This window comes from Rahnella victoriana, assembly GCF_004330295.1.
GTDB classification, from domain to species: domain Bacteria; phylum Pseudomonadota; class Gammaproteobacteria; order Enterobacterales; family Enterobacteriaceae; genus Rahnella; species Rahnella victoriana.
The window spans coordinates 1-57,671 of record NZ_SJOJ01000034.1 but is presented as its reverse complement, the minus strand read 5'-3'; the positions used below and the strand labels follow the sequence as shown (position 1 = coordinate 57,671).

54 protein-coding genes and 1 other annotated feature (1 of these 55 running past the window's edge) are annotated in these 57,671 nt (G+C 52.6%); of the genes, 43 read left to right on the top strand and 11 right to left on the bottom strand.

Going from position 1 to position 57,671, the window contains the following annotated elements; genetic code table 11:
- The 7 genes from EYY67_RS22175 to gndA form a co-directional block, all read left to right on the top strand.
- Positions 1-2: a 2-nt sliver of a glycosyltransferase gene (locus tag EYY67_RS22175; RefSeq protein ID WP_131694401.1), read on the top strand. The gene continues 1,174 nt to the left of window position 1, outside the view; only 2 of the gene's 1,176 nt are visible here; the start codon falls outside the window, past its left edge; only part of the stop codon is in view: it crosses the left edge, with 2 bases visible at positions 1-2.
- Positions 3-4: 2 nt separating this feature from the next.
- Complete coding sequence (locus tag EYY67_RS22170; RefSeq protein ID WP_131694400.1) at positions 5-1,126, top strand: glycosyltransferase family 4 protein; 1,122 nt, start codon at positions 5-7, stop codon at positions 1,124-1,126.
- A 17-nt stretch (positions 1,127-1,143) separates the two neighbouring features.
- Entirely contained in the window at positions 1,144-2,583 is a 1,440-nt protein-coding gene (locus tag EYY67_RS22165; protein WP_131694399.1) for a mannose-1-phosphate guanylyltransferase/mannose-6-phosphate isomerase, read from the top strand.
- Between the two features lie 62 nt (positions 2,584-2,645).
- A complete protein-coding gene (gene cpsG, locus EYY67_RS22160; RefSeq protein ID WP_131694398.1) occupies positions 2,646-4,019 on the top strand; it encodes a phosphomannomutase CpsG in 1,374 nt (457 codons plus the stop codon).
- 75 nt (positions 4,020-4,094) lie between these two features.
- Positions 4,095-5,528, top strand: a complete 1,434-nt coding sequence (wbaP, locus tag EYY67_RS22155) for an undecaprenyl-phosphate galactose phosphotransferase WbaP (protein WP_131694397.1) — start codon at positions 4,095-4,097, stop codon at positions 5,526-5,528.
- Positions 5,529-5,861: 333 nt separating this feature from the next.
- On the top strand, positions 5,862-6,755 hold the full coding sequence (gene galU / locus EYY67_RS22150) for a UTP--glucose-1-phosphate uridylyltransferase GalU (RefSeq protein WP_119822383.1): 894 nt from the start codon (positions 5,862-5,864) through the stop codon (positions 6,753-6,755).
- Positions 6,756-7,069: 314 nt separating this feature from the next.
- Positions 7,070-8,479, top strand: coding sequence for an NADP-dependent phosphogluconate dehydrogenase (gene gndA / locus EYY67_RS22145; RefSeq protein ID WP_095922354.1), 1,410 nt, complete (start codon positions 7,070-7,072; stop codon positions 8,477-8,479).
- A 102-nt stretch (positions 8,480-8,581) separates the two neighbouring features.
- Here the strand turns inward: gndA and hisIE are convergent, their stop codons facing one another.
- From hisIE to hisG, 8 genes are read right to left on the bottom strand one after another with little or no spacing between them, the layout of a single operon-like run.
- Entirely contained in the window at positions 8,582-9,196 is a 615-nt protein-coding gene (gene hisIE / locus EYY67_RS22140) for a bifunctional phosphoribosyl-AMP cyclohydrolase/phosphoribosyl-ATP diphosphatase HisIE (protein WP_131694404.1), read from the bottom strand.
- A 23-nt stretch (positions 9,197-9,219) separates the two neighbouring features.
- A complete protein-coding gene (gene hisF, locus EYY67_RS22135; protein ID WP_095922350.1) occupies positions 9,220-9,993 on the bottom strand; it encodes an imidazole glycerol phosphate synthase subunit HisF in 774 nt (257 codons plus the stop codon).
- On the bottom strand, positions 9,975-10,712 hold the full coding sequence (gene hisA / locus EYY67_RS22130; RefSeq protein ID WP_095922349.1) for a 1-(5-phosphoribosyl)-5-[(5-phosphoribosylamino)methylideneamino]imidazole-4-carboxamide isomerase: 738 nt from the start codon (positions 10,710-10,712) through the stop codon (positions 9,975-9,977). The genes hisF and hisA overlap by 19 nt, the downstream gene beginning before the upstream one ends.
- A 5-nt stretch (positions 10,713-10,717) precedes the next feature.
- The gene (hisH, locus tag EYY67_RS22125) at positions 10,718-11,308 is read right to left on the bottom strand and encodes an imidazole glycerol phosphate synthase subunit HisH (RefSeq protein WP_095922348.1); all 591 of its coding nucleotides are present in this window, start codon (positions 11,306-11,308) and stop codon (positions 10,718-10,720) included.
- Positions 11,308-12,372, bottom strand: a complete 1,065-nt coding sequence (gene hisB / locus EYY67_RS22120) for a bifunctional histidinol-phosphatase/imidazoleglycerol-phosphate dehydratase HisB (RefSeq protein ID WP_229921109.1) — start codon at positions 12,370-12,372, stop codon at positions 11,308-11,310. The genes hisH and hisB overlap by 1 nt, the downstream gene beginning before the upstream one ends.
- A 14-nt stretch (positions 12,373-12,386) precedes the next feature.
- Positions 12,387-13,520 (bottom strand): histidinol-phosphate transaminase, encoded by a 1,134-nt coding sequence (gene hisC, locus EYY67_RS22115; RefSeq protein WP_119822387.1) that lies wholly within the window; start codon positions 13,518-13,520, stop codon positions 12,387-12,389.
- The gene (gene hisD, locus EYY67_RS22110) at positions 13,520-14,833 is read right to left on the bottom strand and encodes a histidinol dehydrogenase (RefSeq protein ID WP_119822388.1); all 1,314 of its coding nucleotides are present in this window, start codon (positions 14,831-14,833) and stop codon (positions 13,520-13,522) included. The genes hisC and hisD overlap by 1 nt, the downstream gene beginning before the upstream one ends.
- A 4-nt stretch (positions 14,834-14,837) precedes the next feature.
- A complete protein-coding gene (gene hisG / locus EYY67_RS22105) occupies positions 14,838-15,737 on the bottom strand; it encodes an ATP phosphoribosyltransferase (protein ID WP_095922344.1) in 900 nt (299 codons plus the stop codon).
- Positions 15,738-15,818: 81 nt separating this feature from the next.
- Positions 15,819-15,940, bottom strand: a sequence feature (His leader region).
- 329 nt (positions 15,941-16,269) lie between these two features.
- On the opposite strand from hisG, the gene EYY67_RS22100 reads away from it, so the two are divergent.
- Positions 16,270-17,094 (top strand): SDR family oxidoreductase, encoded by an 825-nt coding sequence (locus tag EYY67_RS22100; RefSeq protein WP_095922343.1) that lies wholly within the window; start codon positions 16,270-16,272, stop codon positions 17,092-17,094.
- 206 nt (positions 17,095-17,300) lie between these two features.
- Here EYY67_RS22100 and EYY67_RS24555 read toward each other — a convergent pair whose 3' ends face one another.
- Positions 17,301-17,444, bottom strand: coding sequence for a hypothetical protein (locus EYY67_RS24555; protein ID WP_165497994.1), 144 nt, complete (start codon positions 17,442-17,444; stop codon positions 17,301-17,303).
- A 912-nt stretch (positions 17,445-18,356) separates the two neighbouring features.
- Between EYY67_RS24555 and flhD the strand changes: the two genes are divergently transcribed.
- The 8 genes from flhD to EYY67_RS22060 all read left to right on the top strand — a co-directional run bounded on the left by flhD (position 18,357) and on the right by EYY67_RS22060 (position 25,433).
- Complete coding sequence (gene flhD / locus EYY67_RS22095; RefSeq protein ID WP_095922342.1) at positions 18,357-18,701, top strand: flagellar transcriptional regulator FlhD; 345 nt, start codon at positions 18,357-18,359, stop codon at positions 18,699-18,701.
- 2 nt (positions 18,702-18,703) lie between these two features.
- Entirely contained in the window at positions 18,704-19,312 is a 609-nt protein-coding gene (gene flhC, locus EYY67_RS22090) for a flagellar transcriptional regulator FlhC (protein WP_095922341.1), read from the top strand.
- A 176-nt stretch (positions 19,313-19,488) separates the two neighbouring features.
- Entirely contained in the window at positions 19,489-20,379 is an 891-nt protein-coding gene (gene motA / locus EYY67_RS22085; RefSeq protein WP_095922340.1) for a flagellar motor stator protein MotA, read from the top strand.
- The gene (motB, locus tag EYY67_RS22080) at positions 20,376-21,479 is read left to right on the top strand and encodes a flagellar motor protein MotB (RefSeq protein WP_131694396.1); all 1,104 of its coding nucleotides are present in this window, start codon (positions 20,376-20,378) and stop codon (positions 21,477-21,479) included. Before motA ends, motB begins: the two co-directional genes overlap by 4 nt.
- A gap of 36 nt (positions 21,480-21,515) precedes the next feature.
- On the top strand, positions 21,516-23,546 hold the full coding sequence (cheA, locus tag EYY67_RS22075; protein ID WP_232769650.1) for a chemotaxis protein CheA: 2,031 nt from the start codon (positions 21,516-21,518) through the stop codon (positions 23,544-23,546).
- An 83-nt stretch (positions 23,547-23,629) separates the two neighbouring features.
- Positions 23,630-24,127: a chemotaxis protein CheW gene (cheW, locus tag EYY67_RS22070; RefSeq protein ID WP_095922337.1), complete on the top strand. Its 498-nt coding sequence runs from the start codon at positions 23,630-23,632 to the stop codon at positions 24,125-24,127.
- A 695-nt stretch (positions 24,128-24,822) separates the two neighbouring features.
- The gene (locus EYY67_RS22065) at positions 24,823-25,218 is read left to right on the top strand and encodes a hypothetical protein (RefSeq protein ID WP_131694395.1); all 396 of its coding nucleotides are present in this window, start codon (positions 24,823-24,825) and stop codon (positions 25,216-25,218) included.
- Positions 25,215-25,433, top strand: coding sequence for a helix-turn-helix domain-containing protein (locus EYY67_RS22060; protein WP_131694394.1), 219 nt, complete (start codon positions 25,215-25,217; stop codon positions 25,431-25,433). Before EYY67_RS22065 ends, EYY67_RS22060 begins: the two co-directional genes overlap by 4 nt.
- A 318-nt stretch (positions 25,434-25,751) precedes the next feature.
- On the opposite strand, the gene EYY67_RS22055 is transcribed toward EYY67_RS22060, so the two are convergent.
- Both EYY67_RS22055 and EYY67_RS22050 read right to left on the bottom strand, forming a co-directional pair.
- Complete coding sequence (locus tag EYY67_RS22055; protein WP_095922334.1) at positions 25,752-26,042, bottom strand: Bor family protein; 291 nt, start codon at positions 26,040-26,042, stop codon at positions 25,752-25,754.
- 299 nt (positions 26,043-26,341) lie between these two features.
- Entirely contained in the window at positions 26,342-27,355 is a 1,014-nt protein-coding gene (locus EYY67_RS22050; protein WP_095922333.1) for a helix-turn-helix domain-containing protein, read from the bottom strand.
- A gap of 114 nt (positions 27,356-27,469) precedes the next feature.
- Here EYY67_RS22050 and EYY67_RS22045 point away from each other — a divergent pair, with 114 nt between their 5' ends.
- The 27 genes from EYY67_RS22045 (at position 27,470) to EYY67_RS21915 (ending at position 57,646) form a co-directional block, all read left to right on the top strand.
- Positions 27,470-28,945 carry an MFS transporter gene (locus tag EYY67_RS22045; RefSeq protein ID WP_131694393.1) on the top strand — a complete coding sequence of 492 codons (1,476 nt, stop codon included), beginning with the start codon at positions 27,470-27,472 and terminating at the stop codon, positions 28,943-28,945.
- Positions 28,946-29,011: 66 nt separating this feature from the next.
- A complete protein-coding gene (locus tag EYY67_RS22040) occupies positions 29,012-29,605 on the top strand; it encodes a hypothetical protein (protein ID WP_095922331.1) in 594 nt (197 codons plus the stop codon).
- A 99-nt stretch (positions 29,606-29,704) separates the two neighbouring features.
- On the top strand, positions 29,705-31,399 hold the full coding sequence (locus EYY67_RS22035; protein WP_095922330.1) for a methyl-accepting chemotaxis protein: 1,695 nt from the start codon (positions 29,705-29,707) through the stop codon (positions 31,397-31,399).
- Between the two features lie 189 nt (positions 31,400-31,588).
- Complete coding sequence (locus EYY67_RS22030; protein ID WP_119822394.1) at positions 31,589-33,259, top strand: methyl-accepting chemotaxis protein; 1,671 nt, start codon at positions 31,589-31,591, stop codon at positions 33,257-33,259.
- Between the two features lie 81 nt (positions 33,260-33,340).
- The gene (gene cheR / locus EYY67_RS22025) at positions 33,341-34,213 is read left to right on the top strand and encodes a protein-glutamate O-methyltransferase CheR (RefSeq protein ID WP_095922328.1); all 873 of its coding nucleotides are present in this window, start codon (positions 33,341-33,343) and stop codon (positions 34,211-34,213) included.
- Positions 34,213-35,262 (top strand): protein-glutamate methylesterase/protein-glutamine glutaminase, encoded by a 1,050-nt coding sequence (locus tag EYY67_RS22020; RefSeq protein ID WP_095922327.1) that lies wholly within the window; start codon positions 34,213-34,215, stop codon positions 35,260-35,262. Before cheR ends, EYY67_RS22020 begins: the two co-directional genes overlap by 1 nt.
- A 46-nt stretch (positions 35,263-35,308) precedes the next feature.
- A complete protein-coding gene (cheY, locus tag EYY67_RS22015) occupies positions 35,309-35,698 on the top strand; it encodes a chemotaxis response regulator CheY (RefSeq protein WP_095922326.1) in 390 nt (129 codons plus the stop codon).
- 10 nt (positions 35,699-35,708) lie between these two features.
- Positions 35,709-36,353, top strand: a complete 645-nt coding sequence (gene cheZ / locus EYY67_RS22010) for a protein phosphatase CheZ (RefSeq protein ID WP_095922325.1) — start codon at positions 35,709-35,711, stop codon at positions 36,351-36,353.
- Positions 36,354-36,878: 525 nt separating this feature from the next.
- Positions 36,879-37,070, top strand: a complete 192-nt coding sequence (locus tag EYY67_RS22005) for a DUF4762 family protein (RefSeq protein ID WP_095922324.1) — start codon at positions 36,879-36,881, stop codon at positions 37,068-37,070.
- 138 nt (positions 37,071-37,208) lie between these two features.
- A complete protein-coding gene (locus EYY67_RS22000; RefSeq protein WP_095922323.1) occupies positions 37,209-37,883 on the top strand; it encodes a DsbA family protein in 675 nt (224 codons plus the stop codon).
- Complete coding sequence (locus EYY67_RS21995; protein WP_131694392.1) at positions 37,883-38,830, top strand: lysophospholipid acyltransferase family protein; 948 nt, start codon at positions 37,883-37,885, stop codon at positions 38,828-38,830. The genes EYY67_RS22000 and EYY67_RS21995 overlap by 1 nt, the downstream gene beginning before the upstream one ends.
- Before the next feature lie 63 nt (positions 38,831-38,893).
- A complete protein-coding gene (locus tag EYY67_RS21990) occupies positions 38,894-41,032 on the top strand; it encodes a peptidase domain-containing ABC transporter (RefSeq protein ID WP_131694391.1) in 2,139 nt (712 codons plus the stop codon).
- Positions 41,029-42,210, top strand: a complete 1,182-nt coding sequence (locus EYY67_RS21985) for an efflux RND transporter periplasmic adaptor subunit (protein ID WP_408637208.1) — start codon at positions 41,029-41,031, stop codon at positions 42,208-42,210. The genes EYY67_RS21990 and EYY67_RS21985 overlap by 4 nt, the downstream gene beginning before the upstream one ends.
- Positions 42,203-44,146 carry an ABC transporter permease gene (locus EYY67_RS21980; protein ID WP_131694390.1) on the top strand — a complete coding sequence of 648 codons (1,944 nt, stop codon included), beginning with the start codon at positions 42,203-42,205 and terminating at the stop codon, positions 44,144-44,146. Before EYY67_RS21985 ends, EYY67_RS21980 begins: the two co-directional genes overlap by 8 nt.
- A complete protein-coding gene (locus EYY67_RS21975; RefSeq protein WP_119822397.1) occupies positions 44,143-45,537 on the top strand; it encodes an efflux transporter outer membrane subunit in 1,395 nt (464 codons plus the stop codon). Before EYY67_RS21980 ends, EYY67_RS21975 begins: the two co-directional genes overlap by 4 nt.
- 3 nt (positions 45,538-45,540) lie before the next feature.
- Positions 45,541-46,812 (top strand): beta-ketoacyl-[acyl-carrier-protein] synthase family protein, encoded by a 1,272-nt coding sequence (locus EYY67_RS21970; RefSeq protein WP_131694389.1) that lies wholly within the window; start codon positions 45,541-45,543, stop codon positions 46,810-46,812.
- A complete protein-coding gene (locus EYY67_RS21965) occupies positions 46,812-47,636 on the top strand; it encodes a MaoC/PaaZ C-terminal domain-containing protein (RefSeq protein WP_131694388.1) in 825 nt (274 codons plus the stop codon). The genes EYY67_RS21970 and EYY67_RS21965 overlap by 1 nt, the downstream gene beginning before the upstream one ends.
- 56 nt (positions 47,637-47,692) lie before the next feature.
- Positions 47,693-47,947, top strand: coding sequence for an acyl carrier protein (locus EYY67_RS21960; protein WP_131694387.1), 255 nt, complete (start codon positions 47,693-47,695; stop codon positions 47,945-47,947).
- Positions 47,948-47,955: 8 nt separating this feature from the next.
- Positions 47,956-48,690, top strand: a complete 735-nt coding sequence (locus EYY67_RS21955) for an SDR family NAD(P)-dependent oxidoreductase (protein WP_131694386.1) — start codon at positions 47,956-47,958, stop codon at positions 48,688-48,690.
- Positions 48,691-49,393: 703 nt separating this feature from the next.
- A complete protein-coding gene (locus tag EYY67_RS21950; protein WP_095922315.1) occupies positions 49,394-49,942 on the top strand; it encodes a tyrosine-type DNA invertase in 549 nt (182 codons plus the stop codon).
- Between the two features lie 496 nt (positions 49,943-50,438).
- On the top strand, positions 50,439-50,960 hold the full coding sequence (locus EYY67_RS21945; RefSeq protein WP_095922314.1) for a fimbrial protein: 522 nt from the start codon (positions 50,439-50,441) through the stop codon (positions 50,958-50,960).
- A gap of 89 nt (positions 50,961-51,049) precedes the next feature.
- Complete coding sequence (locus tag EYY67_RS21940) at positions 51,050-51,736, top strand: fimbrial biogenesis chaperone (protein ID WP_131694385.1); 687 nt, start codon at positions 51,050-51,052, stop codon at positions 51,734-51,736.
- Positions 51,737-51,837: 101 nt separating this feature from the next.
- A complete protein-coding gene (locus tag EYY67_RS21935) occupies positions 51,838-54,396 on the top strand; it encodes a fimbria/pilus outer membrane usher protein (RefSeq protein ID WP_095922312.1) in 2,559 nt (852 codons plus the stop codon).
- A gap of 14 nt (positions 54,397-54,410) precedes the next feature.
- Positions 54,411-55,499 (top strand): fimbrial protein, encoded by a 1,089-nt coding sequence (locus tag EYY67_RS21930; protein WP_229921055.1) that lies wholly within the window; start codon positions 54,411-54,413, stop codon positions 55,497-55,499.
- A gap of 35 nt (positions 55,500-55,534) precedes the next feature.
- Positions 55,535-56,089 (top strand): fimbrial protein, encoded by a 555-nt coding sequence (locus EYY67_RS21925; protein ID WP_095922311.1) that lies wholly within the window; start codon positions 55,535-55,537, stop codon positions 56,087-56,089.
- A 117-nt stretch (positions 56,090-56,206) separates the two neighbouring features.
- Positions 56,207-56,920 carry a response regulator transcription factor gene (locus tag EYY67_RS21920; protein ID WP_229921054.1) on the top strand — a complete coding sequence of 238 codons (714 nt, stop codon included), beginning with the start codon at positions 56,207-56,209 and terminating at the stop codon, positions 56,918-56,920.
- A 75-nt stretch (positions 56,921-56,995) separates the two neighbouring features.
- Complete coding sequence (locus EYY67_RS21915; RefSeq protein WP_095922310.1) at positions 56,996-57,646, top strand: helix-turn-helix transcriptional regulator; 651 nt, start codon at positions 56,996-56,998, stop codon at positions 57,644-57,646.
- Positions 57,647-57,671: the final 25 nt, after the last annotated feature.

Genomic DNA, 57,671 nt, shown 5'->3' with positions numbered 1-57,671 from the left:
GATAATGAAAATAGCTATCGTTAATGAGTGGCTGACTGTCTATGCGGGTTCTGAGAAAGTATTAGAGCAATTAATTAAATGTTTTCCTGATGCAGATTTGTTTGCGGTTTGTGACTTTATTGAAGATAAAGATCGGAGTTTCTTAGCCAATAAACCAGTCACCACTTCGTTCATACAAAAGTTGCCATTTGCTAAAAAGAAGTACAGAAACTATTTGCCTTTAATGCCTCTTGCTATTGAACAACTTGATGTGTCTCAATACGATTTAATCATCTCCAGCTCGCATGCGGTGGCAAAAGGTGTCCTGACAGGACCTGATCAGGTTCATATTTCCTACGTCCATTCCCCTATCCGTTATGCTTGGGATTTACAGCACCAATATCTTCGGGAATCCGGGCTAAATCGGGGTTTGAAAGGCTTTGTCGCCAAATGGCTGTTACATAAAATGCGTATTTGGGATTGTCGTACTGCTAATGGTGTTGACCATTTCCTTTCAAACTCATCCTTTATCGGACGCAGAATTAAAAAAGTATATGGTCGTAGTACTCAGGTTGTTTATCCTCCTGTTGCTGTTCAAGACTTCACGCTTTCTACGGATAAGAAAGAATATTACCTGACCGCATCACGTATGGTTCCTTATAAGAAAATGGATCTCATTGTTGAAGCTTTCTCCAAAATGCCAGATAAAGAGTTGATTGTTATTGGTACTGGTCCAGATTTTGATAAAGTGAAGTCACTGGCAAAATCTAATGTCAAAATTTTAGGCTACCAATCATTTGAGAAACTAAAGGAATTAATGCAAGGTGCGAGAGCCTTTGTTTTCGCTGCCGAAGAAGATTTTGGGATAACACCTGTAGAAGCTCAGGCATGTGGTACTCCGGTGATTGCTTTTGGTAAAGGTGGAGCACTGGAAACGGTTAAAGATGGGATAACTGGTGTTTTCTTCGAACAACAAACCACCTCATCACTTATTGAAGCCGTCAATCGTTTTGAGAACCTGCCAACATTCGATCCTCAAATATGTCGTGAACATGCAGAGTCATTTTCAGAACAGGTATTCAGAGATAAGATTATGGCAATTGTTGATTCTGCAATGGATAAGAAAAAAGCAGAATACGACGTATAATTTATAGGACAATTATTATGAGCATTATTCCGGTGGTGATGGCTGGTGGTAACGGCACCCGATTGTGGCCACTTTCTCGCTCACTGCATCCAAAACAGTTTCTCAATGTCCATGATAAAGAAACCATGATGCAGGCAACGATAACCCGCTTAAGCGGATTGGATTGTGAGAAACCAATTGTCGTCTGTAACGAATTGCACCGCTTTCTGGTTGCAGAACAACTCCGTGAAATTGGCCAGTTAGCCAATAATATTATCCTTGAACCAGTCGGCCGTAATACTGCTCCGGCAATAGCATTAGCGGCACTTGTTTCATCATGTCAGGTAAAGGATTCAGATAACGAATCCCTACTCCTGGTACTGGCTGCAGATCATGTAATTAAAGATGTCCCTGCGTTTCACTCTTCCATTTTGAAAGCTGTTCCCTATGCCGAAGCTGGCGATATGGTAACGTTCGGGATAGTGCCAACGGGTCCCGAAACGGGCTACGGTTATATCCGCCGAGGTGAGAGCTCTGTAGGGGTAGAGAGAGGCGCTTCACATGCCTTTAAAGTAGACCAGTTTGTTGAAAAACCCGATCTTGCTACGGCTAATGAATATGTTGCCAGCGGAGAATATTACTGGAATAGCGGCATGTTTTTGTTTAAAGCAAGCCGCTATTTAGAAGAATTACAGAAATATCGTCCGGACATACTCAGTGCTTGTCAGGATGCGGTAGGTAATATTAATCCTGATTTGGATTTCATTCGTGTCAATCAGGCATTATTTTCTCAATGTCCTGAAGACTCGATTGATTATGCCGTCATGGAAAAAACTCAACGCGCTGTCGTCGTACCCATGGATGCTGGCTGGAGCGATGTGGGGTCCTGGTCATCTCTCTGGGAAATTAGTGAAAAAAATCAAGAGGGCAATGTCCATCATGGTGATGTGATTGCGCACAACAGCACCGACAATTATGTATTTGCAGAGTCTGCGCTGGTGACTACTGTCGGTATCAAAGATTTAGTCATTGTACAAACCAGAGATGCAATTTTGGTTGCAGAGCGTAACAGTGTGCAGCAAGTTAAAGCCATTGTTGATGAAATTAAAGCCTCAGGACGACAAGAGCATTACATCCATCGTGAAGTTTACAGACCATGGGGTAAATATGATTCGATCGATCAGGGCGAACGCTATCAGGTGAAGCGTATCACAGTGAAACCCGGTGAGGGATTGTCCTTACAGATGCACCATCATCGGGCTGAACATTGGGTTGTAGTTGCAGGTACGGCGCGAGTTAAAAAGGGCAATGAAGTCATTCTGCTTACTGAGAATGAATCGATATATATTCCGGTTGGGGAAGTACATAGTCTGGATAATCCAGGGAAAATACCTCTTGATCTGATAGAAATCAGATCTGGCAGTTATCTTGAAGAAGATGATGTTGTCCGACTAGAAGACCGTTATGGCCGCATCTGATATTAATATCATTATTAACAAAGATTACTTTACGTTTTGCCTTATATTAAGGGAATAATACTATGCCTGCTCAGCTAACCTGTTTTAAAGCTTATGATATTCGTGGGAAATTAGGTATCGATCTAAACACTGAGATAGCTTACAGAATAGGTCGTGCTTTCGGTGAGCATTTACATCCTGAAACCGTGGTGGTAGGCGCGGATGTGCGTTTGACAAGTGAGGAGCTCAAAGCAGCACTGTCTGATGGCTTGCGCGACGAAGGTGTCAATATTATTGATATCGGATTAAGCGGGACAGAAGAAATCTATTTCGCGACAGCCTATCTGGGTATCGATGGGGGTATTGAGGTGACAGCTAGCCATAATCCTATGGATTACAATGGGATGAAACTTGTTTCGCGGGATGCTAAACCGCTGAGTGGTGATACTGGCCTTAATGATATTCGACGGATTGCTGAAAAAAATAACTTCACGTCATCGGTTAATAAACGTCGTGGTAGTTATGAAAAGCGCTCATTACTCAAAGAGTACCTTGATCATATTCTGAGTTATATTGATTTCAAAAATCTGACTCCTTTGAAATTAGTGATTAATTCGGGTAATGGCGCAGCGGGTCCAGTTGTTGATGCTATAGAATCTCGTTTCAAGTCCGTTAATGCGCCAATAGAATTCATTAAAATTCACAACGAGCCTGATGGGAGTTTCCCGCATGGGATCCCCAATCCATTACTCCCTGAATGCCGTTCTGACACAGCCGATGCCGTGAAAAAGTACAATGCAGACTTTGGCATTGCGTTCGATGGTGATTTCGATAGATGTTTCTTTTTTGATGAAAATGGAAATTTCATAGAGGGATATTATATCGTCGGGCTTCTGGCTGCAGCCTTTCTTGAAAAAGACAAGGGAGCGCGGATTATTCATGATCCCCGCTTAACCTGGAACACACAGGATATTGTTAATCGCGCGGGTGGACAGCCTATTCTCTGCAAAACCGGACATGCTTTTATCAAAGAAAGAATGCGATCAGAGGATGCCATTTACGGCGGAGAAATGAGTGCACATCATTATTTTCGTGATTTCTCATATTGCGATAGCGGAATGATCCCATGGCTTCTTGTCGCTGAACTCGTATCTGTGAAAAAGCAATCTCTTGGTCAACTGGTTAATGACCGTTTAAATGCGTTTCCTGCTTCTGGTGAAATTAATATTACTCTTGACGAACCAGCCAAATCCATTAAAAAGGTACATGATCATTTCTGTTCTGGTGCCTTGAATCTGGATAAGACAGACGGGTTAAGTTTATCCTTTGCGGACTGGCGTTTTAATCTCAGAAGTTCAAACACAGAGCCTGTTGTCAGACTGAATGTTGAATCCCGCGGAAATGTTGATTTGATGAAAGAGAAAACTGCGGAAATCCTTGCCATACTGAAAAACTAATAAGGATTTCGCCTATAGCGAATCCATCATGTTGCGCCAATAATTGACGCAGTATATTTCTGAATGAGTCATGTCATGTCTAATATAAATGCCCGCCTGCGAAGTTCTTATGTGCAGATCTCACTGGCACTCTCGGACTTCGTTTTTTTCAATCTGTCCCTCTATTTCTCAGTGATGTTAATTGAGGCAGTTACGGGAAATATATATCGCTTCATTCCGCAAAAGGAAATGTCTGGCTTTTATCTGTCGCATTTTCTCCTCTCGCTTATCTGCATCGGCTGGTTTTGGGGGCGTCTGAGACATTACTCTTACCGTAAACCATTCTGGTTTGAGTTAAAGGAGACAATGCGGACTTTGCTGATATTTGCAGTGATTAACCTTGCCGTAGTAGGCTTTTCCAAATGGGGTATGTCGCGTTATGTCTGGGCTGTAACCTGGCTTCTGGCCATGATCCTTGTGCCGGTTGCTCGTCATGTAGTAAAAAAAATACTCAACAGAATGGGATTGTGGCAGAAGCAAACAATTATTATTGGTAACGGACCCAATGCATGCGATGCGTTCACAGCTTTGCAAAGTGAAGAGGTATTGGGATTTGATGTCGTCGCGTTTTATGCTGTTAACGACAACTCCGAAACGCATCTCATCAATATACCGATTTTGAAAGATGAAGCGGAATTGTGGTCCCTTATTGATAAGGATGAAACGCAATTTATCGTGGCTGTAGAATTTGATCAGCATGCTGTACGTGATTATTGGCTAAAAAACCTTGCGAAACATCATTGTCGCTCCGTTTCTGTCATTCCGACCCTAAGAGGGGTTCCTTTATACAGCACGGATATGTCGTTTATATTCAGTCACGATGTGATGATACTGCGTGTTAATTACAATCTAGTAAAACGCTCGTCCCGAGTAATGAAACGCCTCTTTGATATTGTCGGCTCACTTAGCATTATGTTGCTGCTTTCCCCGGTTTTGTTGACGTTGATATATCTTGTCTCCCGTGATGGTGGCAAACCTATTTATTCGCATCAACGGGTTGGGCGAAATGGTAAGAAATTCGGATGTCTTAAATTCCGTTCTATGGTTCTGAATTCTAAAGAGATCCTTGAAAACTTGCTGGCAAATGATCCGGAAGCCCGTGCTGAGTGGAACAAGGATTTTAAACTTAAAAATGATCCCCGTATCACAAAGATTGGACACTTCATCCGCAAAACCAGTCTTGATGAATTACCACAACTTTGGAACGTTCTTAAGGGTGAAATGAGCCTTGTTGGACCAAGACCAATCATAGAATCAGAACTGGAGCGTTATGAGGGCGAAGTCGATTATTATCTCATGGCAAAACCGGGTATGACGGGGTTGTGGCAAGTAAGTGGACGCAATGATGTGGATTACAGCGAGCGCGTTTATTTTGACGCGTGGTACGTTAAAAACTGGTCCATCTGGAATGACATCGCTATTCTTTTCAAGACGGTAAAAGTAGTCCTTAAGCGCGACGGGGCTTATTAAGCGTATAACTTAGCGCTCTTATGGTGATAAAAAACACAAGAATTGCTTTTAAAGCGTACTGTAGGTTAATCATTTTCTTAAAGTTCAATGTAGAGGTCGCTGAGTAACCCTTGAACCTGTTATTTTACAGTAACAGAAGATTCAACCTCAGTACCCGACAGCCAATGAAGCCGGCAGTGTCGATTCGAGGCTTGCGTCTATAATGTATAAAATGATGTGATTAAGCGAAAACCGGTTTGTGTGTTTCTGCAAACACAAGTAGGATGCACAAGATTCTGATTTCATAACTAACTGATTTTTAAAATCTATTGGTTTCAAGGAGTATCTTTTACAATGTTGAAAGCTGTTATCCCTGTTGCCGGCCTTGGTACGCGTATGCTGCCAGCCACTAAAGCGATTCCAAAAGAAATGTTGCCTATCGTTGATAAGCCATTGATTCAGTACATCGTTAACGAATGTGCTGCAGCGGGAATCAAAGAAATCATTCTTGTTACACACTCTTCCAAGAACGCAATTGAAAACCACTTCGATACCTCCTTCGAACTGGAAAGCATGCTAGAAACACGCGTTAAACGCCAGTTGCTGGAAGAAGTGCAATCTATCTGTCCTAAAGGCGTGACGATCATGAACGTTCGTCAGGGGCAGTCAAAAGGCCTGGGTCATGCTGTCCTGTGTGCGAAACCTTTAATCGGTAATTCGCCGTTCGCTGTCATCCTGCCTGACGTTCTGATGGATGAAGCATCCAGTGACCTGCGCAAAGACAATCTTGCCGCCATGCTTCGCCGCTTCAAAGAAACAGGCAACAGCCAGGTTATGGTTGAAGAAGTGCCTGAGAAAGATGTGTCTAAATACGGTGTAGTTGATGTGAATGGTGCTGAGGTTGAACCTGGCGAAAGTGCACCCATGACAGCAATTGTTGAGAAGCCTGAGCTGAAAGATGCGCCTTCCAACCTCGCCGTAGTTGGCCGTTACGTTCTGTCTGAAGCTATCTGGCCTCTGCTGGCTATCACACCTTACGGTGCAGGTAACGAAATTCAGCTGACAGATGCCATTGCTATGCTGATGAAAAAGCAAACCGTTGAAGCTTTCTCAATGACCGGGCGTTCACATGACTGTGGCGATAAACTGGGTTACATGAAAGCCTTTGTAGAGTACGGTCTGCGCCATCCAACTCAGGGTGAGGCTTTCTCTGAATGGCTGCAATCTAACTACGACTGCAAAGCATAAATAATGTCAGGCAAGATGTAGTTGAAGAATAAAACCGGGACCCCATGGGGCCCGGTTTTTTGTTTTAACAAAGCTCTTTTTAACCTGCATTTCTGCGATGTTACCGGTAAAGTGAAATCCGTTAGTGAGAATGGAAAGCAGCCAGCCACTGCCCCCGGGATCAGAATATTGTTATGGCTGCAATAGGTTCACCCTTTGCCATTCTCATGTACAATGCTTGTGTTCATTTGTATGGCTCAGTGCAGTTAAACTCACTGTTTACAGGGGTTTAGACTAAAATCTGGGCGATCAACTAATTCAGACAGGAGTTGCTAATGTCCAAACAACAGATCGGCGTAGTCGGTATGGCGGTAATGGGCCGTAACCTCGCGCTTAACATCGAAAGCCGTGGTTATTCCGTATCCATTTTTAACCGTTCCGGCGACAAGACTGATGAAGTCATCGCTGAAAATCCGGGTAAAAATCTGGTTCCGCACTACACCGTTGAAGAGTTTGTTGACTCGCTGGAAAAACCTCGTCGTATCTTGCTGATGGTGAAAGCCGGTGAAGCAACTGATAAAACCATCGCATCCCTGACTCCGCACCTGGATAAAGGCGACATCCTGATCGATGGCGGCAACACCTATTATAAAGACACCATTCGTCGTAACCGCGAACTGTCTGAACAAGGTTTCAACTTCATCGGTACCGGTGTTTCTGGTGGTGAAGAGGGCGCACTGAAAGGCCCATCCATCATGCCTGGCGGTCAGAAAGAAGCTTATGCACTGGTTGCACCGATCCTTGAGAAAATCGCAGCTCGTGCAGAAGATGGCGACGCTTGCGTGGCTTACATCGGGGCGGATGGCGCAGGTCACTACGTCAAGATGGTTCACAACGGCATCGAATACGGCGACATGCAGCTGATCGCAGAAGCCTATTCCCTGTTGAAACAGTCTCTGAACCTGAGCAACGAAGAGCTGGCTACCACCTTCGCTGACTGGAACAAAGGCGAGCTGAGCAGCTACCTGATCGACATCACCAAAGATATCTTCACCAAGAAAGATGAAGAAGGTAAATATCTGGTTGATGTGATCCTGGATGAAGCGGCGAACAAAGGCACCGGTAAATGGACCAGCCAGAGCTCACTGGATCTGGGTGAGCCACTGACCCTGATCACCGAGTCTGTTTTTGCCCGTTACCTGTCATCTCTGAAAGATCAGCGCGTCGCTGCTTCGAAAGTATTGTCTGGCCCGGCTGTTAAACCTTTCGCGGGTGACAAAGCTGAGTTCATTGAGAAAGTTCGTCGTGCACTGTATCTGGGTAAACTGGTCTCTTACGCACAAGGCTTCTCACAGCTTAAAGCAGCGTCAGACGAGAATAACTGGGACCTGAACTACGGTGAAATCGCGAAGATCTTCCGTGCTGGTTGTATCATCCGCGCTCAGTTCCTGCAGAAAATTACCGATGCCTACGCTGAGAATGCGTCTATCGCTAACCTGCTGCTGGCCCCGTACTTCAAAAATATCGCTGACGAATATCAGCAAGCGCTGCGTGATGTGGTGTCTTATGCCGTTCAGAACGGTATCCCGACACCAACCTTCTCTGCTGCGATCAACTACTATGACAGCTATCGTTCTGCGGTTCTGCCAGCCAACCTGATCCAGGCACAGCGTGACTATTTCGGTGCGCATACTTACAAACGCACTGACAAAGACGGCGTATTCCACACAGAATGGTTGGATTAATGCCCTGACCGGCGCGCACTTAGCGTGCCGGTTTTTAAGTCCGATACAAAAAAGCCGCCAATGCATCAGCAAAGGCGGCTTTTTTACGTCCGTAATCTGACGTTATTTCTTATGACGCTGACGCAGATTATCGATCACTGCACTGAGGTTCAGATCCTGATCCTGCAGTAATACCAGCAGGTGATAGACCAGATCTGAAGCTTCGTTTTTCAGTTCAAAACGGTCATTGACGGTAGCAGCCAGCGCGGTTTCCACGCCTTCTTCACCGACTTTTTGCGCGATGCGTTTGGTGCCACTGGCATACAGTTTGGCGGTATACGAGCTTTCCGGGTCGGCGGTTTTACGCGAGGCCAGCAGTTCTTCCAGCTGATATAAGAACGCCCAGTCGGTTTCGGCAGGGTGGAAGCAGCTGTTGTTGCCTTTGTGGCAGGTCGGTCCGACCGGATTGACCAGCACCAGCAAGGTATCGTTATCACAATCAGGCGTGATGCTGACGACGTTCAGGTAGTTTTCCGACGTTTCCCCTTTGGTCCACAGACGCGCTTTGGTGCGTGAATAGAATGTCACTTTACCGGAAGATTGGGTGACGCTCAGCGCTTCCTGGTTCATGTAACCAAGCATCAGCACTTCACCGGATACCGCGTGCTGGATGATGGCCGGCATCAGGTTGTCCACTTTTTCCCAGTCGAGCTGGTCGATTTGTTCACCGGTCAGCAGACCGGTTTTTCCTTCCTGATTACTCACAAGCGGATCTCCACGCCATTTTCGGCTAAATAGCTTTTCAGCTCGCCAATATTGATAATTTGTTTGTGGAACACGGAGGCGGCCAGTGCGCCGTCGACCCGCGCTTCGCGGAATGCATCGAGGAAATGCGGCATGGTGCCTGCGCCCCCCGAGGCGATCAGCGGAACATGACAGACTTCGCGGATCATCTTCAGTTGCTCAAGATCGTAACCGTTACGCACGCCGTCCTGATTCATCATGTTCAGCACTATTTCACCGGCGCCACGTTCCTGCACTTCTTTCACCCAGTCGATGGTCTGCCAGGTGGTGATTTTAGTGCGGGCCTCGTCGCCGGTAAACTGATGAACCTGATAAGTGCCGCTTTCGGCATCATGCCAGGTATCAATGCCCACCACGATACACTGTACACCATAGCGGTCGGCGAGACGGGTGATCAGTGTCGGATCCGCCAGTGCAGGGGAGTTAATGGAAATCTTGTCTGCGCCAAACTGCAAAATCTGGCTGGCGTCTTCAAGGCTTTTAATCCCGCCCGCCACACAGAAGGGGATATCAATGACTTCAGCCACACGCGAGACCCAGCTTTTGTCTACAACCCGGCCATCGCTTGACGCGGTAATGTCATAGAACACCAGTTCGTCAGCGCCTTCCTGCGCATAACGTTGCGCCAACGGCACGATGTCACCGATGATCTCGTGATTGCGGAACTGTACGCCTTTGACCACCTGGCCGTCTTTAACGTCGAGGCAGGGGATTATCCGTTTTGCCAGCATGAAATTGCCTCCGTCACATTAAATTTACCGTCGAGCAATGCACGCCCGACAATCACGCCTTCCACGCCGCTGTCACGCAATTGCGCGATATCTTCCAGCGAGCCGATACCGCCGGAAGCCTGAAACGCTACCTGCGGATAGCGGGCGGTCACTTCGCGATACAGTTCGACGTTGGAACCGGCCAGCGTACCGTCGCGGGAAATGTCCGTGCACAGCACATGTTTGAGACCGAACGGCAGATACTGTTCGACCACCTGTTCCAGCGTGGCATTGGAGTTTTCCTGCCAGCCGCTGATGGCGACATTTTTCGTGCCTTCAGCATCGATACGCACATCCAGCGCCAGCACCAGTGCGTCTGCGCCAAAACGGCTGAACCAGCCCTGCACGGTCGCCGGGTCTTTCACGGCAGTGGAACCGACGACGACGCGGGTCGCACCGGCATTCAGCAGGGCTTCTACATCCTGCTCACTGCGGATACCGCCACCTACCTGAACCGGCACAGAAACACCGGCCAGTAACGTGGTCAGTAACGGGATCTGGCGGGCGGCCGGATCCTTTGCACCGGTTAAATCGACAAGGTGCAGAACCTGCGCGCCTTGCTGCTGATAATCCTGTAAACGCGGCAGCGGATCATTGCCGTAGTCGCGTTGCTGACCGTAATCGCCCTGATGCAAACGCACCACGCTGCCTTCGATCAAATCCAAAGCGGGAATAATCATGCTGTTTACATCTCCAGAAAGTTTTTCAGCAACTGTGCGCCAGCGGCACCGGAACGCTCGGGATGAAACTGCACGCCGAAGAAGTTGTCTTTTTGAACGGCGGCGCTGAAGGGCTCGCCGTAAAGTGTCTGTGCGACCGTATTTTCGCATACCGGCATGGCAAATCCGTGGACGAAATAGAAGTAAGCATTTTCATCAATGCCGCGGAATAAATGGCTGTCGGCGTTGGCGATGACCTGATTCCAGCCCATATGCGGCAGAGGTAAACCCAGATCCTGCATACGCTGGACCGGCGTATCGATAATGCCCAGCGTATCGATGCCGCCATTTTCTTCACTCGACGACGCCAGCAACTGCATACCCAGACAAATCCCCAGCACCGGCTGGGTGCAGGCTTTGATCAGATCAATCAGCTCGCGTTGCTCAAGTTGTTCCATCGCGGCCTGAGCCGTGCCCACGCCCGGCAAAAATAACTTATCCGCCTGCAACACAATCTCCGGCTCACGACTTACCGTCGGCTCATAGCCCAGACGCTGAACCGCATATTTAACGGAAGAGAGGTTGGCGCAGCCGGTATCAAGGATAACGACATTCATCACAGCACTCCTTTCGAGCTCGGCAGGGTGTTGCCATCGACGCGGATCGCCTGACGCAGCGTGCGTCCGAAAGCTTTGAACAGGCTTTCAACACGGTGGTGATCGTTTTTGCCCTTGGTTCGCAAGTGCAGGGTACAGGCCATCGCGTAAGACAGGGAACGGAAGAAGTGCTCAACCATTTCTGTGCTCAGGTCACCGACGCGCTGATAGTTAAATTCCGCTTTGTACTCGAGGTGCGGACGCCCGGAGATATCCAGCGCGCAACGGGCCAGACATTCATCCATTGGCAGCACGAAGCCGAAACGGCCGATGCCGCGTTTATCGCCCAGCGCCTTATTCAGGGCTTCGCCCAGCGCCAGCGCGGTATCTTCTACCGTGTGGTGATCGTCGATATAAAGATCGCCTTTCACTTCGATGTTCATGCGAAAACCGCCGTGTGTGGCGATCTGATCGAGCATGTGGTCAAAGAAGCCGACACCGGTGCGGATTTTGCTTTCGCCTTCGCGATCCAGCCAGACATCGACATCAATTGCCGTTTCGCGGGTAACGCGGTTCACTTTTGCGTGACGGTCACGTTTGGTCAGCTGTTCCGCAATGCTGGCCCAGTTCAGCGTATCGCGCTGATAGCGCAGCCCGGCGATACCCATATTGGCGGCAAGCTGGATATCGGTATCCCGGTCACCAATCACGTAGCTGTTTGCCGTGTCCAGCACGCCGCTTTCCAGATAGCCCGCCACCAGTTTGGTTTTAGGTTTACGGCAATCACAGTGATCGGCAGGCAGGTGCGGACAAATCAGCACGTCATCAAAAACGATGCCCTGAGACGTCAGGATCTGCATCATCAGGTTGTGCGGCGGGTCGAAAGTGTCCTGCGGGAAACTGGCGGTGCCCAGCCCGTCCTGATTGGTGATCATCACCAGTTTAAAGCCTGCATTCTGCAAGGCTAACAGGGCCGGAATGACGCCCGGCTCGAGGGCCAGTTTGTCCAGACGATCGACCTGGAAATCTTCCGGCGGCTCAGAAATCAGGGTACCGTCGCGGTCGATAAACAGTGTTTTTTGCAATAACGGACTCTGGCTCACATGTGCTCCTTGCGGGGGCTATTTTGATTATCATTAAGGGTCGTGGCGATAGCGCCCGGTAACGGTTGCAGCGCAGTGATTACACGTTGCAGCTCTTCCCGTGTACCGATAGTAATACGCAGGCAGCCGGAAAGCCCCGGTTGCTTGTTCTGGTCACGCAGGATAATGCCCTGATCCCAGAGGTTTTTAAAGACGGCGCTGGATGCGCTGAAGCGGGCGAGCACATAGTTGGTGTCGCTGGCGAAGGCTTCTTCGACACAGGCGCATGTTTCCAACTCTGCAATCAGCCATTCGCGGTTGTTCGTGACTTCCGCCACGCGCTGACGCATCACGGCCAGTCCTTCCGGGCTGAGTGCCTGTGCGGCAATATCCGCGACCGGAGTGGATAAAGGATAAGGCGCGATCACCTTCATTAATAAACCAATCAGCTCGCTGTTCGCCAGCGTGAACCCGCAACGCAAACCGGCCAGCGCGAAGGCTTTAGACAGCGTGCGCAGAACGGCCAGATGTGGATATTCCTGCAACCAGCCGGACACCGTCGCCTGCGGGCAGAATTCAATATAGGCCTCGTCGACGGCGACAATGGCGCGACCGCGGGTCATCTCCAGCACGGCACGTATTTCATCCGGATCGATGATATTGCCGGTCGGGTTATTCGGACTGCACACGTAAACCAGTTTCACGCCATCCAGTGCGGCTTCAATCGCCGGAAGATCCAGAGACCAGTCCGCTTTCGCCGCAACGGTGCGGCCTTCCACGCCGATGGTTTCGGCGCTGACGCTGTACATGCCGTACGTCGGCGGGCAATAAAGGATGGCGTCTTTGCCCGGCTCGCAGAACGCGCGGATCAGCAGTTCAATGCCTTCATCTGCGCCACGGCTGACCAGAACCTGTTCCGGATCGACACCGGCGTAGGCCGCGTAACGGTTGATGACCAGCGCAGGCTGACATTCCGGATAGCGGTTAAAGGTCTGTTGTGTCAGTTCGAACTGAGGTGCCAGGGCATATTCGTTGGCATTCAGCCAGACATCACCGTTGCCGCCGAGACGGCGTGCGGACTGATAAGGTGTCAGTTCCTGTACATTCTTACGTGCCAGCGCCTGAACGCTGAGGTTTTTTGCATCGCTCATCAACGTTGCTCCTTTAAAGCATTCACGCGCAAAGTTACGGCATTTTTGTGTGCGGTCAGTTGCTCTGCCTGTGCCAGCGTTTCAATGGTGGTGGCTAGACCCAGCAAACCTTCCGGTGTTAACTGCTGAACGGTCATACGTTTCTGGAAATCAGCCAGCCCGAGACTGGAACAGGTCGCGGTATAACCGTATGTCGGCAGAACGTGGTTGGTGCCGGAGGCGTAATCCCCCGCCGATTCCGGTGACCAGTCACCGAGAAAGACCGAACCGGCGCTGGTGATGCTGTCTACTAACTGCTCCGGCTCGCGGGTTTGCAGAATCAGGTGTTCCGGGCCATACGCATTGCTGATTTCGATACATTGCGCGATGTCCTTCGCCACAATCAGTCGGCTGCTTGCCAGCGCCTGACGGGCAATCTCACTGCGGGATAATGTCTGCAACTGGCGCTCGACGGCTTCGCCGACCGCCTGAGCCATTTTCAGATCCGGCGTCAGTAAAATAACCTGCGAATCCGGGCCGTGTTCTGCCTGCGAAAGTAAATCAGATGCCACAAAGTCAGGCGTCGCGCCGCTGTCGGCGATCACCAGCACTTCCGACGGACCGGCAGGCATGTCGATCGCCGCGCCATCAAGACTCTGGCTGACCTGACGTTTCGCTTCCGTCACGTACGCATTACCCGGTCCGAAGATTTTCGCCACGCGCGGTACGGTTTCAGTGCCGAAGGCCAGAGCGGCAATCGCCTGCGCGCCGCCGAGCTGATACACCTCTTCCACACCGCAAAGTTGCGCGGCATACAGAATTTCATCGGCAATCGGTGGCGGTGAACACAGCACCACTTTCTGACATCCGGCGATGCGTGCCGGGGTGGCCAGCATTAATACGGTTGACACCAGCGGTGCCGAACCGCCCGGAATATACAACCCGACGGACTGAATAGGGCGGGTGAGCTGCTGACAGCGGACGCCCGGCTGGGTTTCAATATCCACCACCGCCAGTTTTTGTGCCTGATGGAACGTGTCGATGTTACGCACTGCGTGCGCCATCGCCTGTTTCACCTCTTCACCTAAACGCGCTGACGCGGCCCCGATTTGCTGTGCGGTGACACGCAGATCCTGAACGTCAGTCTTATCAAAGCGGGCGCAGAATTCGCGCAGCGCACTGTCACCTTCACTGCGCACGCGGCGCAGAATTTCACTGACAGATTCGGTAATACGATCAGAGGCTGACATCGCCGGGCGGGTCAGCAGGTCGCGACGTTGTTGTTCATCGCATTGTTGCCAGTCAATCGGGGTCGTGAACGCGTCAGGCTTCATGGCATTACTCCATCATTTTTTCGATTGGCAGAACCAGAATGGAGCTGGCGCCCAGCGCTTTCAGTTTCTCCATTGTTTCCCAGAACAGGGTTTCGCTGCTGACCATGTGCATCGCCACGCGTTGCTGATCGCCTGCCAGCGGCAGAATGGTCGGACGTTCCGCGCCCGGCAGCAGGGCAATGATTTCGTCCAGACGCTCACTTGGCGCGTGCAACATAATGTATTTGGATTCGCGGGCCTGAATCACGCCCTGAATACGGGTCATCATTTTGTCGATCAGCAGTTGTTTCTCTTGCGGCATTTCACCGTCGCGCTGGATCAGACAGGCTTTGGAGCGGTAAATCACTTCGACTTCGCGCAGGCCATTGGCTTCCAGCGTGGCACCGGTGGACACCAGGTCACAAATGGCGTCTGACAAACCGGCGCGCGGCGCGACTTCGACCGAACCGTTCAGCAGGCAGGATTTAAAATCGACGCCTTTCTTATCGAGGTATTGCTTGAGCAGGTGAGGGTAGGAGGTGGCGATACGGGCATTTTGCAGGCTCTGCGGACCGGTGTAATCGGTGTCCAGCGGTGTGGCCAGCGACAGACGACAGCCGCCGAAATCCAGACGACGCAGGGTGAAGTAACGCGGATCTTCGCCCTGAGCGCGGCGGCTCAGCAACTCTTCTTCCAGCACGTTTTCACCAATGATGCCCAGATCGACCACGCCATCCATGACCAGCCCCGGGATATCGTCATCACGCACGCGCAAAATGTCGATCGGCATGTTCTCTGCGAAGGCGATCAGGCGCTGTTCCTGCAGGTTGATTTTAATCCCGCAGCGGGCGAGCAGTTCGCGTGATTCATCGCTCAGGCGACCAGACTTCTGCATTGCTATCCGTAAACGTGTTTTATCCAGCATGATGACCTCAGTTTCTTAATTATTTATCGTAAAATCGTAAAATCGTGAATTTCTAATTTCTTATCTTCAATCCGTCAGGCCAAAAAAAAGCCCCCGGAAGTAATCTTCCGGGGGCTATCTCTGCGTTCTGCGCCACTGGAAGATCTAAACAGTCTCCCAGCACCAATCGCCTGAAAGACTAGTCAGGGTGATGGTGATGATGGTGGTTAATCAGAACGTTTGTCATGTCAGTGTCTCTGTGCGTTTATTCAGGTGCCGCGAGATTCAGTATTGAATCATTCGCCACACGCATCAAATTCATTGCCAATAAAACTAAACTATCGGGCGGCCGCAGCGCAACCTTTTTTTCCGATGATGAGTTTTTCTTATCCGCAGCGGTAGTTTCATCGTAATCATGAATGATCTGTTAACAGACGCAAAGAAAACCTTACGCAGACGGGGCGGGGAAAACGCCGCGTTTGCTAGTATAAAGGAAGAGAGAGCAGCAACTGGCGCAGTGATGCCAAATGCCACTGAACAAACGGAGTGACGTATGAAGAAGGTTTCGATTATCGGTCTGGGCTGGCTGGGAATGCCACTGGCAATGGCGCTGGCGTCGAGAGGATATGACGTCGTGGGCAGTAAAACGACCCTGGATGGTGTGGATGCGGCGCGAATGGTGGGCATCGAATGTTTTCCGCTGGTATTCACGCCTGAAATGGAATGCGAAGCGGAAGATCTCGATCGTCTGCTCAACGTTGATGCGCTGATCATCACCTTACCGGCGCGGAGAACGGTCGAAGGCAGCGAACTTTACTTTCAGGCGGTCCAGATGTTAACCGACAGCGCGCTGGCGCATAACGTCAAACGCATCATCTTCACCAGTTCGACCTCTGTTTATGGCGAGGCGGAAGGGGTGGTCCGTGAAGACGCGGTTCTTGAACCGGTCACGGCCAGCGGAAAAGTGCTGAAAGAGCTGGAAAACTGGTTCCATGATTTGCCGAACACATCCGTGGATGTGTTGCGGCTGGCGGGACTGGTTGGCGGCGATCGCCATCCGGGTCGCTTTATGGCCGGTAAGACAGATGTGAAGGATGGGGCGCATGGCGTCAACCTGGTGCATCAGGACGACGTGGTGGCAGCAATAACCTTATTGCTGAGCCTGCCCAAAGGCGGGCACACCTATAACCTTTGCGCGCCTGCTCACCCGGCCAAAGCCGACTTTTATCCTGCGCTGGCCAGGCAGATGGGGCTGCAACCCCCAACCTTTGCTGAACAGACTTCAGCAGGTAAAGGAAAAGTCGTGGATGGCGAGCGGATCTGCAAAGAACTCGGCTTCGAATACCAGTACCCTGATCCGCAAGCTATGCCTTTTTAGTCGCTAAACGCGGTTTAAATAATAATATGTTATGACCTGCCGGAAATTCCGGCAGGTGTTCAAAATGTGACGGATTAATGTTCAGTAACTAACCGCTTCATTTTGAGAGCAAGGTTTTGCGCGGCCAAATGCCCCTTATTTATTCTCATGCCATTAATTAGCCTGCTTAATGACGTTCCGTTTCTTCCGGTCATTCTCTTATACGCTTAATAAGCAGAGTTAAAGATGCGTTTTATTCGCTTTTTTGGGGATGAAAGTGGCGGTGGATGCTGCATCAGTAATAAAATTCCTAATCCTGCGCTTTTTATTTGCCATTGAGCGGTATAAACCACTTTTTTAAGCACAATCATTAAAGTTTTCCTGAAGAGTTGCCGATAGGTTTGTACGGCAACAGTCCGCCGTTCCATCATTTCTTCTTATCAATCTAGTCGACAGACTGGATGACGTCCCGTGTTTGATCACAAATTGTTACAATCATTGTCTTTTTGCTTTTGAAACCGCGTGGTTGCTCACGGATTCAAAACAATCTGCGCTTATTTTAACCAAAATTATCTCAGACTACTCCCCGACAGCCCGCAGCATGACTGGGTTGCGCATAATTAGCACAATGATCATGCTATTCTAAATTTCCAGCACAAAACCCTGCCTGAACTATCATTAATTGCTGCGTGTGCTAATCATTTGGCTTTAGATGGACTTTGTACAAAATGATCTAAAAATGGCTAAAAAACGCAGTTTGTGAGGAGTTTTTTAGACGGTTTTTTACTTTTGGCTTAAAAGTGCGCAAATTTTTACGATAAATTGCACTTTTAGAGACAAAATAAATTTATAAAGTGTGATGCGTGTCACACTTTATTCAAAATTCGGCAACGGTAAGATTGTATGTATAAAGGAAACGGGGTTAGAGTTGCGTCGTAGTAAGATTATTCCTAATAATGTATGTAAAAGCGTTTCACTGAATGAGACGTCATCACAGCAACGGACCCTGCCAGTACATAAAAACTGAAGTGTTTTTCGATTACTTAGCAGTGCAATTGTCACAATTAATTTAGTTTACATCAGGAACAACTTTGTATTGGCGGTGAAGTAAATACCGCGGGATAAATCTTTTTTCATCGTGAGATTTATTAATCAGCCAATGATCCAATTGTTTTGATAGTAAAAAATACTCCTGTCACGCCGGGTAAAACTCTTGCTGCATGGAATATGTCTATCAATCAGCCGCCTTTAAAAAAGCGGCATCGGTAATGGGGTAGAACAGAATGTCCGAATTGCTTAAGCACATATATGATATCAACCTGTCATATTTACTGTTGGCACAGCGTTTGATTAACGACGAGAAAGCCTCAGCGATGTTTCGTCTGGGGATTGATGACGTAATGGCAGACACCCTCGGCCAGCTCACGCTGCCGCAGATGGTGAAGTTAGCTGAAACGAACCAGCTTTTGTGTCAGTTCCGCTTTGATGACAGCAAGACAATTGAACGCTTGACGCAGGAATCGCGTGTGGATGACTTACAACAAATCCATACCGGCATCCTGTTGTCCAGTCACCTGCTGAAAGGCCTCGCTGCGAAAGACAGCGGCGTGATGAAGAAAAGGGCGTAGCTATGTCTGGTAGAGATGCGTCAACCAAACCGGCAGAAAAAAGTATTGTTCAGGAAGCACGGGACATTCAGCTGGCGATGGAACTGATTACGCTGGGTGCCAGATTGCAGATGCTGGAAAGCGAAACGCAACTGAGTCGTGGCCGGCTGATCAAACTGTACAAAGAATTGCGCGGAAGCCCTCCGCCGAAAGGAATGTTGCCCTTTTCCACTGACTGGTTCATGACATGGGAACAAAACATTCATTCCTCGATGTTTTACAATGCGTACTCTTTCCTGTTGAAGAGCGGCCATTGTAACGGCGTGGAAGCGGTGATTAAGGCCTACCGTTTATATCTGGAACAATGTCCTGAACAACCGGGTGAAGCGCCGATCCTCGCGCTGACTCGTGCCTGGACATTGGTACGGTTTGTCGACAGCGGCATGTTGCAACTTTCCGCCTGTAACTGCTGTGACGGTTCATTTATCACCCATGCACACCAGCCCCGTCATGGGTTTGTTTGCAGTCTTTGCCAGCCCCCATCCCGAGCAGTAAAAAAACGTAAACTTTCCCCGCAGGTTGCCGATATAACATCTCAAGAGCTGGACGAACAGGTCAAGCGCGCAGTTTGAGATAGTTGGGTTGCAGTAAGTCGTTCTGAGCGGTGGCTACCACCGCTCATCATTTCTCCCCCGAACATCTCAGTCATTCTCTGGCACCTTTTATGCACGATCCTGCTGCAAGGTCTGTCAGACACATGGCGCGCGTTTTACCTCGCCCTAAAACCACATCGAATTAAGGATTCATCGTGCTAGTGATAATAGGTTACATCGTGGTAATGGGCTCAGTCTTCGGCGGTTTCATGCTCGTCGGCGGTGAACTGGGCGCGTTATACCAACCCGCAGAATTACTCATCATCGGCGGTGCCGGTATCGGTGCCTTCTTTGTCGGTAACAACGGCAAAGCGATCAAATCCACTATGCGCGCGTTGCCGCAGCTGTTCCGCGCGTCGAAATATAACAAAGCGTTGTACATGGATCTGATGGCGCTGCTGTACCGCTTACTCGCCAAATCACGCCAGCAGGGGATGCTGTCGCTGGAAAATGACATCGACAATCCGGCTGAAAGCGACATTTTCGCTAATTATCCGCGCATCCTTGCCGATAAACATTTAGTCGAATATCTGACGGACTATCTGCGTCTGATGGTCAGCGGCAACATGAATGCGTTCGAAATCGAAGCACTGATGGACGAGGAAATCGAAACCTACGAGCACGAAAGTGAAGTGCCTGCCAACAGCCTGGCGCTGGTCGGTGACTCACTTCCGGCCTTCGGTATCGTGGCCGCGGTGATGGGGATCGTACACACCCTGGCCGCCGCAGACCGCCCGGCAGCAGAACTGGGGGCATTGATTGCTCACGCAATGGTCGGGACCTTCCTCGGTATCCTTCTGGCTTACGGCTTTATCTCTCCGCTGGCCAGCGTACTGCGCCAGAAGAGTGCTGAAAACGCCAAAATGATGCAGTGCATCAAGGTGACATTACTGTCGAGCATCAACGGTTATGCGCCACAAATCGCCGTCGAGTTTGGCCGTAAAACCTTGTACACCTCTGAGCGACCTTCCTTTATTGAACTGGAGGAGCATGTTCGCCAGGTCAAGTCGCCGGGTCAGAAACAAACTGAAGAAGAAAAAGTATGAAGCATCAAAGCCATCCAATCGTTGTTGTTCGTAAGAAAAAAGGTAAACACGGCGGAGGGCATCACGGCGGGTCGTGGAAGATTGCTTACGCTGACTTTATGACAGCGATGATGGCTTTCTTCCTGGTGATGTGGCTGATTTCCATCTCCAGCCCTAAAGAACTGGTGCAAATTGCCGAATACTTCCGTACGCCCCTTGCGGTGGCGATCACCGGCGGGCCGCGCAGCAGCGATGCCACCAGCCCGATCCCGGGCGGCGGCGAAGACCCGACGGTGCAGGACGGCGAAGTGCACAAAATGGATCAGTCACAAGGCGAAAGCCGTCGCGAAGCCGGTGACTTGCAAAGATTACAACAGAAACTGGAAGACATGCTGGCATCCGATCCGCGGCTGAAAGATTTACGCCCGCATCTGATGATTAACCTGACTGAGCAGGGTTTGCGTATTCAGATTATTGATAGCAAAAACCGCCCGATGTTCCAGCTTGGCAGTGCGATTGTTGAACCGTACATGCGCGATATCCTCCGGGCGATTGCGCCGGTTCTCGATGATTTCCCGAATAAAGTCAGTCTGGCAGGTCATACCGACGACATGCCGTATGCCACCGGTGAACGCGGCTACAGCAACTGGGAGTTGTCCACAGACCGCGCCAACGCGTCACGTCGCGAGATGATGATCGGCGGCCTGAGCGAAGGGAAAATCCTGCGCGTGATGGGCATGGGATCCTCGATGCAACTGAAAAACCATCCGGCAGGCGACGCCATTAACCGTCGTATCAGTATTTTAGTCCTGAACAAACACGCCGAAGAAGCGATTGAACGGGAAAACAGTGAGGGCGAGGCGATCACGATCAGTGACGCGGGCGAGCTGCAAAGACAAGTACAAGGCACACGTACAGTGCCGGCATTAGCACCACAAATGAGTCCGGCTCCGGCCGCCCCGGCGTTAGCGCCACAGGCAAGTCCGGCACCGGCAGCACCAGAAAACGCACCATCAATACCCGGGATTGAGACGCAGACGCCAGTGACACCATCGGCAGGCGCTCAACCTGCGACGGCAGCTCCGGCTGTCGCGGCAGGCACGGCACCTGCGACACATTAACAAGCCGCGATTCACAGCAGAGGTGATCACGTGAGCATGGATATTACTGATTTTTATCAGACATTTTTTGATGAAGCAGACGAGTTGCTGGCGGACATGGAACAACATCTGTTGTTGCTTGATCCGCAGGCGCCCGACATTGAGCAGCTCAACGCGATTTTCCGCGCGGCGCACTCAATCAAAGGCGGCGCAGCCACGTTTGGATTTACGGTTTTACAGGAAACGACTCACTTACTGGAAAACCTGCTCGACGGTGCTCGTCGTGCTGAAATGAGCCTGAGCACCGACATCATCAACCTGTTTCTGGAAACAAAAGACATTATGCAGGAGCAACTCGACGCCTATAAATCATCCCGGGATCCTGACGCAGAAAGCTTTGAATATATCTGCGCGGCCCTGAGACAACTGGCCCTCGAAGCGCAACAGGCGCGTGAACCTGCGCCCGATCTTCACGTGGTTGAAGAAGCGCCGGTGGCTCAGGCTGCTGCGCCTGCACCCGTTGCTCCGGCGGCAGGCAAGGGCGGTTTACGTGTGCGCCTTTCCGGCCTGAAAACACAGGAAGTGCCTGTGATGCTGGAAGAATTGGGTAATCTCGGCGAGATCAAAGACCCGGTGCAGACCGATGACAGCGTGGAAGCGACGCTTATCACCACGGTAACCGAAGACGACATCATTGCCGTCCTGTGTTTCGTGCTGGAACCGGAACAAATCAGTTTCACTCAGCCTGTGGGATCTGCTGCGGCTGACGTGGTGGCTGTCAGTGCGCCGGTGGTGGCGGAAGTGGCCCCGGCTCCGGCAGTCGTCGCCCGTCCGGCACCGGTACTCACTGCGGTACCGAACGGTGAACCGGCGAAAGCCCGCGCACCGAAAGCACCGGAATCAACCAGCATCCGCGTGGCCGTCGAAAAAGTCGATCAGCTGATCAACCTGGTCGGCGAACTGGTGATCACCCAGTCAATGCTGGCGCAGCGTTCAGACCTGCTGGATCCGGTGGTTCACAGCGACCTGCTCAACAGCATGGGTCAGCTTGAACGCAACGCCCGTGATTTGCAGGAATCGGTGATGTCGATCCGTATGATGCCGATGGAGTTCGTGTTCAGCCGCTTCCCGCGTCTGGTTCGCGATCTGGCCAGCAAACTGAACAAGCAAATCGAACTGACCCTGCTCGGCAGTTCCACCGAACTGGATAAGAGCCTGATCGAACGCATCATCGACCCGTTAACGCACCTGGTGCGTAACAGTCTGGATCACGGTGTGGAAACGCCGGAAGTGCGCGTGGCTAACGGCAAAGAAGCGACCGGTAACCTGACACTGTCAGCCGAACATCAGGGCGGAAACATCTGCATCGAAGTGATCGATGACGGTGCCGGTCTGAACCGCGAACGTATTCTGGCGAAGGCCGCATCGCAGGGTATGAACGTCAACGACAACATGAGCGACGAAGAAGTCGGCATGCTGATTTTCGCCGCAGGTTTCTCGACGGCAGAAAAAGTCACCGACGTATCCGGTCGCGGTGTGGGCATGGACGTGGTGAAACGTAACATTCAGGAAATGGGCGGTCACGTTGAAATCCATTCCCAGCAGGGCAAAGGCACCACTATCCGCATCCTGCTGCCGCTGACACTGGCTATCCTCGACGGCATGTCCGTGAAAGTGGGCGAAGAAGTCTTCATTCTGCCACTCAATGCGGTGATGGAATCCCTGCAACCGCTGGCGGAAGATTTGCATCCGCTGGCCGGTGGTGAGCGGGTTCTGCAGGTGCGCGGCGAATACCTGCCGCTGGTTGAGCTTTACAACGTCTTTGATGTTGAAGACGCGAAAACCGAAGCCACGCAGGGCATTGTGGTTATTTTGCAAAGCGCCGGACGTCGCTACGCCTTGCTGGTTGACCAGCTGATTGGTCAGCATCAGGTTGTGGTGAAAAACCTGGAAAGCAACTATCGCAAAGTACCGGGCATTTCCGCCGCCACCATTTTGGGCGACGGCAGCGTGGCGCTGATCGTGGACGTGTCTGCCTTGCAGTCACTGAACCGCGACAAATTAGCAACCGGTGCCACTGCCGCATAACAAGCAAAGCTTCCGGCGGCCTTAAACGTCGCCGGGTGTGAAAAACTCAGGCCGATTTAAAGATAAAAGCAAAGGTGAACAACATGGCAGGACTTGCAACCGTGTCAAAAATTGCGGGCGAAACAGTAGGTCAGGAATTTCTGATCTTTACGTTGGGCGATGAAGAATACGGCATCGATATCCTGAAAGTGCAGGAAATCCGCGGATACGATCAGGTAACCCGCATTGCGAACACCCCGGCATTTATTAAAGGTGTCACCAACCTGCGTGGTGTCATCGTGCCCATCCTCGACCTGCGCGTGAAATTCGCGCAGGAAGATGTGATTTACAACGAAAACACCGTCGTGATCGTCCTGAACTTCGAAAACCGCGTCGTCGGGATCGTGGTTGACGGCGTGTCAGACGTGCTGTCCCTGAGCCAGGATCAGATCCGCCCGGCCCCGGAATTCGCCGTGACCATGTCGACGGAATACCTGACAGGGTTAGGGTCGCTCGGTGACCGTATGTTGATCCTGGTGGATATTGAGAAGCTGCTGAGCAGTGAAGAAATGGCCTTAGTGGATTCGGTGACGAAAATTTGATTTTCGTTTTTTAAGGTCAAGGTCGTGGGCTCGCCGCCCACACTGACCCAGAGACCCGCAGTCGCGCGGGCCTCTGGACTCCACGCTCTTTTCACTGCGCGCTGTCGCAGGCACGACGGACATGTTCTGTCACCGCCGCGTGTGGCGCAAAATCTTGTCGCTCCGCGATACCTTCTCTCGGTCCTGAAGCCTCAGGTCTTCAGGCCGCTCCGTTCAGCAAGATTTTTGATCACGCCAGATTCGATTGAATAAAACCCTCGTTCTGCTTTTCTCCAAAATCAAAGACGGAAGGGGGTTGTCTTGCTCCTTCCCCTGCGAAGGGGAAGGCCGGGATGGGGTATTAATGGCATCTCTGCAACTTACTGCAAACCATAAAAACTCCTTGGAAGCAGTATCTCATCTCCGCGATTTGCCCATTTTTAATGTGTGGATATCCAGTTATTGTCTGCTCGCTGCGGCAAAATCCGCAGTCGGGTGTAGGAGCCTGGTTTTCTGCCGTAGCACCGTATATGTGTGCTATCGCTTTGAATCATCTTTATAAAACGTTTTTTAACGTATATTGTTTTGGTGACTCAGGCGGGGCAGCCTTCGGGCTGGTCGGACGGTAGACCGATCTCCTACCCCCGCTTGGGTTACCACTTTTGCGTAGGAGCTTAGGTGGTAGCAGATATGCAATCTGCCATAGGTTTCAGTCAATGAAGACAATAGATACCAACGACACATCCCCCGATTCATGGACACTCACCGATCGCTGCCGTTTGCTGGCGCACGCACTGGTGAATCCGCAAAATAAAGGCGCACAGGACAGACTTTGCGTGATGCTGCAAAACCAGCTTGAATGCCTTGAAGCGACGTTATCGCTGCCCGTTCCGGAGCACCGGAAAGATTTAGGCATACCGCTGGACGACGGCTTATATGATTACGCCGATCTCGAACCCGACGAACTTTGCGACCAGTGCATGGCGCTGAACTTCACACTGATGACGCTGCACGACAGAAAGATAAAAGAGATCATCGCGTATATCTTGTGGGAGCGTTTTGAAATGCTGCGCTGTTCGCTGTATTCCTCATCTGAGGAGATTGCCGCATGAAAAAAGACTGGCATCAGGCCGACATCATTGCGGCGATCAGAAAGAAGGGCACCACACTGGCGGCGGTGTCACGCCGCGCGGGGCTGTGTTCCTCCACGCTGTCGAACGCATTAACCCGCAAATGGCCGAAAGGTGAAAGGCTAATTGCCGAAGCCATCGGCGTAAAAGCCGAAACCATCTGGCCGAGTCGCTACACCGAAATCAAATACAACTGAGAACGGCTCCCTCCCCTGCGAAGGGGAGGGTTGGGGTGGGGTATTAAAGACGGCTTAACTGTTTGCGTTGCCATCAAACCCACACCCCATCCCAGCCTTCCCCTCGTGAGAGGGGAAGGAGCAAAAGCAAACCGTGCTGCTTTGAGTTCACTGCCGCACAGGCAGCTCAGGATCGCAGGTCAATGCAGGAGGGCGCGATCTGATTATTGAGACCACAAGCGTTGTAAAATTAATTAATACTAAGATCTGATTTAAAAGATGCCTGCTAATCATCTTTAGCAATGACAGCAGGCATTTATAAAAAATCATCAGGAGTTATTATTTCGTGCAATAAACTCTTGCTTCACGAGGTGTATATATTCCTAAAGTGACGATGCGCAGGAATACATCCATGCCTGATTCCTGAACTTCAGTACGAACAACTTTATTTGCGCTACCACAAATTTTTGCTGCGTCTATTGTATGTTCTTGCCCAATACCATTAACGAAGAAAGCTTGTCTGGTAACATGAGCGGGTTGCTCTGCAATACCCTCATTTAATTTGAATGTCTGTTGAGCGCAGCCTGACAATGCAGTGACAGCAAGGACCGAAATAATTAATTTTTTCATGATAACTCATATTGATAATAAAGAGGTGAAATCATATATTCTGGCCTGTTGATACTTTCACAAATCCGACCACTCACTATTATTCGTTATTAAAGTACTTGGTTTACTCTGTGTTGAACTATGTGAGGATTGAGGCTTTTCTGTGTTGTATTAACGGAGGGTAAAGGTTATTAGCCGGTTGCATTTTAATATGAATGATAATCAATAATATTCAGCCATTATACTAATAATAAACGCTGCGTATTTATGCGGATCACGATTGGGCTGACTGTTTACTGCCGTCCAGCCAGCCCCAGCACTCACCCCACCAAATCCCGTTCAACAAACGCCTTGCGCCACTGTGACGGCGTCGTCCCGAGCCGCTGGCGGAAGTGATGGCGTAAAGTTTCCGGCGATCCGAAACCGGCCTGTTCGGCGACGCGGTCGATACTCAGTGTGCCGTTTTCCAGCAGGGCGCAGGCTTTTTCCAGCCTTACGCTCAGCATCCATTCGCCCGGCGTGGTGCCGGTAGCATCATGAAAACGACGCAGGAAGGTACGGCGGCTCATGCCAGCTTGTGCGGCGAGTTGATCAATCACCAGCGGCGTATTGAGATGGCTGCGTAAATCATCGAGCAGCGGAGCGAGGGTTTTTGCCGGATGCCGCGGTACCGGTTGTTGTATCAGCTGTGCCTGATTGCCTTCACGCAGCGGCGGCGTCACCATCCTGCGCGCGGTGCGGTTAGCGACTTCAATGCCGTAATCGCGGCGGATCAGGTGCAGACACAAATCGACGCCCGCCGCGCCACCGGCTGAGGTGATAATGCTGCCTTCATCGACATAAATCATGCCATGTTCAACCTGTACCCGCGGAAATCGCTGCGCCAGCACATCGGTGCTGTTCCAGTGCGCGGTGGCGCGTTTGCCGTCCAGTAAACCGGCAGCGCCGAGCACGAAACTTCCCGCGCAGATCGACACAATCCTCGAGCCGTTACGATGTGCTGTTTGCAGGGCCGCGATCAGCCGGTCAGAGGCCGGTTCGTGGATGCTTCGCCAGCCGGGGATGACAATGGTTCCCGCATCTTCCAGCAGTTCCAGCCCGCCATCGACCACCAGCCGCACGCCGCCTTGGGCGCCAAACGTTCCTTCCTCGACGGAGGCGACGGATAACTCATACAGCGGTTCGCCGGTGAGTTCATCGGCGCGACCAAACGCTTCGACGGCTGTCCCGAACTCGAAGGTACACAGACACTCATAGGCCAGCAGCACCAGCCGCCGGTTTCGCGGAGCAGGATTGCGCGGGGAAGACATCAATGACAGACCAGCGTTTTGCATAAAAGGAAAACCATCAGATTGGCATGATCTTGACGATACATGGCATCCGCGCGGATTTCTACGCCGCCGTCAATCTTCCATGCTGTGCGTCTCTTACCCTTGCAGGATTTCAGCATGAAAAACACCTTCGCCCTGATGGCGGTATGTCTGGCGGCTCTGATGTCAGGACTGGAAATCTCCAGCGTGCCCGTATTATCACCGGTACTTGAACAGCAACTGCATGCCAGCTTCCGTGAACTTCAGTGGATCATGAACGCCTATACGCTGGCCTGTACCACGGTACTGATGGCGACCGGCACGCTGGCCGATCGCTACGGTCGAAAACGTGTTTTTATCCTCAGTATTGCTGCGTTCGGACTGACGTCACTATTATGTGGTTTAGCAGGCAGTGCGCAATGGCTTATCGCAGGACGTTTCGCGCAGGGGCTGAGTGGCGGTGCGATGCTGACTTGCCTGATCGCTATTCTCTCGTCGCAATTTCCGCAAGGAAAACCACGCAGCCGGGCTTTCGCTGCATGGGGAATAACCTTTGGTTTCGGGCTGGGATTTGGCCCGGTCATCGGCGGCATACTGGTTGCCTGGCTGAGCTGGCGATGGGTGTTTCTGGTTCACGTATTTATCGCCGTACTGACCCTGATTCTGGCGCTGAAAAACGTGGTGGAATCCCGTGACGGACAGTCCCAAAAACTGGACCTCGGCGGACTGATTACGCTGTCGGTCACGGTGATGGGCGCGACGTTCCTGATTACGCAGGGCAGCAGTCTGGGCTGGAACAGCCTCACCGCAGGCGCCGTTCTGCTGGCGACTGCCGTCAGTGCTGCGATGTTCATCTGGATTGAAAAACGCCATCCGCATCCGATGTTCGATTTCTCTGTTTTTCGCATCCGCGCATTTTCCGGGGCGCTGATGGGATCCATTGGCATGAACTTCAGCTTCTGGCCGCTGATGATTTATCTGCCGGTCTATTACCAGGGCGGGCTGGGCTACGACAGCGTATCCACTGGTCTGGCGCTGCTGGCCTACACCTTACCGACTTTGCTGATGCCGCCGCTGGGCGAAAAGCTGACGGCGCGTTTTGGTGCGTCCCGGCTGATCCCGGGCGGGTTATTCGCAATCGGTGCGGGCTTTATGCTGATGCACATCGCGGTGGTTCATCATCTGAGCCTGTTACCCGGTGCGTTGCTGGCAGGCATGGCGCTCGGGCTGACCAATACCCCGGTCACTAACACTACCACCGGTTCGGTCGCAGCAAACCGCGCGGGAATGGCCTCAGGCATTGATATCAGCGCACGACTGATCACGCTGGCGATCAACATTGCGCTGATGGGCAGCCTGCTGGTGGCGGGAATTGCCGCGAGCCTGAAAAAGGTCATGCCAGCCGCAGGGGAACTGTCTTCTCTGGCAGAACGTATTGCCGGTGGCGCAGTGACTGAGGACTTGCCCGGTGCGCAGATTGCGCAGGCGCTGACGGAGGGTTTTGCCGTCATTCTGGTCTACGGCATGGTCGGGGTGTGGATGCTGTCGCTGATGAGTTATGTGCTGTTTAACGTCAGACGGCAAAACAAAGCCCGAACCGCAATGAAAACTTGAGAATGTACGACGGGTGGCGTACATTGTGGGCAGTGTTTTTATCAGTGTTCATCATTAAGGAAGAATATGATTATTTATAAAGTCGGGGATGAGAAAAAGGCGATGTGCGGCGTGTGTGAGGCTTTTCGCACGGTGAGCTATCAGCTGCGCGATGTGCCGTTTGATGACGGCAGTGGTGTGGTGAAAAATATCATCGCGGGCGTGTGCAAAACCTGCGGCAATGTCGCGGTGATCCCTTATCAGTCTGTGCCTGCCATCCGTAAACAGCTGCAGGTACAACGTAAAGCCGTGGAAACCCGTGTGCCTGCGCACATGATTGATCTGCTGAATCTGGCCAGCGCGGAATTGGGGGCTACCCCTGATTTCGTGCCGTTACTGCTGAAGTATTACATTCATCAGCTGGCCTCAAATCCGGAAGCGGCTATGCGTATGGTCACCATGTTGACCTCTGAACTGGCGACCGGTCTGGCCAATAAGCGTCTCTCGCTGAAAGGGCGTGAGATTGGCAATGATATCGAAAAGCTCAAAAACCTTTCCCAAATCGACAACACCACCGAGCTGCTGAAAGGCGTGGTGCTGATGATTCACCACGATCTTCTGGTCAGTCCGGATAGCCATCGCATCGCACTTTTAAAGAGTTTTGTCGCCACCGTGGCCTGATCTCATTCCCCCCGAAAAAAATCTGATCCCTATCACATAAAGTTCCTCTTCTGTCTGCCGATAACTGTTCCAGATAATTCTCATTTGAAAAGGAACAACATGTTTAACCGTATGAAAGTGGTCACGGGCATCGTGATCTTACTGGTGGTCTTCGGTGCTTTACAGTTGGTATCCGGTGGCCTGTTCTTTAAATCCCTGAAGACAGACAAAGACAATTTCACCACATCACAGCAGATCCGTTTACAGCAGGCAGAATTTAATGCCAGCTGGATTTATCTGCTGCAAACCCGTAACACCCTGAACCGCGCGGGTATCCGGTTCATGCTTGACGCTAACCAGATGGGGAGCGGGGCAACGGTCAAGGAACTGATCGATACGGCGACGAAAGATCTGCAAATCGCCGATCAGCACTTTGCCAACTATCAAAAAATCCCGGTGGATGCCAGCCAGAACCCGCAATACGCGGAAGAGGCTAAAAAGCAATATCAGGTGCTGCACGACGCACTTTCTGAACTGATTGAGTTGATTGGTCTGGGGCGTATCAATGACTTCTTCGAACAACCGACTCAGCAATATCAGGATAACTTCGAAAAAGCGTTCGTCACCTATATCGATCAGAACGATCACCTCTACGACAACGCGGTAAAAATCAGCGACAACTCTTTCCACCACGCCATGTGGATGCTGGGCACAGTGCTGATTGTATTGGCTATTTTCATTGTTCTGGCCTGGGTCGGCGTACAACGCGTTCTGATCCATCCGCTGAAAAATATCGTCGATACCATCCGCAAAATTGCAACTGGTGATCTGACGCACGAAATAGTCGTGAAAAGCCGTAATGAAATCGGCCAGCTTGCCGATAGTCTCAAGTATATGCAGGACGAACTGATCCGCACGGTCTCCGGTGTACGCCACGGCGCTGATGCGATTTACAGCGGCGCGAGCGAAATCTCTGCAGGCAACAGCGATTTGTCTTCACGTACCGAGCAGCAGGCGTCCGCGCTGGAAGAAACCGCAGCCAGCATGGAACAACTGACCGCCACCGTGAAACAGAACGCCGAAAACGCCCGTCAGGCCAGCCAGCTGGCGCTGAGCGCATCGGAAACGGCACAGAAGGGTGGGAAAGTGGTGGCAAACGTGGTCGACACCATGAATGACATCGCCAGCAGCTCGAAGAAAATCACCGACATTACCGGTGTGATTGACGGGATTGCCTTCCAGACCAACATTCTGGCGCTGAACGCCGCCGTTGAAGCCGCGCGCGCAGGTGAGCAGGGCCGTGGATTTGCGGTCGTGGCCGGTGAAGTTCGTACTCTGGCGCAGCGCAGCGCACAGGCAGCAAAAGAAATTAAAGGGCTGATTGATGATTCTGTCAGCCGTATTAATACCGGTTCAGTGCTGGCGGAAAGTGCCGGTGAAACCATGCACGACATGGTCAATGCCGTCACGCGTGTGACTGACATTATGGGCGAAATCACCTCGGCATCGGATGAACAAAGCCGTGGGATCGAGCAGGTCGCACAAGCCATTACTGAAATGGATCGGGTGACACAGCAAAACGCCTCACTGGTGGAAGAATCCGCGTCCGCTTCGGCGGCGCTGGAAGAGCAGGCCAGCCTGCTGACGCAATCCGTGGCGGTCTTTACGCTGAGTCAGACCACAAATAACAACGTGCGCCAGAACCCGGCCTCTTCGGCCAGACTGCCTCTGTTGACTCCGAACCTTTCAGGTTCAAAAGCCGGTACAGGTGGAGCGCAGGGTACAGATTTAACCGAAAATTGGGAAACCTTCTAAGCACGTACATCAACATCGCTACCCAACATAGCCAGGTTTGCAGGAAGGCGGCAAACGAGGAAATCCCGGTGCGCTTACTTCAGTAAGAGATCCGGATGACTGAGAGCAGCCAATGCAACTGCAGACCTGAATATGAAGGGTATTAAGAAATAAGGTGCCGGTCAGGGCTGACACCTAACGAGGTTATCCATGTTTAAGCACATCCGTGTGTCCACCTGCATGTTTTTGTTATTGATAGTGTTCTTTGTAATGCAACTGGTTAACAGCGGATTATCGCTGCAGGCTGCCCACACGGATAAAATGAATTTTGAACAGATATCCAACACCACGGAACAACGCGATGCGCTGAGCCAGACCTGGTCTTATCTGCTGCAAACCCGTAATACCCTGAACCGTGCAGCAACACGTCTGGCGCTCCAGCAACCGCAGGACAACATCACTCAGCTGATAGCGGATGCCAAAAGCAGCCTGAAAAATGCCGAAGATTCTTATGCCGCGTTTCTGGCGCTGCCACGCAGAACCGAAAAAGCCGCAGAACTGACCACCGTGAACAAAGCCAGTTATCAGGCGCTGCATGACATGTTGCAGACGCTGATTAACCTGCTGTCCACCGGTGACATGAATGGCTTCCTGAACGGTCCGGCACAAAAATATCAGGATCAGTTCCAGAAAGATGTCGGCGATTATGTCGCCTACGTGGGCGGACGTTTCCAGCAAGCCAAAGCGCAAACGGCGGCGTCATACCAGAACGTTATGATCAACACCTCGGTGGTGCTGGTATTGCTGATTGCGCTGACCGCGCTGGCGCTGGTTGTCACCCGCCGCATTCTGTTTACGCCGCTGACCGTGATGCGCGGGCACTTTGACCGTATTGGTGCCGGTGATATCTCCGCGCCGATCACGGTAGAAGGGCGCTACGAAATCAAAGTCATGCTGGAAAGCCTGCAACAGATGCAGAAGTCGCTGGCAGACACCGTCCGTACCGTCCGTCACGGGGCTGACACCATGTTCTCCGGTCTGAAAGGCATTGCCGCCGGCAACACTGATTTATCTTCCCGTACCGAGCAACAGGCGTCGGCACTGGAAGAAACCGCAGCCAGCATGGAACAGCTGACCGCTACCGTGAAGCAGAATGCCGAGAACGCCCGTCAGGCGACACAACTGGCGCGTGATGCGTCGAATACAGCCGAAAAAGGCGGCGAACTGACCGGCAATGTGGTGAAAACCATGAATGATATTGCGGGCAGCTCGAAGAAAATCAGCGCGATCACCAGCGTCATTGATGGCATTGCATTCCAGACCAATATTCTGGCACTCAACGCGGCGGTAGAAGCTGCCCGCGCCGGTGAGCAGGGGCGTGGATTTGCGGTGGTCGCCGGTGAAGTGCGCAGTCTGGCACAACGCAGTGCTCAGGCCGCGAAAGAAATTAAAGCCCTGATTGATGAATCTGTCAGCCGTGTCAGCCAGGGTTCAACGCTGGTGGAATCCGCCGGGAATACCATGGATGACATCGTGCGTGCAGTAACCCGTGTCACCGACATTATGGGTGAAATCGCGTCGGCGTCTGACGAACAAAGCCGTGGGATCGAGCAGGTTTCGATTGCCGTGACGCAAATGGATCAGGTTACGCAGCAAAACGCCACGCTGGTTCAGCAGGCTGCTTCTTCCACGCATGCGCTGGAAGTCGAGTCTGAAAATCTGACCCGGGCAGTATCGGTGTTCCGCCTGGCCTCTGCGGACGGAGCGGTTTCACGCCGTGGCCTGCAGGCTCAGGGCGTAACACCTCGCCAGGTGGCGCAACCCGCGTTACTTCCGGCCACCGCGCGTGCGGGTTCGGCAGATAACTGGGAAACCTTCTGACAGGGTCATCTGATGAAAAGTCAGCGGATGAAGAGTAATTGGGTACCCGTAACACCACCTGTCCATTAATGGAGCTGCACCATGAATCAACCAGGCTCGCCAATGAGTGCTGATAACACCTCGATCATGGCACAGATGATCCAGCGTTTACCGCTGTCCGATACCCATTTCCGCCGAATCAGCGAGCTGATCTATCAGCGCGCGGGTATTGTGCTGGCGGATCACAAACGCGAAATGGTCTACAACCGCCTGGTCCGGCGGTTGCGGATCCTCGGGCTTAATGATTTCGGCAGCTATATGGCGCTGCTGGAAAACGACAGTAACAGTCCGGAATGGCAGGCGTTTATCAATGCGCTGACCACTAACCTGACGGCATTTTTCCGCGAAGCGCATCACTTCCCGATCCTGGCGGAGCATGCCCGTTCGCGTCCGAATAATTACAGCGTCTGGAGTACGGCGGCGTCGACCGGCGAAGAGCCGTATTCCATCGCCATGACGCTGAGCGAAGCACTCGGGCCGCGCATGGCAAACTGCCGCATTCAGGCCAGTGACATCGACACGCAGGTGCTTGAGAAAGCCACGGCGGGCGTGTACCGGCTGGAAGAGTTGCGCACGCTCAGCCCGCAGCAGTTGCAGAAATTTTTCCTGAAAGGCACCGGCCCGCACAGTGGTCTGGTGCGTGTGCGTCCCGAACTGGCGCAAATGGTGGCTTTCCAGCAGCTGAATTTGCTGGCAAACCAGTGGCAGCTGAACGGTCCGTTTGATGCAATTTTCTGCCGTAATGTGATGATTTATTTCGATAAAGAAACACAGGAGAAAATTTTACGCCGATTTGTTCCGTTACTTAAACCGGGTGGCCTGATGTTTGCCGGACACTCCGAGAACTTCAGCCAAATCAGCCGGGAATTTTATTTGCGCGGTCAGACCGTCTACGGCCTCGCCAAGGAGAGGTAATGAATAAAATCAGAGTGTTGAGCGTCGATGACTCGGCGTTAATGCGTCAGCTGATGACTGAAATCATCAACAGCCACCCGGATATGGAAATGGTGGCGACCGCGCCGGACCCGCTGGTGGCGCGCGATCTCATCAAAAAATTCAACCCGGATGTGCTGACGCTGGATGTCGAAATGCCGCGCATGGACGGACTGGATTTTCTGGAAAAACTGATGCGCCTGCGCCCGATGCCGGTGGTGATGGTCTCCTCGCTGACCGGTAAAGGCTCGGAGATCACCCTGCGTGCGCTGGAACTGGGGGCGATTGATTTCGTCACCAAACCGCAACTGGGGATCCGCGAAGGCATGCTGGCCTACAGCGAGATGATTGCCGACAAGATCCGCACGGCCTCGAAAGCGCGTCTGAATAAAAGCGTCAACATTGATCAGCCGCGCATTCTCAGCCATACGCCGCTGCTGAGCAGTGAAAAGCTGATTGCCATCGGGTCGTCTACCGGCGGAACCGAAGCCATCCGCCATGTGCTGCAACCGCTGCCGCCGACCTGTCCGGCGCTGATGATCACCCAGCATATGCCACCGGGCTTTACCCGCTCTTTTGCGGACCGTCTGAACAAGTTATGTCAGATCACGGTGAAAGAGGCGGAAGACGGCGAACGTGTACTGCCGGGCCATGCGTATATCGCGCCGGGCGACCGGCATATGGAGCTGGCGCGCAGTGGTGCCAACTATCAGGTTAAGTTGAACGACGGTCCGGCGGTGAACCGCCATCGTCCGTCGGTCGACGTATTATTCCGTTCGGTGGCGCAATTCGCCGGACGCAATGCCGTCGGGGTGATCCTGACGGGAATGGGCAATGACGGAGCCGCCGGCATGCTTGAGATGCACCGCGCAGGGGCTTACACCCTTGCACAAAACGAAGCCAGCTGTGTGGTGTTCGGTATGCCTCGTGAGGCTATCGCCACGGGTGGCGTAAACGAAGTGGTGGATCTCAGCCAAATCAGCCAGCGGATGCTGGCACAAATATCAGCCGGTCAGGCATTACGTATTTAATTTTTCAGCCTTGCGCTGGGTAGCAAACCTTAGGAGTAGATAAAACATGGCCGATCCAAATCTGAGATTTTTGGTAGTAGACGATTTCTCTACCATGCGTCGTATCGTTCGCAACCTGCTGAAAGAGCTGGGCTTCAACAACGTTGAAGAAGCGGAAGACGGTGTCGATGCACTGAACAAACTGCGTGCCGGAGGTTTTGACTTCGTGGTATCCGACTGGAACATGCCTAACATGGACGGTCTGGATCTGCTGAAAACCATCCGTGCTGACGGCGCACTGTCCAAACTGCCGGTGCTGATGGTGACGGCAGAGGCGAAGAAAGAAAACATCGTTGCCGCCGCACAGGCCGGGGCCAGTGGCTATGTTGTGAAACCTTTCACCGCCGCCACGCTGGAAGAAAAGCTGGGCAAAATCTTCGAAAAACTGGGCATGTAGGAGTACATATATGGCAGAGATACCAATGCCTGCAAATGATGCAGCCACCGCGGGCGATATTATCGCCCGCATTGGGCAACTGACCCGTATGTTGCGTGACAGTATGCGTGAACTTGGCCTGGATCAGGCCATTGCTCAGGCGGCAGAAGCGATCCCGGATGCCCGGGATCGTCTGGACTACGTGGTGACCATGACGGCTCAGGCGGCTGAACGCGCCCTGAACTGCGTCGAGGCCGCACAGCCACGCCAGAACAAACTGGAGTCGGGTGCCAAAAAACTCGACAAGCGCTGGGACGAGTGGTTTGAAAATCCGATTGAATTATCGGATGCCCGCGAACTGGTCACGGACACCCGCAGCTACCTGAAAGAAATCCCTGAGCACACCAGCTTCACCAATGCTCAGTTGATGGAAATCATGATGGCGCAGGACTTCCAGGATCTGACCGGTCAGGTCATCAAACGCATGATGACCGTGGTACAGGAAATTGAAAATCAGCTGTTAATGGTGCTGATGGAAAACATTCCTGAACAACAGGTTAAAGCCAAGCGCGAAAATGACAGTCTGCTGAACGGCCCGCAACTCGACGCCAACGGCGTCGGTGTGGTGGCTTCGCAAGAACAGGTTGATGATCTGCTGGATTCATTAGGTTTCTGATGAAGAACGTGTTGTGCCCATCCGTTTCCTGCGAAAGGAGGCGGATGGGATGTTGGCTCCCTTTGCTGTATTTTCCTTCCTAAGTCCCCGCAAAAGCGTTACGTCACGCTTAACTCCAATATTTTTTAAAATATTTTGCCCTTCGGGGATCCGGTATTCTTAATATTATCCGGGAAATATCCTGCATCATAAATAAGGCAGATCTGGCATCGGGCACGGCTGAATTTATCCGATGCGCTTTATCTTAATTTTATATCAGAAAACTCCTGTGACATAGGTAATGGAACGGTTGATTTTGCTCGTTTTATGTCATTTCAGGTGTATTGCCCAATTAAAAAACCGCCGCTACAATGCGCCGCATCCGACAATGAAAGCCTGAATGTTTCTGTTCTGGGTAATTATTTCGGAGCACAGGAGGACGTGTTTTATCATGTTTTTCTGTGCGGGGATTCACTGGAAACAGGTCAGTGAATAATATCCCCAAACTATTTTTATATTAACTCTGACTAAATAAGGATATCACAGATGAAAAAGATCAACATGAATGAAGCAAGCGCAATTGTTGGCGGTACCACGACTTGCGTAAACAGCTTTGAATTAAACCTGGTGGGTGATGCAACCGTTTGTAATGCAGTGAAAACTTGTACTGACAAAAATGGTGTTGTGACTAAAACCTTCACCGCTGCAGCCATCATCAACTGCGGTAACGTAGGCTGAGAAACATTTGTTTCTTATTAAATCAGACTAAATAGTTTTACTGTTTATCTGACAGGGCGTTGTATTACCTTTACAACGCCCGCCTGATATTTCCCCGGTGAGCGTCGCGTATTATTATTTCAGGATGAAAAGCCTCCCATGAAAAAAAGAATTCTGCCCATTCTGGCGTATACCGTTTTTGTCGCAGTTATTTCAGCGCTGATTACGACAGCCTGGATCCATTACCTTGTACGCAACCAAACCAGCGATGACGGACAACAGGTTCTGACGTCGCTGTCGGCGGATAAATTAGCCAAAAGTCCGATTACGGATGGGCAAGATATTATTGAAATCTTCTCATACGGTTGTCATTACTGTGCATTAAACGAAAAGAATGTTGAGGCGCTGGAAAAACGTATGCCAGCGGGCAAGAAACTGGTTCGTCTGCACTTCAGCCTGGATAATCAGGGCGGACTGGCGCGCTTTGCACCGGTATTTGCCACATTGCAGGTGATGGGCATTGAAGAAGCCCACCGTGAAAGCGCCTATGACGCGGTCATGAAAAATCACATTGATTTAGGTGATCCGGCAAAACGAGATGCGTGGCTGGCAGAGAATAAGATTGATGTCGATGAATACCATAAAGTCAGTCAGTCGGCAGAAGTCAAAGACCTGCTCGATTATATGACCCGCGTTTCACAGTATTACGACATTAATGCGACCCCGACCTTTATTGTGGCCAAAAAATGGGTAGCGATTCAGGATCGTGATTTTCCGTCATTCTCTGACAAATTACTTTCTATTTTGAAGAATGATCAGGCGCCGGAGAAATAATGAAATTCGTTGCCCTGTGGTGCGCGCTGTTTTGGAAAAACCTCACCGTCAGATGTCAGTGGTTTTTGTATAAACTCCGGCTTACTGGCTACAGGGCGCATTGTTTATTATTCCGGCACATGCATTATCGCGTTATTTTTGCTTTGTCCCACGTCAGCCGCTATTTAGGGCTGACAGGCCGCGATGTGAAATTACGGGCGGCGGTTGCGCAGTCTAACCGTCAGTGTCTGATGAATGACAATAAGAAATTTGATTATATCTGGCTGACCCAGCGGCGACAGCTGCTGATTCAGGCGGTGACCTACGGACAGAATCGCCGTGCATTACGTGAGCTGGCCGACTGCTCGGCCCGGCTCAATGCGGTGGTCGAGCCGCTGCAACGCGCCGGTCAGCCGGTGATCCTCGCGCCACTACACATGGTGTCGGACGTACTCAGTACCATGGTCGGTGCCGCGGCGTTTCCGGGTAAAGCAACGGTCATTACCTCGCGCAGCGCGGATGCACATTCCGCAGCGGAACGGCAACTGGGTGGCGTCGATCTGACCTATTGTTCAATACATGAAGATAATAAAAATATTGCCGGGAATCTGATGACGTCGGTCATGGAGGCCGCCGATAACCAGCGGAATATTATTTTATTCCCGGATATCACGCCTGATTTCACGCAGTTCGCCAGTAAAGACAAAGCTGAAAAATTATCCTGCCGGATATTTGGTCGTCCCGCCAGTTTACACAGCGGTATTATCCGGCTGGCACGAATGATGTCTGCGAAGGTGATTTTTTATCATCTTTATTATGACAAAGGTTTGAATATCGTTATTCATGACCCGGTCGGTGCTAAAGAATTAAAAGAAAAAATGCCGCACATTATTGAACAAAGTATTCGTGAACACTCAACCGACTGGATGCTGTGGCATTCGCATTCGTTATTTTTTATTAATGAATGAAAACCCATCCGCAACAGCGCAGCGATATTACTGAAAAGAACAGGGCGTTTTAAGGTATCGATTATGGATAATATTATTCCTAAGCTGGTTTATCAGGCAGAAAAGAACGAATGCGCGCTGGCCTGTGTTTCTATGCTGGCGGAAACTCAGGGCATCAGCGCACCGCTTGAAGCGTTACGCGAACGTTTCCCGACATCGTCCCACGGCACCGCGCTGTCGACCCTGTGCGACATCTTATCTGAGCTGGCGATCCCGGCGTATCCGGTGGCGTTTGATTTCGATGAGCTGGCAGAACTGCCATTACCGGCCATTTTGCACTACGGTGCCAGTCACTATGTCCTGCTGGCCTATCGTCAGGGCAGCTATGTCTGCGTGATGAATCCGGCGATTGGCGAACAGCTTCTGCCGGTTGCCGCGCTCAAATCTGAAATCAGCGGTTACGCGGTGGTGCTCGATCAGGAGGCGCCGCGCACTGCGCAGACAGCAGAAAAACAACCGCGCACGCGTCGTTTCCGTGCGCTCGAATGCATGAGCCTGAAACAAACGGCGGCGATCCCCGGTATTTACAAGCTGATGTTGCTGGCATTTCTGGTGTCACTGACCTTGTTCATCATGCCGGTAATGGTCAGCTCGGCAATCAACAACGTTTTCTCTTCCGGCGGCAAAACCGAATTCCCGTATTTCTATTATCTGCTGGCCTTCGTGGTCTCTACGCTGCTGGCGTTTATTGTGCGCAGCGTGACCGAGCGGTTTATCAAACGTTTTGTCGTGATGCAAAGCGTCAGCGGTTTTGCCCGGTTGCTGAACAACACGCTTTCGTTCTTTGAGAAGCGCAGCCCCGGCGAAATCTACAGCCGTTTCTCCAGCTGGCAGATGGCGGCGGCGCAAAAAATCGAGCTGGATAACGGCCTGCGTGTGGACTGGGTGGTCGGTGTGATTGCGCTGGCAGTGATGTGCTATATCAGCCCGTTGCTGGCCGGCATTTCCGCCATCGGCGTCACGCTGATGGGGCTGGTCAGCGTCTGGGCGATTTTCCGCGACCGCCATTACACCCAGCAGATTCAGGTAAAGAGTGCAGAACAAAGCGACTTCCTGCTGGAAACGATTCAGGGTTTCGCCACGCTCAAATCCGCCGGGCTGAACAGCCAGCGTCAGGCGGCATTCGCCGGATATGCGCTGTCGCTGTTTGACTGCCGCCAGAAACAGAAAGTGTACGAGCAGGTGAAAAGCAGTCTGTATCAGCTGATTGGCAGCCTCGAGATGGTGTTCTTTATGCTGCTGGCGCTGCCGTTGCTGAAAGATAACCGGATTTCACTGGGTGAATTCTTCGCCTACAGCTTTGTGCGCCAGATTTTTACCGCTTACATCACGCAGATTTTCTTCTCTGTGCTGCAAAAGAACCAGCTGCACGTGATTGATACCCGCGCCGCCGATCTGTTCCCGCCGGTCAGGGAAGAGGCCGCCGGTGACGTGCTGCCGCCTGTCCGCTTCAGCCAGCAGCTCAGCTACCGGGCACTTCAGTTTGCTTACGATCCCGGTAAACCGGTGCTGGATCACGTGTCGCTGACGGTGCGTCAGGGCGAAACGCTGGCGATTGTCGGTGAGTCGGGCGCGGGGAAAAGTACGCTGCTGAAAGTCATTACAGGGCTTATCGAGCCTCAGGGCGGAGAAATCCTGGCCGACGGACACCCGGTCAGCAGCCGTCAGGCACAGAAGCTGTTCTTCCTGCAAAGTCAGGAGGACATCCTGTTCAATACCAGCGTTCTGCAAAACATCACGCTGTTTGATCGTGAACACGACGCGCAAAAACAGCTGCGTATCGATAAGTCGCTGCGCGGGCTGAACCTGACGGAGGTGATCGACCGTCTGCCAGGCAAACAAAACGCGCTGATCCGTGAAAGCCATCCCGCGCTGTCGCTGGGGCAACGCCAGCGTCTGATGCTGGCGCGTGCGATGTACAGCGATTGTCCGGTGATGGTGCTGGATGAGCCGACGGCCAATCTCGATGAAGAAACGGCGCAGCAGGTGATGCAAACCCTGATCAGCCATTGCCGTGAATACGGGAAAACCCTGATCACCGTGACGCACAGTGAAACCGCGCTGTCCCTGTTTGACCGGGTCTGTGTGATGAGAAATGGCCGCGTAGCGGCGACAACGGGGGCTGTGATTTCCGTTATCACTCCGCAGGGAGAACCGGCGTGAGTAACTCAGTCAGACACATCGCCGCCGGACGCCGCAAGGTCATTTATACGCTGATCATTGTGTTGTTGATCCTGCTGGCCGGGGCTGCGTACGGCATACACCGCATGATGTCCGGCACCGCCGCGCCGCAGGTTTCGCAGGCTATCGGCCGCGGGGATATCGAAAAAACCGTACTGGCGACCGGTATCCTCAAGCCTTCCGCGCAGGTCAACGTCGGTGCGCAGGTCAACGGTCAGTTGAAAAAACTGTATGTCCGTGCGGGCGATCGCGTTACCAAAGGCCAGTTACTGGCGGAAATCGACCCGACTCTGCAACAGAGCGAACTGCGCAAATCCGAGGCGGAACTCGACAGTGCCGTGGCGCAAAAACAGGCGTCGCTGTACACGCTCAGGCAATATCAGCTGGAGCTGAAACGTCAGTTACAGATGGATCGCGACGGCTCAGGCACCAAAAGTAATCTCGAGCAGGCGCAGGCTAAAGTCGATACCCAGAAAGCGCAAATCAAAGTCAACGAAGCGCAGATTGTGCAGGCGCAGATGGCGCTGGAAACAGCGAAAGCCAATCTGGGTTATACGCGGATCCTCGCACCGGTGGACGGACAGGTGCTGGGCATCGTCACCAAAGAAGGGCAAACCGTGGTCTCCTCGCAGACCGCGCCGACCATTCTGGTGCTCGCCAACGTCGATACCATGACCGTGCAAACCCGTATCTCAGAAACCGACATCCTGAAAGTGCATCCCGGCCAGCCGCTGTGGTTTTACGTGGTCGCCGATCCCAAACATCGTTATCAGAGCGTCATGGGCACCTTGCAGGACGCGCCAAACGACGCCTTACAGGATGAAAGCACCAGCAGCCAGACTCAACAACCTTCTGCCGTCTATTACAACGGCGTGTTCAGCGTGCCGAACCCCGGTCATTTGCTGCGCACCTCAATGACCGCGCAGGTCTTTATCATCACCGAACAGGCTAAAAATGTGCTGCGTCTGCCGGTGATGGCGCTGGGTCAGCCACTGGGCGATGACCGGTATCAGGTGCAGGTGGTGAACGGCGATAAGACCGAACCACGGGTGATCCGTGCGGGCATCAATGACCGTCAGTTTGTCGAAGTGAAAGACGGGTTGCGCGAAGGTGAGCAGGTGGTGGTGATGCAAAATGAGGCTGTGACGGCAAATGGCTAATTCTCCGGTCATCGAACTTTCGCATATCTCCCGCCGTTTTGGTGAGGGCAACGCTGCCGTCACGGTGCTCAAAGACATTTCCCTGCGCGTCAATGCCGGGGAAATGCTGGCGATTATCGGCGCGTCCGGTTCGGGTAAATCGACGCTGATGAACATTCTCGGTTGTCTGGATAAGCCGTCGGAAGGCGAAATGCGCATTATGGATGTGCCTGCGCATGTGGCGACCAGCGAACAACTGGCGCAATTGCGCAGCCAGTATCTGGGCTTTATTTTTCAGCGCTATCACCTGATGCCGTATCTCACGGCCCTCGAAAACGTCACCATTCCGGCGCTGTATACCAACATGCCCGCGGCGGCGCGTCAGGCGCGGGCGGAACATTTGCTTAACCGGTTAGGCCTTGGCAACCGCATGAATTACCGGCCTGCGCAGCTTTCCGGCGGGCAACAGCAACGCGTCAGCATTGCGCGGGCACTGATGAACGGTGCGCCGGTGATCCTCGCCGATGAACCGACCGGCGCGCTCGACAGCACCAGCGGTCAGGAGCTGATGGCGATTTTGCATGGCCTGCATCAGGCGGGGCATACGCTGATTATCGTCACCCACGACCGCAGCATTGCCGAACAGTGCCAGCGTATTGTCGAAATCCACGACGGCGAGATTGTCGCGGATCGCATCAATCCGGTGATGCAGCAGGGCAAATCTCAGGGGTTACCGGCCATTGCCGCCACCGGACGCACGCCGCTGTGGCAGAGCCTGAAAGAAGCGGTGCGCATGGCGTGGCGTTCCCTGCTCGGGCACCGGATCCGCGCTTTTCTTTCCATGCTCGGCATCATTATCGGCATCTCTTCGGTGGTGTCCTCAATGGCGGTGGGCGAGGGCGCGCGGCAGAGCATTCTCAGCCAGATAAGCCAGCTTGGTACCAGCACCATCGAAATTCAGCCCGGTCTGGGCTGGGATAAACCGCGTCCTGATTTTGAACGTTCCCTGACGCTGGAAGACGTGGATTTGCTTGGCAGGCAGCCATACATCGACAGCCTGTCGCCGGTGGTGAGCAAAACCGTCATGGCGATCCGTGGCGGTAAGCAGGTGCTGGTGTCGTTGTCGGGCGTCAGTAACGGATTCTTCCGTGTGCAGGGGCTGAATTTTATAGCCGGAAACCGTTTTACGCCCCGCGATCTCGACGACCGCGAACCGGTGGTGATCATCGACCCGAATGTGCGCAGCACGCTGTTTCCCGGACAGGATCCGCTGGGCGAAATTATCCAGCTTTCCGGCGTGCCTTACCGGGTGATCGGCGTGGCGGATAAAAAAGGGCCGAAGTACATCGGCGAGCAGCTCGGCGCGTGGATCCCTTACACCTCGCTGCTCGAGCGCATGTCGGGGGATACGCCGCTGCAATCCATCACCCTGCGCATTGCCGACGGTTACCCGACGGATGTCGCCCAGCGCAACGTCGAACAACTGCTGGATGCGTCGCATGGCAAACGCGATTTCTTCACCATGACCAATGATCAGCTGACGAAAACCATCCGTAAAACGTCGGAATCCATGACGTTACTGATCACCGCAATTGCCGGAATTTCGCTGCTGGTGGGCGGTGTGGGCGTGATGAACATCATGCTGGTGTCGGTGACGGAAAGAACGCACGAGATTGGCATTCGTCTGTCGGTTGGCGCACGTCCGGCGGACATCATGCGTCAGTTCCTGATTGAGGCGGTGGTGATTTGTACCCTCGGCGGTCTGACCGGCATTGTCGGATCCGGCGTGGCGGGGCTGATTTTTTCTCAGGTTACGCAGGAATTCACCATGATTTTCACCTGGCCGCCGATCCTTTTAGCCTGCGGTTTCTCGGCGCTTATCGGGCTCGGCTTCGGCTTTTTCCCGGCACGCAACGCCGCGCGTTTGCATCCGACAGAGGCGCTGGCACGCGAATGAACAAACTGAATTTACTCTCAATGGCGGTGATGACGTTACTGCTGACCGGCTGTGGTCAGGCGCTGAAAAGCGAATACCAGCGGCCGATGCTGTCAGTTCCGCCAACCTGGCGCGTGCAGGATACCGGCGAAGGCGTGGCGAAATTTTCTCCGCACTGGTGGGATAACTTTGATGACCCGCAGTTGTCACGGCTGATTGTTTCCGCATTGCAAAGCAATAACGATCTGGCGCTGGCGGGCATTAAACTGCGGCAGGCGCTGCTGACGGCGGGACTCTCAGATCTGAATCAGACCCCTGATTTCTCCGCCAGTGCATCGGCCAGCAACACCAAAAATATGCGCCGCGACACCACGCCGGTCGAAAGTTACGCAAACTCACTGTCGGCCTCTTATGAGCTGGATCTGTGGGGAAAACTGGCGCGCACCCGTGAGCAGTCCGACTGGCTGGCAAAAGCCTCGGAACAGGATTTGCAGGCCACGGCGCTGACGCTCATTGGCACGACTTCACAGCTTTACTGGCAGATTGCCAGCCTCAATCAGCAGATCAGTAATTTGCAGCAAAGCCTGGCGATTGCCCGGGAAACGCAGGTGATGGTGACCTCGCGCTGGAAGGCCGGTGATCTCGGTCAGCTGGATTATTTGCAGGCACAGCAAACGGTTTTGAGCCGCGAAAACAACCTGCGCGATTTGTATCAACAGCGCGATGAAAACCGTAATGCACTGGCGATTTTACTCAGCCGCCCGCCGGGGCAATACCCTGCGGAGCGTCAGTCGCTGGATATTCATCAGAGCGTGCCGGTGGCGCAGCGTTTACCGCTTGACGTGATCGCCAGAAGGCCAGATGTACAGTCGGCTGAACTGAATCTGCGTGCGGCGCTGGCCGGTTCGGACGTCGCCCGGCTGAGCTTTTATCCGTCGCTGACGCTCAATGCGTCGCTGAATGCCGGGGCTTCGGTGTTTCAGCAATGGTTCAGCAATCCGGCCAGAACGCTCGGTTCTGCGCTCGACCTGCCGTTTATCGAATGGAACAAAGTGCGGCTGACCGTTGAACAATCCGGTCTGGATGTGCAAACCGCGGCGATTCAGTTCCGCAGCGCGTCCTACAGCGCGTTGCAGGATATCGACAATGCCATGTCGCAGCGCCTGACCTATCAGCAGGAAAAACAGCGACAGCTGCAAGATCTGGCATTAAGTCAGCAGCGGCTGGCACTGGTGGAAAGCCAGTATCGCCACGGTTCGGTGGTGTATCAGACGCTGCTCGACGCGCAGAACACCTTGCTGGACAGCCAGAACACGCTGGTCACCACGCAATATAACTATCTGTATTCCACGATGAAACTCTGGCTGGCGCTGGGTGGCGGGGAAGACAACACATTGAGTCAACAAGGATAAAGCATGCAAAAGGATGTTTTACAGACGGCTGATACGCCGCGTCGGGTGGTCGTGACCGGTTATGGGGCGGTGACCCCGCTGGGGGTGAACTCCGCCGAAAGCTGGGCCGCGATCATGGATTACACCCCCGGCTACCGCTACTGCGACAAATCAGCTGCGGGGATTAAATCCCGTTTTTACGGCCTGATTGATCATGAACCTTCGCTCAAAGGCGTGCCTGCGGCAATCCGTCGCCGCCTGCCGCGTTATGCACGGCTGACGCTGGCGTCTGCGCGGGAAGCCATGCAGATGGCGTTTGGCGATGACAAACCGGAGCAACATTACGATTTGCGCGACTGCGGCGTCATTATGGGCACCGGCTGGGCGGGGCAGGATGAAACTCAGCTGCATTACGAAGACTATCTGCGTACCGGTATGGGATCTCCTTTTGGCTGCTTTTTCTCCATGCCGAATTCCGCCACGGCGGCAGTCAGTTTGCTGTGGGGATTGCGTGGCTATCAGAACACGCCGGTGGCGGCCTGTGCGACCGGAACCATGGCGGTCGGCGACGCTTTCGAACTGATCCGCAATGGCCGGGCCGGCATGATGCTGGCGGGCGCGGGAGAATCACTGCGTTCTGATTCGGCGGTATGGAATATTGACGTGCTGGGCGCGCTGGCCAGTGAACAGGAGGAGATCACCCGCGCCTGTTGCCCGTTCAGCCTGCATCGCAACGGTTTTGTGCTCAGCGAAGGTGCGGCGGTGCTGTGTCTGGAAGAACGGGAATCGGCCCTGGCGCGCGGCGCAAACATTCTCGGTGAGATCCTGGGTTACGGCAATTTCTCGGATGCCTTTGATTTTACCGCACCGGCTGAAGACAAAATTGCGCGGGTGCAAACTATCCGCCATGCGCTGGCGCAGGCCGGTATTGCCGCCAGCGATCTGGATTATATCAATGCACACGGCACCTCTACGCCGCTCAACGATCTCAACGAAACTGAAGCGATCAAGATTGCGCTGGGCGAAACGGCGGCTTACGCCACGCCGTGCTCCAGCACCAAATCCTATACCGGACATCTGATCGCGGCGGCAGGCAGTTTTGAATCCATCGTCTGCCTGCAGGCGCTTGCGCATCAGATCATGCCCGCGACCTGCCATCTCGATGCGCCCGATCCGGCGTGCGATCTGGATTACGTCGCCAACGTGCATCGCCCGGCGGTACTGAACACCACGCTGAATCTGAGTTTCGGTTTCGGCGGGGCGAACGCCGCGCTGGTGATCGGAAGGGGGAAATAATGCTGGCGGGTGACACTCTGCGTTACAGCCTGTCGGATGCCGAACGCTGGGCGGCATTTTCCGGTGATTACAATCCGATCCATTTTGACGCGGCTGAGGCGCGGCGTCTTGGTCTGACCGGATTATGCGTTCACGGAATGCGCGCAATGCTGGATATGAAACTGGTACTGACTACTTCGCAGGAAAAGCATGGGTTAACGGCAGACGGACTGATGTTCACCAGCCGTCTGCGCGAACCGGTGTTGTGCGACACGCCGTATCAGCTGCCGGTGCGCGAAACGCTGCGTGATGACGGGGTGCAGCTGAGCGCAAGCTTGCGTCATGCACAGACACAGCAGGCCAGCATCAGCAGCAAACTGACACCGACGAAGGCACTGGTGCTGTCGCCGCACACGCCGGGGAATACGCTGGCCGCGCAGGAACTGGCAACGCTGCATACTCAGTTTCTGGCTGTCGGCAGCCCGGTGGTGCCGGCGTGGAGCTTTCTCGACGCGGTGCTGTTTCGCCAGATGGTGAATGCCCCGCAGACGCTGGAAACCGTGCACAGTCTTTTACCGTCGCTTCAGGCGACCCGCCTGAGTGACGTTTTTACTCTGGTACAGGTGGTGCAGACGCATCATGAAACGCATTTTTCCCCGCGATTACTGACGCAGACAGGGCAGGGACAGCGTTTCGGCGCGATAGATTACGCCATCCGGCCGACGCTGGTTATGGGCGAAAAACAGCGCGGGCTGGTGCTGCTGGCAGGCATTCAGGCATGGCAGGCCGGTGAACCGCTGATGTCCGTCGCGGTCACGCTGAAAACCGGACCGCTGACGGAATAGCACACTGATTTTTTCATAATAAACAAAGACAACTGACTCACTTAAAGGAATAAAACATGGCGAATTATGATGAGGTTTACAGCAAGGTTTGCGAGATGCTGTGTGACGCGAAGGATCTGGAGCAGGAAGATCTCATCCCGGACATGCCGTTGTATCAGCTCAAACTCGACAGCCTGGATTACGTTGAACTGATGGTGCTGGCGAAGAAAGAGTTTGGCGTCACCATCGAGGCTGATTTGTTCGTCGATAACGTCAACATTACGCTGCGTGAGCTGTGCCAGTATCTCAGCGAAAAAGCCACTAAGCCATGAATGACGTCATGGGAAATCAATGGATTCTGGTCACCGGTGGCAGCCGGGGGATCGGACGCGCCGCCGTGCAGCGTCTGGCGAAAGAATGGAATGTGGTGTTTACCTGGTGTCAGGGCGAAAGCGCCGCCCGCGAGGTGGAACTGGCCTGCGTGGGGTTGCCCGGCCGGGTCGAAAGCCATCAGTGCGACGGGCGTGATGAGCAGGCGGTTACGCGTCTGGCCACTGACCTGCTGGCAAGCTACGGCGCGCCGCACGCCATGGTACACAATGCGGGTATCACGCTTGATGCGCTGCATATTCACCAGAATGCGGATAACTGGCGCAACGTCATGGACACCAATTTAAACGCCATTTTCTCATGGAACAGCCAGTTACTCGAACCGATGATGATGCAGGGCGGGGGTTCGGTGGTAATGATGTCGTCGGTGACCGGCATAAAGGGTAACAGTGGCCAGAGCGCTTATGCGGCGAGCAAGGCTGCGATGATCGGCCTGGCGCGGACGTTATCGGTTGAACTGGGGCGCTTTAACGTCCGGGTTAACTGCCTGCTGCCTGGCTATATCGACACCGAAATCCTCGCGGATATGCCTAAAGACAAGCTGGTTGCACTGCGTAAAACCATTCCGATGAAACGTTTCGGAAAGGTGGACGAAGTGGCAGGCGCGGTGGCGTGGCTGGTCGGTGAAGACAGCAGGTACATGACCGGACAATCTCTCATTCTGGACGGTGGTCTTTCCGCCTGATCCCCCCCTTATCGTCTGCCTGACCCAAACAGGACGCATTGCGTCCTGTTTTTTTATTTTCGCACTGTCTCAGGTTCTTCCTGCTTTGCCTGTCCCCGAACATAGCCGGTATAAAAACGACTTTTGGCGACCAGATCACCGTATATTTGGCACAACGTTCGGATGTTCTGCTTTTCCCCTGAAATAAACTCCCCGCCCGCGATAAAAATGCTTAAAAAGCCTCAGAAATTTCCTTGTAAAAAATTCCGGCCACAGGCAGGATAAAACGCCTCCGAAGTACCGAAAATGAGAGAGTATTAAAGGGTAAACGCGAAAAAATGCCCTGCTGATTGTCACGGTCGCGACAGGTTAAATATAATTCACAACAGTTTAAAAGGGTGAATTATTTTAAATTACGCCTCCGTTGTGGCGAATATGATATAAACTTAATTGTCAGTGCTGATAAGCATAATGCGTTGGTTTTTATTTTATTTGATGACGTTGGGTTTAGGACGTATATTGAAAATGAGTGAATTAACTTTACAGGCATCACTTTAAGGAGGGCTTTAAACACACAGGGTTATTAAAACCCCTGTTATTAAACGACGAATTAATGAACCGCTGTGCAGCAGGCGATCACTAATTCCATTTTCGGAAAGTGTTGAATGATGAGTGCCACTGAAATCAATACTTATCCGGGACGACATGAACATGAAGAGGCACTATGAAAAATCGTAAATACCTGACTCCGTCTGAGGTTGAGAAACTGCTCGAGGCGACGTTGCGCGGAAGGCACGCAGAACGGGATTATTGCCTGATCTGGATGTGTTTTATCCACGGTTGCCGGGTCAGCGAAATCAGTAGCTGGCGGCTCTCGGATATCGACATGGAAGGCAATAATATCTATATCCACCGGTTAAAAAATGGCTTCTCTACCGTTCATCCTCTCTATATGCGGGAAAGGAAATCGTTAATGCTCTGGATGAATAAAAGAAAGCAATACCGTGGTGCAGATTCAGACTGGTTGTTTCTTTCTAACCGTGGTTCTAAATTATCACGGCAGCGCATTTACTGGTTAATTAGAAATTATAGTCAGGCCGCTAATCTGACTATTAATGCCCATCCGCATATGTTAAGACACGGCTGTGGTTTTGCGCTGGCAGACAGAGGGATTGATACCCGCTTAATTCAGGACTATTTAGGTCATCGTAATATTCAGAATACGGTTTTATATACGGCGAGTAACGCCAAAAGATTTAAAGAAGTCTGGTAGTTAACCTGTAATTAATTGTTTCAATGGAGTCATTTTGAACTAAATTGGAGCATACTCTAATCAGCCGGTAAATTTCTGTCAATACTGAATGCACCCCTCCGCAGAAGTTTATTAAAATCATATCAAATTCAGTTGCTTACACATTTATTTGTTATTTCAGCACACCAGAAGCCTCTCGGTTTTTTCTTATATCCACTTCCCTTGATTTCCCGTGTCATTCTCACTCCGCCTGCCAATACGTTAGTTAAATCTCACAAAGTTCTCATATAAAAGCAGTAAACTCCGCACAATGTCATCTATTTAGCATAATAAACCAAAGGAGTCACTTTAGTTCAAAATGAATCGTTTGGGTTTCGGGGTTAAACCCGTCCGGCGGCTTATTAAGTGGGGTGGAACCTCATGAACTAAATAAAGGAATGACAGATGGTTTTGTCAAAACTAATTCGGACACCGGGAAAGGTGTTTCGATGTGCATTATGTTAATAGGAAAAATTTCGTGAAAAAGAATCTTCTTGCTGTTGCCCTGATCGCGTCTTCTGTATTCGCTTCTTCTGCTTTTGCAGCAGATGGCGCCGTTAACTTTACCGGCACTATCACAGATGCGGCTTGTACGATCGATACTGCTTCTCAAAACCAGGATGTCTTCCTGGGTAATATCGCCCGTACCGCGTTCCCTGTGGCGGGTTCACTGGCCGCTGCCAAAAAATTCACTTTAGTTCTGACCGACTGCCCTGACACCGTGACCGGTGCGACCGTGCGTTTCGACGGTACTCAGGTTTCTGGTGACAACACCGTGCTGGCACTGACTGCCGGTGACAGCACTGCCTCAGGCGTGGGTATTCAGATTTCTGACAACCAGAACAAAGTGGTTCCGTTGTACGAAGACTCCTCTGTTTATCCGCTGGTCAGCACTGGTCCTAACAACCTGGACTTCAGCGCCCGTTACATCTCCCTGACTGACGCTGTCACCGTGGGTGATGCAAACGGCGTGACTCAGTTCACCGTGGTTTATCAATAAGCCTTTTGATTCGCTTCAGTTGAATTAAGTCAGACCAGGGGAGTGTATCCCCCTGGTCTATTTGAATGGTTAAGACAGGCAGGAACACCATGAAAACATGGCGCGCTACAGCGGTGGCAGCATTATTAATGACCTTTGGCATGGCCGCACAAGCGGGTGTCGTGGTCGGCGGCACGCGTCTCATCTATGACGGCGGCAAGAAAGAATCCTCCATCAATATCAGTAACCCCGATAAAACGCCGTATCTGATCCAGTCCTGGGTGGATGGCGATGAAAACGGCAAAACAGCACCGGCAGACAAAGCGCCGTTTATCGTGACGCCACCTTTATTCCGCCTTGACGGTAATCAGCAAAACATTCTGCGCGTTGTGCGTGCGGGCGGTGATTTGCCTGAGACCAAAGAGTCGCTGTACTGGCTGAACATCAAATCGATTCCTTCCGCTGAGAAGCGGGAAAACACCCTGCAGATTGCCGTGAAGACGCGCATTAAGCTGATTTTTCGCCCGTCTGGCGTGAAAAGTACCCTGGACGAGTCCGCTAAAACGCTGACATGGAAACGCACCGGTAACCACATTCAGGTGACCAATCCGTCAGCGCATTACATCACATTCTTCAACGTGAAAATCAATGGCAGCGCGATGAAGAACGTCACCATGGTCGCACCGCAGTCTGACGCCAGTTTTGACTTACCGTCCGGCGTCACCGGCGGCTCATTGAGCTGGCAATTCATCAATGATTACGGCGGCACCAGCACACCTTTTATTGCCAGTCTCTGACCTGAATTCATAACCAGCAGAAGTCTGTCACGGCGGTAAACAAGGAAGGCGAGGGAGAAGCGCCAGAAATTCTGGCTGCGTTGCAACATGGAATTAACACAATGAAGAACAAAACGAAAAGTCATAATTCGACCGGCTTTACGCGTTCCCGGCTTGCCTGGCTGGTGTCGTGCCAGATAGCCATGTTAACGGGCGGAACACATCTGGCCAGCGCAGCGGAATATTTCAACCCGGCCTTACTGGAAATCGATAATCCTGCACAGGGTAATGCCGATCTGTCGATTTTCGAAGACGGGGATTTACAGCCGCCAGGCACTTATCGTGTTGATATTTATCTGAATGGATCAGAGGTCGATACCCGCGACGTAAAATTTACCCTTACGACGGATGCGGCGGGTAAGCAAAGCCTGCAACCCTGCCTGAGCGGCGAACTGCTGCGGGATATGGGCGTGAAGATTGGCATGTTCCCCGGCATCCAGGCGACAGACGAGTGTGCCAATTTCACCGGTGCGATAGCGCAGTCTTCTGCGGCTTTCCGCTTCGATCAGCAACGGCTGGATCTGAGCATTCCCCAGGCGGCGCTGAATTCGCAGGCGCGCGGTTACGTGTCTCCGGACAAATGGGATCCGGGCATTCCGGCTTTGCTGATGAACTACAGCTTCAGCGGCGCGAACACCGAAGCTCGGGAAAACGACACGCGAAACAGCAATACCTATTACCTGAACCTGCGTTCAGGGGCGAATCTGGGTGTCTGGCGTTTGCGTAACTATTCCACCTGGAACCGCGACAGCAAAGGCACTGACCACTGGGATTCCATCAACACCTATTTGCAACGTGACATTCAGATGCTGCGGAGCCAGCTGACGTTGGGCGACAGTAACTCGCCGACCGAAGTGTTCGATACCGTCCCGTTTCGCGGTTTACAGCTGGCCTCCGACGACGACATGTTGCCGGACAGCATGAAAGGCTATTCGCCGGTGGTGCGTGGCATTGCCAACAGTAATGCGCAGGTGACCATCCGCCAGAACGGCTATGTCATCTACCAGAGTTACGTGCCTGCCGGGCCGTTCGCTATTTCTGACCTCTATCCGACAGCAGGCAGTGGCGACCTGAATGTGACGATCAAAGAAGCCGATGGCAGTGAGCGAAATATGGTGGTGCCTTTCGCGTCGGTGCCGGTGCTTCAGCGCGAAGGACATCTGAAATACAGCTTCACCAGCGGTCAGTACCGCTCGTATAACGATAACGTCGAAAAGACGCCGTTCACACAGGGCACCGCAATTTATGGTTTATCGCATGGTGCGACGGTGTACGGCGGCTTGCAGGCGGCCAGCAAATACCAGTCAGTGGCGATGGGGCTGGGTCAAAACCTCGGCAGCATCGGTGCGCTGTCCGCTGACGTGACGCAGGCCTGGACTAAACAGGAAGATGCGCCAAAAGACAGCGGTCAGTCTTACCGGCTGCGTTATGGCAAAAGCTTTGTCGAATCAGGCACCAACTTCAGCCTGGCCAGCTACCGCTATTCCACGGCCGGGTTTTACACCTTGCAGGAAGCGCTGGAAAGCTACTCCGGCGGCAGCGGGTATTACAGCGATCATAAAAAAAGCCGCGCTGAACTGACCCTGAGCCAGAACTTGTGGGAAAAGGGCGGTGCGCTTTCCCTGAGTCTGGTGAAAGAAGAATACTGGAATAACAACCGGTCAACCCAATCAGGCAGCGTGGGCTACAACAACACCTGGGACGGCATTTCCTGGGGGGTTAACTACACCTATAACCGCAATGGCACGGACAGCAACGGCAACCGGACCTATTACACCGATCAGATTGTGGCTTTTAACGTCAGCGTGCCGTTGAGCAAATGGCTGCCGGGCAGTTACGCCACCTATAACCTCAACAGCAGTAAAAATGGCAATACCTCGCATAACGTCGGGCTGAGCGGCACGGCACTGCGTGATGACAATTTGAATTACAACATCAGTCAGGGTTACACCACGCAGGGGCAGGGTGCGAACGGCTATGCCAGCGCCGACTATAAAGGTGGCTACGGCGAAGTGAATGCTGGTTACGGCTATGACCGCAGCCAGCGCCGTATGGATTACGGTCTGCAGGGCGGCATTTTGCTGCATGAAAATGGCGTGACCTTCTCGCAACCGCTGAGTGAAACGGTGGTGCTGGTGAAAGCGCCGGGCGCGGACGATGTCAGCATCACCAGCAATACCGGGGTTAAAACCGACTGGCGTGGCTATGCGGTGGTGCCTTACGCCACGGCGTACCGGCGTAACCAGATTTCCCTGGATACCTCAACCTTGCCGGACAATGTCGATATGACGCTGACCAGCACCACGGTGATCCCGACACGTGGCGCGGTGGTGCGTGCGGACTTTGATCCGAACATCGGCCAGCGTGTGCTGATGACACTGACCCGCGCCAATGGCGAGCCGGTGCCCTTTGGTGCTACCGCAGGGGTGAACAACGGGGACAAGGAAAACAGCAGCATTGTCGGCGACGGCGGCCAGGTTTATCTGTCAGGTATGTCCGACAGCGGCACGCTGACAGTGAAATGGGGTAATTCAGCGGCGCAGTCCTGTCAGGTGAACTATCGCCTGCCTGAACAACCGGCCACGTCGGGTATTCAACTTATTAACGGAGACTGCCGGTAAGGCGGAACATGGAAATGACCGATCGTATGAATCAATTAACCACACACGTGACTTCTCCACGCCAGCCCATTCTCCGCGGCGTGTCCGGGGGTAAAAAGGGCGCATTGTTCGGGCTGTTGCTGGCCGGTGGCATGCTGAGCGCCAACGTGCAGGCAAGTGACTGTGCCCCGACGGATGGGACAAAATCCTATACGTTCAACATGACTTATTTGTTGACCGACCCGACTCAAAACACGGCCGGAAAGATCGTCAACAACGCCTATGAATGGAACCTCAGCGGTAACTACAATGTGACCTGTTCCTGCACCGGCGACTATGTCGGGGGTTACGTGACCGCAAAAGTGCCGGATACCGGGCTGGCGTACAACGACGGTAACCTGAATTATTACAGTATCAACGAGTTTCTGGCAGTGGCCAGTCAGGTCTATATTGCCGGGGGATTTGGCGATTATAAATCGACGCCGTTTACCAGTGTCAGTAACCAGAATACCGCCACCAGCTGCGCCCGATATCCTTATGCCACGGGCGCCCGCGGCACCATTTCACTCTACTTCCGCCGGCCTTTTGTCGGTGTACAAACCATTCCGCTGACCAAAGTCGTGGATGTGTATATCGCGTCTGATCCGACCACGCAGTCGACCGTTCCTGTCTCGACCGTCTGGATGAGCGGCACAGTGACGGTGCCGCAGTCGTGCGTTATCAATGGCGGGGGTGTGATCACGGTACCCTTTGGCGACATCATGTCGGGCGATATCGCCACCAAAGGTCAGATGGCGAAAAACTTCACGCCGAAAAACGTCAATTTCAACGTGGCCTGCACCAATATTTCCGAAGGCGTCAATGTCAGTCTCTCTTTCCAGGGAACGCCGGATGCCAATGATCCGACCGCACTCTCGACCACTAACGCCGATGTGGGCGTCAGGATCCAGGACAGCGCGGGTGCAACCGTGGCACCGCTCAGCGGCCGCTTACCGCTGACGATGGATTACGCCACTCAGGCGGGCACGTCGCAAATTAACTTATTTCCGATTAACACCAGTGGTAAAGAGCCGGGCACCGGTGATTTCACCGCCACCGCGACTATCCGCGCAGAAATACAGTAATTCCGGAACGTGACCGGTAAGGGAATATCACCAAGATGAAAAGCTTAGCGGCATTTGTAATAACTAAAGGAAAAGCACCGGCGCTGTTTCTGGCGCTTGGACTGGGGCTGACGGCCAGCACGCTGTGGCAACCGGTCAGCGCGGACACCGTACTGAATATCACCGGCAATATTAAAGCGTCGCCGTGCACGGTCAGTCTGCCTTCCGGCGGAATGAATGTGGATCTGGGGCAGAAGATTCTGGCCTCGTCGATGGCTGAGGCCGGGTCATCATCAGACTGGAAACCTTTTTCGATTGCGCTGACGGCGTGTCCGGCATCGACCTCCGAAGCCACCATGACCGTGAACGGGACACCGGATGAGGCTGAAAGCGACATGTATGCCAACACCGGCAGCGCCACGCAGGTGCAAATTCAGCTGCAAAGCAGCGACGGTACCGCACTGGGAAACGCGGGGTATAAAGTTCAGAACATTGATACCGCCACCCGCAGTACCACGTTTGATCTGCGCGCCCGGGCGTACAGCGCGCAGGGGAAGGTGACGCCGGGGACGATTGTCGGCAGCGTACAAGTCACGTTTACCTACCAGTAAGCCCATTTGCACGCTCAGCAACTGAGGGAAATCAGTAAGCACCATCAATAAAGAACGTAAGGATTTTGTACAGGATTATGTCCCTGTCGGGAATGTGACTGAGAAAACAAGGAAGCTATGATGAACAGTGTCGACAACCTCACGCCGGGTCATGTTGCCCGTGACGCTTTCCGCCCAAATTTACCGGCGGAAGGCGTACTGATTATGGACGCTTGTCCCGTTACTGCTCTGGGCATGAAGCGTGTACTGACCGCTTCCTGCGGCATCACAAAATCCGTCAATTATGTACAGCGCCTTGCAGGTATTCAGGCGGCCATCGCCCGCTCGCTACCGGCACTGCTTATCATGGACATTTGCGGCGAAAAGGAATCGGTGCTTGATGGCCTGCGCTTGCTGGCCCATCTGCAAGATTCACATCCGCAGATGAAAATTATCATCTGCACTGATTTCAGCGACCACCGCGTGCTGGAACTGCTGGCGTCTTCTCCGGCCAACGGTGTGTTACTTAAACACGAGCCGGAGCTGGCGCTGGTGCAATGTGTTTTTGACGTGATGGCCGGCGGGCGCCAGTGGCTGAGCCCGAAAGCCAAGAGGCTGGTGACGACCCCCGCGATGAAAAACCCGGCACTCACCGCCCGTGAACTCGAGGTGCTGACCTGTCTTTTCTCGGGCATGAGCGTTTCCAGCGTCGCACAGACGCTGCATCGCGATATCCGCACAGTGAGCACGCATAAGCGCAATGCGATGATGAAACTGGGTTTTCACAATGACAGTGAACTTTTTGCCCAGGGCTCATGGATGGCGAAGATTGGTCCGGCTGCCAGCCATTAATTCCGGTGGCAATAGGACATCCTCAAATGGAACGGTGCCGGGAAATGAAGCCCGGCAGCAAGGAGCAAGAGAGTTATGCATCATACTCATACATCGACCCGCGCTGTGGCGCTGATGGACAGCCAGCCGCTGACGCTCTCCGGACTGTCATCACTGATTACGTCCATTGACAGCGGCTGCGATATCCGCGTGAAAGAAACATGTCTGGAGAAAATCTCAGAAGCCCTGATGTATCAGTCCGTGGATATTCTGGTGACAGACCTGCAAAGCGCCCAGGAAAACCTGCACCAGGGGCTGGATATTCTGCTAAATCTCAGTGAGCAATTTCCCCGTCTGAATATGGTGGTTTATACGCTTTGCCATAATGGCAACGAACTGCGAAAGCTGGTCAACCAGCGCAATATCAGTCTGATTGCACGCGGTGAATCGCTGCGCGACACCGAGGATTATTTCAGACAGGCATTTGCCCGAAAGCGCGTCTTAAGCCCGCGGATCTGTTGCGACCTGGTGCGTCTGACTGAGCAAAACATTCAGGCTTCTGCACGGATCACGCGAAGCGAAACGGAGGTGCTGCGACATCTGTTTAACGGCATGGACCTGCGTGAAATTGCGCAAGCTAAGCAACTGAGCATAAAAACAATCAGTGCGCACAAATGCAATGCGATGCGCAAACTGGGTGTGAAAACCGATTCCGAACTGTTCCTGATGTTGAAAAACATGTGTTAAAAAAAGGTATTGAACAGGCCGTGAA

Coding starts and splice junctions, on each gene's coding strand:
- EYY67_RS22170 (WP_131694400.1), top strand. CDS start 5: ATGAAAATAGCTATCGTTAATGAGTGGCTGACTGTCTATGCGGGTTCT.
- EYY67_RS22165 (WP_131694399.1), top strand. CDS start 1,144: ATGAGCATTATTCCGGTGGTGATGGCTGGTGGTAACGGCACCCGATTG.
- cpsG (WP_131694398.1), top strand. CDS start 2,646: ATGCCTGCTCAGCTAACCTGTTTTAAAGCTTATGATATTCGTGGGAAA.
- wbaP (WP_131694397.1), top strand. CDS start 4,095: ATGTCTAATATAAATGCCCGCCTGCGAAGTTCTTATGTGCAGATCTCA.
- galU (WP_119822383.1), top strand. CDS start 5,862: ATGTTGAAAGCTGTTATCCCTGTTGCCGGCCTTGGTACGCGTATGCTG.
- gndA (WP_095922354.1), top strand. CDS start 7,070: ATGTCCAAACAACAGATCGGCGTAGTCGGTATGGCGGTAATGGGCCGT.
- hisF (WP_095922350.1), bottom strand. CDS start 9,993: ATGCTGGCAAAACGGATAATCCCCTGCCTCGACGTTAAAGACGGCCAG.
- hisA (WP_095922349.1), bottom strand. CDS start 10,712: ATGATTATTCCCGCTTTGGATTTGATCGAAGGCAGCGTGGTGCGTTTG.
- hisH (WP_095922348.1), bottom strand. CDS start 11,308: ATGAATGTCGTTATCCTTGATACCGGCTGCGCCAACCTCTCTTCCGTT.
- hisC (WP_119822387.1), bottom strand. CDS start 13,520: ATGAGCGATGCAAAAAACCTCAGCGTTCAGGCGCTGGCACGTAAGAAT.
- hisD (WP_119822388.1), bottom strand. CDS start 14,833: ATGAAGCCTGACGCGTTCACGACCCCGATTGACTGGCAACAATGCGAT.
- hisG (WP_095922344.1), bottom strand. CDS start 15,737: ATGCTGGATAAAACACGTTTACGGATAGCAATGCAGAAGTCTGGTCGC.
- EYY67_RS22100 (WP_095922343.1), top strand. CDS start 16,270: ATGAAGAAGGTTTCGATTATCGGTCTGGGCTGGCTGGGAATGCCACTG.
- EYY67_RS24555 (WP_165497994.1), bottom strand. CDS start 17,444: ATGATTGTGCTTAAAAAAGTGGTTTATACCGCTCAATGGCAAATAAAA.
- flhD (WP_095922342.1), top strand. CDS start 18,357: ATGTCCGAATTGCTTAAGCACATATATGATATCAACCTGTCATATTTA.
- flhC (WP_095922341.1), top strand. CDS start 18,704: ATGTCTGGTAGAGATGCGTCAACCAAACCGGCAGAAAAAAGTATTGTT.
- motB (WP_131694396.1), top strand. CDS start 20,376: ATGAAGCATCAAAGCCATCCAATCGTTGTTGTTCGTAAGAAAAAAGGT.
- cheA (WP_232769650.1), top strand. CDS start 21,516: ATGGATATTACTGATTTTTATCAGACATTTTTTGATGAAGCAGACGAG.
- cheW (WP_095922337.1), top strand. CDS start 23,630: ATGGCAGGACTTGCAACCGTGTCAAAAATTGCGGGCGAAACAGTAGGT.
- EYY67_RS22065 (WP_131694395.1), top strand. CDS start 24,823: ATGAAGACAATAGATACCAACGACACATCCCCCGATTCATGGACACTC.
- EYY67_RS22060 (WP_131694394.1), top strand. CDS start 25,215: ATGAAAAAAGACTGGCATCAGGCCGACATCATTGCGGCGATCAGAAAG.
- EYY67_RS22055 (WP_095922334.1), bottom strand. CDS start 26,042: ATGAAAAAATTAATTATTTCGGTCCTTGCTGTCACTGCATTGTCAGGC.
- EYY67_RS22050 (WP_095922333.1), bottom strand. CDS start 27,355: ATGCAAAACGCTGGTCTGTCATTGATGTCTTCCCCGCGCAATCCTGCT.
- EYY67_RS22045 (WP_131694393.1), top strand. CDS start 27,470: ATGAAAAACACCTTCGCCCTGATGGCGGTATGTCTGGCGGCTCTGATG.
- EYY67_RS22040 (WP_095922331.1), top strand. CDS start 29,012: ATGATTATTTATAAAGTCGGGGATGAGAAAAAGGCGATGTGCGGCGTG.
- EYY67_RS22035 (WP_095922330.1), top strand. CDS start 29,705: ATGTTTAACCGTATGAAAGTGGTCACGGGCATCGTGATCTTACTGGTG.
- EYY67_RS22030 (WP_119822394.1), top strand. CDS start 31,589: ATGTTTAAGCACATCCGTGTGTCCACCTGCATGTTTTTGTTATTGATA.
- cheR (WP_095922328.1), top strand. CDS start 33,341: ATGAATCAACCAGGCTCGCCAATGAGTGCTGATAACACCTCGATCATG.
- EYY67_RS22020 (WP_095922327.1), top strand. CDS start 34,213: ATGAATAAAATCAGAGTGTTGAGCGTCGATGACTCGGCGTTAATGCGT.
- cheY (WP_095922326.1), top strand. CDS start 35,309: ATGGCCGATCCAAATCTGAGATTTTTGGTAGTAGACGATTTCTCTACC.
- cheZ (WP_095922325.1), top strand. CDS start 35,709: ATGGCAGAGATACCAATGCCTGCAAATGATGCAGCCACCGCGGGCGAT.
- EYY67_RS22005 (WP_095922324.1), top strand. CDS start 36,879: ATGAAAAAGATCAACATGAATGAAGCAAGCGCAATTGTTGGCGGTACC.
- EYY67_RS22000 (WP_095922323.1), top strand. CDS start 37,209: ATGAAAAAAAGAATTCTGCCCATTCTGGCGTATACCGTTTTTGTCGCA.
- EYY67_RS21995 (WP_131694392.1), top strand. CDS start 37,883: ATGAAATTCGTTGCCCTGTGGTGCGCGCTGTTTTGGAAAAACCTCACC.
- EYY67_RS21990 (WP_131694391.1), top strand. CDS start 38,894: ATGGATAATATTATTCCTAAGCTGGTTTATCAGGCAGAAAAGAACGAA.
- EYY67_RS21980 (WP_131694390.1), top strand. CDS start 42,203: ATGGCTAATTCTCCGGTCATCGAACTTTCGCATATCTCCCGCCGTTTT.
- EYY67_RS21975 (WP_119822397.1), top strand. CDS start 44,143: ATGAACAAACTGAATTTACTCTCAATGGCGGTGATGACGTTACTGCTG.
- EYY67_RS21970 (WP_131694389.1), top strand. CDS start 45,541: ATGCAAAAGGATGTTTTACAGACGGCTGATACGCCGCGTCGGGTGGTC.
- EYY67_RS21965 (WP_131694388.1), top strand. CDS start 46,812: ATGCTGGCGGGTGACACTCTGCGTTACAGCCTGTCGGATGCCGAACGC.
- EYY67_RS21960 (WP_131694387.1), top strand. CDS start 47,693: ATGGCGAATTATGATGAGGTTTACAGCAAGGTTTGCGAGATGCTGTGT.
- EYY67_RS21955 (WP_131694386.1), top strand. CDS start 47,956: ATGGGAAATCAATGGATTCTGGTCACCGGTGGCAGCCGGGGGATCGGA.
- EYY67_RS21950 (WP_095922315.1), top strand. CDS start 49,394: ATGAAAAATCGTAAATACCTGACTCCGTCTGAGGTTGAGAAACTGCTC.
- EYY67_RS21940 (WP_131694385.1), top strand. CDS start 51,050: ATGAAAACATGGCGCGCTACAGCGGTGGCAGCATTATTAATGACCTTT.
- EYY67_RS21935 (WP_095922312.1), top strand. CDS start 51,838: ATGAAGAACAAAACGAAAAGTCATAATTCGACCGGCTTTACGCGTTCC.
- EYY67_RS21930 (WP_229921055.1), top strand. CDS start 54,411: ATGACCGATCGTATGAATCAATTAACCACACACGTGACTTCTCCACGC.
- EYY67_RS21925 (WP_095922311.1), top strand. CDS start 55,535: ATGAAAAGCTTAGCGGCATTTGTAATAACTAAAGGAAAAGCACCGGCG.
- EYY67_RS21920 (WP_229921054.1), top strand. CDS start 56,207: ATGATGAACAGTGTCGACAACCTCACGCCGGGTCATGTTGCCCGTGAC.
- EYY67_RS21915 (WP_095922310.1), top strand. CDS start 56,996: ATGCATCATACTCATACATCGACCCGCGCTGTGGCGCTGATGGACAGC.